Genomic DNA, 54312 nt, shown 5'->3' with positions numbered 1-54312 from the left:
CTCGTGGTGCGCAGCATAACGCCTGAACAGTAATACGCTGGTGTTCCGTCGGTGCATTCCGCTAGTACGCTTTTATAGCGGGCATTTAAAGTATCCACTTGCTGCTGTACAAAATCGCCTTTCGAAGCCTGAGCAGGCCTCACGTCAACAGCTTCCTGTTTAACCGAAACTGAACACGCCGTAATGCTCAACGCGATCAGGAGCACACTCGACAACCCTTTCATCTCATTCTCCTTGTTCTAAGGCAGGGTCGATTAAGCGATACTTAAAGTTCGATTACTTCCTGACCGAGATAGAGAGTAGGCGCGCAGGAGCGACAAGCGTCTAGCTGTCATAGTTAACAGGTAGCACAGTGCTAGCTACCGGCAAGACATTGAAAAGCGGCCATGGCGATAGCGCACCTCTATTAGACAGAACATGTTATCTGACGGAATATCATCGCCGCTTCATCATCAGCCAGAGAGCGCCCGTCATGAAAAAGCCAAAGCGGCCCAATAAGGCCAAATCCATCATCGCCCAGCCATTGTTCCGCAGCCGCCAGGAACAACCCGGCAAAGGCAAAGGTAGCTACCGCCGCGAAGCCTTCCAGTCTAAAAGCTGGGAGGCTTCTTACTTTCTGGCGGCCTGAAACATCGCGACTGTTCCCCGAGGTCCTTTCCGGCCTGCAGGCATGTTAAGGTCTGCATCTAACGGTAATACCTTGGACCCAAGCATGCCCTCTTGTTTTTTCCGACGTTGGCAACTGCGCCAAATGATCGCTGCCTCCAGCCTTGTCCTGTTAGTTGCCTGTGCGGAAAAACCGACAGCAGCCGATGCCACGCCACTTCCACGCGCGATTACAACGCCGCTCGCCTCACCGGCTCCGACCATTGCTGTGGATGCCAATCTCGATATCTTGCCCACCATGAGCTTTGCCGACTGGCAGGCAGGTTTTCGCACGCAAGCGCTCAAAGCCGGTATCAGACCAGACATTTTCGACCGTGCCTTCATCGGTGTGACGCCGGATATGAAGGTGGTGAAGGCAGACCGTAGCCAGCCGGAATTTACCCGCCCGGTCTGGGAGTATCTGGACGGAGCAATCTCTGACGCGCGGGTGCGCAAAGGGCAAGCATTGCTCAACCAATATGCTGGCGTTCTGCAAACCATCGAGCAGCGTTACGGCGTAGATCGTAATGCGTTGGTTGCGGTTTGGGGCATGGAAAGTAATTTCGGGCAGTTCCAGGGCTCTCAATCGGTGATTCGCTCACTGGCGACTCTGGCCTATGAAGGTCGCCGTCGCAGCTTCGCTCAAGATCAGTTGCTGGCCGCACTGCAAATTCTGCAACAGGGCGATATAGCCCCTGAGCAAATGATCGGCTCCTGGGGCGGCGCGATGGGCCAGACCCAGTTCATCCCTACAACGTACAACACCCACGCAGTGGATTTCGACGGCGACGGTCGCCGGGATATCTGGAACAGCGCTCCGGATGCCCTCGCGTCTACTGCGCATTACCTGCAAAGCTCTGGCTGGCAGACCGGTCAGCCTTGGGGCTATGAGGTGAAACTCGCCAATGGCTTCAACTATGCGCTGGCTGATGCCTCGACCCGCAAGAGCCTGGCCGAATGGCAGCAACTGGGCCTGACGTTGCCTAACGGCAGCGCCCTGCCAGCGACCGCCTTACAGCAACAAGCTGCACTGTTGTTGCCAGCTGGTTACAAAGGCCCGGCGTTTCTGGTGATGGATAATTTCCGCGCAATCCTGCGTTACAACAACTCTTCGTCCTATGCGTTGGCGATCGGGCTATTGTCAGGCCGATTCCAGGGTGGCGGCCTCGTCGAAGGAAGCTGGCCGCGTGGAGACGTCCCTCTAAGCCGCTCTGAGCGCATGGAACTGCAAAGCCTGCTCTCGGCAAGCGGTTACGATGCAGGCAACCCGGACGGCATTATCGGCGCCAATACGCGCAAAGCCATTCGCAGCGCTCAGCAAGCGTTGGGCTGGCCAGCAGATGGGTATCCGACGCAGGAGCTGTTGCAAAACCTGCGCAAGCCATAGCTCCTTGATTGCGGGGTTGTCCCTAACACCCTCCAAAACAAAAACGGGCCGGATAGTGATATCCGGCCCGTTTTGTTTGTAGCTCAAACGATCAGCGCTTAAAGCGTCAGACCATTGCCTTGACGGCGATCTTGGCCTGCTCATCAGCGTGGTACGAAGAACGTACCAACGGACCGGACGCGACGTTTTTGAAGCCCATCTTGTAGCCTTCCTCAGCAAACCACGCGAAGGTGTCCGGGTGCACGAAGCGCTGTACCGGCAAGTGGCTACGGGAAGGTTGCAGATATTGCCCCAAGGTCAACATGTCGATGTCGTGCTCGCGCATGCGTTGCATAACCTCGATGACTTCCTCGTCGGTCTCACCCAGGCCCAGCATCAAGCCGGATTTGGTCGGTACGTGCGGGACCATTTGCTTGAAACGTTGCAGCAGAGTCAATGACCACTGGTAATCGGAACCCGGACGCGCAGCCTTGTACAGGCGCGGCACGGTTTCCAGGTTGTGGTTGAACACATCTGGCGGCTCGGCTGCGGTGATTTCCAGCGCAACGTCCATACGGCCACGATAGTCCGGAACCAGCGTTTCCAGCTGCACGTTTGGCGACAGCTTGCGGATCTCGCGGATACAGTCGGCGAAGTGCTGGGCACCGCCGTCACGCAGGTCATCGCGATCAACCGAGGTGATCACCACGTATTTGAGACGCAGATCAGCGATAGCAACGGCCAGGTTGGTCGGCTCGTTGACGTCCAGCGCCTTCGGGCGACCATGGCCGACGTCGCAGAACGGGCAACGGCGGGTGCAGATATCACCCATGATCATGAAGGTCGCAGTGCCGCCGGAGAAGCACTCACCCAGGTTCGGGCAGGAAGCCTCTTCGCAAACGCTGTGCAGCTTGTGCTTGCGCAGCAGTTGCTTGACGCGATCAACCTCCGGGGAAACCGGGATACGGACGCGGATCCAGTCTGGCTTTTTCGGCAGATCGACAGTTGGAATGATCTTTACCGGAATACGCGCAACTTTTTCCGCACCGCGCAGCTTTACGCCGGCCTCGACTTTCGGCCGGGGCGCACGCTCGGAAACATCAACGCTGGGGATCAAGGTTTGTACGGCGTTATCCGCAATATCAGTCGCAGTAGTCATAATCAGTCGATTCCGCCCGTTAGGGTCGTCTGCTCAGCATAGTCGAGGTGTTTGACGAGCTGCGTGCGCAGCCGGGCACTTACCTCGGCAAATTCAATCGGGCCTGCATGATCGCACAGCTGGGTCATTGCCAGCCCTGCGTATCCACAGGGATTAATCCGTCGAAAGGGCTCAAGGTCCATGTCGACGTTGAGCGCCAGACCATGGAATGAGCAACCTTGGCGAATTCGCAGCCCCAGGGACGCAATCTTCGCTCCTTCGACATACACACCCGGCGCATCAGCCTTGGCTGCAGCCGTTACACCATAACTGGCCAGCAAGTCGATCAGGCTGTTCTCGATCCGGGTTACCAGATCACGCACACCGAAACCAAGGCGTCTGACATCCAGCATCAGGTAGACCACCAATTGGCCGGGGCCATGATAGGTCACTTGGCCGCCGCGATCGACCTGTACCACCGGAATATTGCCCGGCAACAGCAAATGTTCGGGTTTACCGGACTGTCCCTGAGTGAAAACCGGTGCGTGCTGCGCCAACCAGATCTCGTCCTGAGTCTCTTTACCGCGCTGGTCGGTAAAGCGCTGCATCGCATGCCAGGCCAGCTCGTAATCGATCTGGCCCAGCTCGCGAACGCCCAGCGTTGCGGCCATCAAAGCACCATGTGCACGAGACCCGTAGCGCGCAGTGCGCTATTGATGTCACGCAGTTGGTCTTCGCCCGTAGCGACGATGTGCAGTTGAACTGTCGTGTATTTCCCGTTGCTGCTCTGACGCTCGGCGAGGGTTTTCATATCAACCTTGGCGTACTTGGCCAGGATTTCCATCACGAGGTCAGTAAACCCTACGCTGGTATCGCCGATCACTTTGATCGGGTAATCATCACAGGGGAATTCGATTTTGTGCGACTTGACGTCGGAATCTGTCATGGCAGTAAAGCTCTCACAAGCCGTGAAGACGGAAACGCGCCCACTCAGGGTATGAGCGGGCGCGTCATGGTCGGCGTTGTACTGTTATCAGTTGAACAGGCCGTAGAAGAATAGACGAATGCTATCCCACACGCGGCGGAAGATGCCACCTTCCTCTACAGCGTCGAGGGCGATCAGGTTGGCAGTATGGACGACTTTGTCTTCCATCTTCACTTCAACCTTGCCGATCACGTCGCCCTTGGCGATTGGCGCAACCAGTTGCGGATTCATGGTCATGCTGGCGGTCAGCTTCTTCATCTCGCCTTTTGGCATGGTCATGCTCAGGTCTTCAGCCAGGCCGGCTTTGACTTGACGCTCGGTGCCTTTCCAGACGGTAGCCTGAGCCAGCTCAGTGCCCTTCTGATAGAAGTTCTGGGTTTCGAAGAAACGGAAACCGTAGGTCAGCAGCTTCTGGGTTTCGGCAGCGCGGGCTTGCTCGCTGGCAGTACCGAATACAACAGCGATCAAACGCATGCCATCACGAACAGCAGAAGACACCATGCAGTAGCCCGCTTCGTCAGTGTGGCCGGTTTTCAGACCATCGACGGTCTTGTCACGCCACAGCAGCAGGTTACGGTTAGGTTGCTTGATGTTGTTCCAGAAGAATTCCTTCTGCGAGTAGATCGCATAGTGAGCCGGATCTTCGTGGATGATCGCGCGAGCCAGAGTGGCCATGTCGTGAGCAGACGAATAATGCTCCGGGTTCGGCAAGCCAGTCGGGTTCATGAAGTGACTGTTGGTCATGCCAAGATCGGCAGCAGTCTTGTTCATCATGTCGGCGAAGGCGTCTTCGCTGCCTGCGATGTGCTCGGAGAGCGCTACGCTGGCGTCGTTGCCCGACTGGATGATGATCCCGTGCAGCAAGTCGCTGACAGTGACCTGGCTGCCCACTTTGATGAACATGCGCGAACCACCGGTGCGCCAGGCGTTCTCGCTGACAGTCACGGGGTCGTTCTCGCCGATCTGACCGCGACGGATTTCCAGGGTCGCGATGTACGCGGTCATCAGTTTGGTCAGGCTGGCGGGCGCCAAACGCTGGTCGCCATTGTTCTCGACTAGAACGTTACCGCTGCTGGCGTCCATCAGCACATAGGCTTTGGCAGCCAGTTGCGGAGCGGAAGGCGTCATCTGCTCGGCGGCCCAGGCAGCCGGAGTGATGATCAGCGGTACAAGCAGGCACAAGCGTTTTGCAAAGGTGGTGATGTTCATCCGTCTCTCGAAATTGCTAATGGGCAAACATGCCCTCGCGGGCAAAGCTTAACGGGTCGATGGAAGCGGTAACGCCTCCATCGACCGGCGGTGCCAGGCTTTAATCCTGGCCCATGAGACGCCTGTTCGACAGACAGACTCATGGACAGTTACTCGCGCGGCTTGCTCTGATGGCAACGAGTCCGGCAGGCAACTGTAAACCGATCAGTCCCCCACTCTCGGCGGGACGTGAACGGCTATTAATCCAGTGTTACGACGCTAGGCTGACCCAGATTGGCTGACCTTACGCTGTTTTGCATTTGCTGGGCTTCACCCTGCGTCTCGATCGGCCCCATTCGAACTCGATAGAGTGTCTGTTGATTGCGGGCTATCGAACTCACGAACACCGGTGCCCGAACCATCCCGCTCAATTTCGACCTCAGGAGCTCTGCAGCGTCCGGGTTGGCGAACGCGCCCACCTGGAGATACAGCCCAGAGACTGGTACGGAAGCGTTTTTTTTTGCGTCAAACGGCACAGCAGGCGCAGCGTGCTGTTGCGGCGGCGGTGTGTATTGCTCAATGGTCCCGGCGGAAGCGATCAAAGCGGGTGCGGGTGCTTGCGGGATCGCTTGCGGCTGATTTGGCAGCAGCGGCGCAGGACGCCCGTTTTGCGCCAGCCACACTTGTGGATCGATGCCCTCGACCTTGACTCGCGCAGTACCGGTTTCGGCATAACCAAGCTTCTTGGCCGCAGCGTAGGACAAGTCGATGATACGGTCCGAATAGAACGGTCCGCGATCATTGACCCGCAGAATCACCGTACGGTTATTGTCCAGGTTAGTCACTTTTACATAGCTGGGCAGTGGCAGCGTCTTGTGCGCCGCGCTCATGCCGTACAGATCATAAACTTCGCCGTTGGCGGTGTTCTGACCATGGAACTTGGTGCCATACCAGGACGCAGTGCCCGACGCGACGTAATTCCGGGAATCCTGGATGGGAAAATAGGTTTTGCCCAACACGGTGTATGGGTTGGCCTTATAAGGCCCGGTGTGCAGGCTCGGCGTAGCATCCGGGATACGCGAGATATCCACATCCCACCAGGGTGCGCCATCTTTATGGGCACGGTTGATGTCCAGGCCAGGCGGCGAAGAGATGCCCGCAGTGCCCTTCTGCACAGGACGACTGGGAGACGAACAGCTGACCACCAGCAATGACAGCGAAGCCAACGCCATCAACTTCAAAGATGTAACCATCGGCAATGCCCGCATTACTTGACGCCCCGAGCTTGAACCAACAATTCAGACAGCTGATGAACACTCATGGCGTACATCACACTGCGGTTATAGCGAGTAATTGCATAAAAATTCTTCAAACCCATCCAGTATTCAGGTCCGTTTTCGCCTTCCAGCTTGAATGCGGTCACCGGCAGATCGTCGCGCAGCGCATCATGACTCGACCACCCCAAGGCTCGCAACTCCCCGACGGTCTTTACCGGATCAATGCCCGGTGTCAGGCCTTCATCGACACGTTCACCGCGCACGCTTGCAAGGCTGACCACTGGTTCGCCAGCCACCAAGCCATGCTGCTTGAAGTAACTGGCCACACTGCCAATGGCGTCATCCGGATCGGTCCAGATATTAATGTGTCCATCACCGTCGAAATCCACTGCATAGGCGCGGAAGCTGCTAGGCATGAACTGCGGCAGGCCCATGGCACCGGCATAAGAGCCTTTGAGGGTGAGCGGATCAACTTGCTCTTCGCGGGCCAGCAACAGGAACTCGCGCAGCTCTTTGCGGAAGAATTCAGCGCGAGGCGGATAATCAAAGCCTAGCGTCGACAAGGCATCAATCACACGGTAATTACCGGTATTGCGACCGAAGAACGTCTCTACCCCAATGATCGACACGATCACCTGAGCCGGAACGCCATATTCCTGTTCGGCGCGCGCCAGAGCGGCCTCGTGCTGACGCCAGAAGTCCACACCCCGCGCGATCCGCGCATCGGTTATGAACATCGGGCGATAGTCTTTCCATTGCTTGACCCGCTCTGCCGGACGGGAGATCGCGTCGAGAATCGCCTGTTTGCGTTCCACTTCGCGGAACACGTCGATCAACTGCTCACCCGCGAAGCCATAGTCGCGGGTCATTTGACCGACAAATTCGGCGACTTGCGGCGAACCTTCGTAATCGCCAGCAAATGCGTCTTGAACAGATCCAAGAATGCCAACCAGACCGAGCACCGGAGCATATCGAGCCCAGTTACGCACTACTTGCATTGAATTCTTCACCTTAATCAAACCTGCGCGATCCATTTACGGTGTGTATGGATCGACATCAAAACCCCAAAGGCTGACAGCAGCGTCACGAGCGAAGTTCCTCCATAGCTAATGAAGGGTAACGGCACACCCACTACCGGCAACAGGCCACTGACCATACCGATGTTGACGAAAACGTAAACAAAAAATGTCATCGTCAATGCGCCAGCCAGTAACTTGCCGAACAATGTCTGGGCTTGAGCCGTGATCACCAGACCTCGCCCGATGAGCAGCATATAGATCAGCAACAATGCGCAAATCCCTACCAGCCCGAACTCTTCCCCCATCACCGCGATGATGAAGTCGGTATGGCTTTCCGGCAGGAAGTCCAGGTGGGACTGGGTACCGAGCAGCCAACCCTTGCCGAATACGCCGCCGGAACCAATGGCCGCTTTCGACTGAATGATGTTCCAGCCCGTGCCCAACGGATCGCTTTCCGGATCAAGAAAGGTCAGGACCCGCTGTTTCTGGTAGTCGTGCATGATGAAAAACCACATCGCGACCGACACCGGTACTGCGGCGGCAATCACGCTGATAATCCAGCGCCAGCGCAAGCCGGCCATAAACAATACAAACGCACCAGACGCCAGAATCAGCAATGAAGTCCCCAGGTCAGGCTGACGGACAATCAGGGCAAACGGCACGCCGATCAACGCCAGGCTGACACCTACGTGCTTGAGCTGGGGCGGCAATGTTCGCTTTGACAAATACCAGGCGATGGTCGCCGGCATGATGATCTTGAGAAACTCAGACGGCTGAAAGCGGATAACGCCGGGAATGTTGATCCAGCGAGTGGCCCCCATTGCGTTGTGGCCCATGACATCCACCACGATCAGCAACAGCACGCCCAGCACATACAGCACGGGCACCCAGCGGGCCATGAACCGGGGTTCGAACTGGGCAATGATCACCATCGCCACCAAGCCGATACCAAACGAACTCGCCTGCTTGATGAGCAGATCCCAGTTCTTGCCGCTGGCCGAATAAAGAACGAACAGGCTGCCCGCCGCCAGAGTCAGCAGCAACACCAGCAAAGGACCGTCGATATGGATACGCTGCAAAAAAGTCGCGCGACGACGCATCACGTCTTCGCTGGACAGAATGCGGTCGAAGTTACTCTTCACTGGCACTGGCCGCGGCCTCCACGGCTTGAGCGCCGCCATATTCAGGTTTGAGTGTTCCGTCGGGTTTGAGCAGCCAGGCATCCATTACCTGACGCACCACAGGGGCAGCAACGCCCGAGCCAGACTCGCCGTTTTCCACCATGACCGAAACAACGATCTTGGGGTCATTGGCCGGCGCGAAGCCTACGAACAGGGCGTGGTCGAGATGGCGCTCCTGAACCTTGGAACGGTCATATTTCTCACCCTGCTTGATCGCCACGACTTGCGCTGTACCGCTTTTGCCAGCGATCAGGTATTGCGCACCAATTGCGGCCTTGCGCGCCGTCCCCCGAGCACCGTGCATAACCTGCTGCATGCCGTGGTTGACCTTGTCCCAGTCAGATGGGTTGCGCAAGACGATATTGGGCATGGGATTTTCATCGACCGGCTTCTCGCCTTCGATGGTCTTGGCCAGATGCGGCCGGTTCCACACACCTCTGTTGGCAACCAGCGCGGTAGCTTGAGCCAACTGCAACGGCGTAGCCTGCATGTAGCCTTGGCCGATCCCGAGAATCAATGTCTCACCCGGGAACCAGGCCTGACGACGGGTCGCGCGCTTCCAGTCCCGTGACGGCATCAGACCGGGGGACTCTTCAAACATATCCAGCGACACTTTTTGTCCAATGCCGAATTTGTTCATGTAGCTGGAAAGCCGATCAATGCCCAGTTTGTGAGCCAGATCGTAGAAATAGGTGTCGTTGGAACGCATGATCGCCGTGTCCAGATCCACGTAGCCATCGCCCGTGCGGTTCCAGTTACGGTATTTGTGATCGTAGTTGGGCAACTGGTAGTAACCCGGGTCGAAGACTCGACTCGAGGCCGTGACCACTCCCGCGTCGAGCCCGGCAATTGCCACGGCAGGCTTGATGGTCGAACCGGGCGGGTACAAGCCCCTTAATATCCGGTTGAAGAGCGGCCGATCAATGGAATCACGCAGCTCAGCGTAAGCCTTGAAGCTGATCCCGGTTACAAATGGGTTGGGATCGAAGCTTGGCGCACTGACCATCGCCAGCACTTCGCCGTTTCTCGGGTCCATGGCCACAACCGCGCCACGACGCCCTGCCAGTGCGGCCTCGGCAGCCTCCTGAAGCTTGATATCGAGACTCAGGACGATGTCTTTGCCCGGGACAGGATCAGTACGCTTGAGCACCCGCAATACACGACCACGAGCGTTGGTTTCAACTTCCTCGTAACCCACTTGACCGTGCAACTGCTCTTCGTAAAAACGCTCGATCCCGGTTTTACCGATGTGGTGGGTACCACTGTAGTTAACCGGATCCAGACTCTTCAGCTCTTTCTCGTTGATCCGCCCCATGTACCCCACCGAGTGCGCAAAGTGCGCGCCCTGCGGGTAATGACGCACCAGTTGCGCCACGACCTCTACACCCGGCAGACGGAACTGGTTCACTGCCACGAGCGCGATCTGTTCCTCGGTCAGCTCAAACAGGATAGGCACAGGTTCAAAAGGTCGCCGCCCCTGTTTCATGCGCTTTTCGAAGATCAATCGGTCATCCGGCGTCAGCTCCAGCACCTCGACGATGGTGTCCAGCACCTGCGCCCAATCGCCAGACCGCTCACGGGTCATGCTCAGGCTGAAGCTGGGCCGGTTGTCGGCAATCACCACGCCATTACGGTCGAAGATCAAGCCGCGGCTTGGCGGGATCGGCTGCACATGAACGCGGTTGTTTTCCGAGAGGGTTGAGTGATAGTCGTACTGGATGACCTGCAGGAAATACAGCCGGGCAATCAACACGCATACCAGCACCACGACGGCCACAGCCCCGACCACGACGCGACCACGCACAAGGCGTGCGTCTTTTTCGTGGTCTTTTAGGCGGATCGGCTGAGACATGAGGGCGCGATGCTATTTGTGATAGGGGTGCCCGGACAGAACTGTCCAGGCGCGATAGATCTGCTCACCAATGAGGATGCGCACCAAAGGGTGCGGCAACGTCAGGGGTGACAACGACCAGCGTTGCTCGCTGCGCGCGCAGACTTCTGGTGCCAGCCCTTCCGGGCCGCCCACCATAAGGTTCACCGTGCGTGAATCTAGGCGCCAGCGGTCCAGTTCCACCGCAAGTTGCTCGGTGCTCCATGGCTTGCCGTGCACTTCCAGAGTCACGATTCGCTCCCCCGGTTGCACTTTTGCCAGCATGGCCTCGCCTTCCTGACGGATCAGACGGGCCACGTCGGCATTCTTGCCACGGGTATTGAGCGGAATCTCCACAAGGTCGAGCGCCAGTTCGGATGGCAGACGCTTGGCATATTCATGCCAGCCTTCTTCCACCCACTTGGGCATGCGCGAACCAACGGCAATCAGACGCAGACGCACAATGAGGCCTTATTCGCTTTCGTTACCCGGAGTGTGGTGCGCAGCGCTTGCAGCGCGACTCTGTTCTGCGCCCATCCACAGGCGTTCCAGGTCATAAAAAGCACGAGCAGAAGCAGTCATCATGTGCACGATAACGTCGCCCAGATCCAGAAGAACCCAGTCGCTTTCGCCTTTGCCTTCTTCGCCCAGAGGCTGTGCGCCTTTGGCTTTGACGTTCTCGCGAACCTTGTCGAGCATCGCGTTGATCTGACGGTTCGAAGTACCGGTAGCGATAACCATGTAGTCAGTCAGGCTGTGCTTGTCCTTCACGTCGATGACCTGAATGTCCTGGGCTTTGACGTCTTCCAGAGCAGCCTTGGTCAGTTCAACCAGCTCTTCGCCGGAAATAGTGTTTAGTTTTTGCTTGGTCATATAAAACTCATTCAGTTCAATTGGGAGCACGGTACAGCCCGTGCTCCTCGATGTAGGCCAGTACGGCGTCTGGCACCAGAAAACGTACCGACTTACCGCTGGCCAGCAGTTGGCGGATCTGGGTGGCAGACACTGATAAAGGCGTCTGCCAGACGAATGTAATGTGTCCGCCCGGCCCCTCAAGGGCCTTCGGATCGCTGACCGCGCGTGCCGCCAACAGATTGCGCATGGCATCCGGCGACTCGCTGTCTGCGTCCGGGCGCTGAAGCACCACTATATGGCAGTGCTCCAACAACTCTTCCCAACGATGCCAGGTGGGTAGCCCGCAAAAAGCATCCCAGCCCAGCAACAGGAACAACTGATCCTCTGCGGCCAGTTCGGCGCGCATCGATACCAGGGTGTCGATGGTGTACGACGGTTTGTCCCGCTTCAGTTCACGGTCATCCACCGTCAGGGGCGCCACGCCGGCCACTGCGCATTGAACCATTGCCAGGCGGTCCATTGCGCTGACACTCGGCGTGTCGCGATGAGGCGGCCTGGCGCTGGGCGTCAGGCGCAACTCATCAAGTTCAAGCAACGCGGCAACCTCAAGGGCGCCACGCAAGTGACCGATGTGGACCGGGTCGAATGTGCCGCCCAGCATACCGATACGTTTTGGCAAGCCCGCAACGGCCTCGACTACAGCATCCGCAGGCGTTGCCGCGTGCTGCACAGGTGCGCTCAAGTCAGACTGGCTCCTGTCCGCGCAACTGGCCGTCGCCGATCACGATGTACTTCTCGCAGGTCAAACCTTCCAGGCCGACCGGGCCGCGGGCGTGCAGCTTATCAGTAGAAATGCCGATCTCGGCACCCAATCCGTATTCAAAGCCATCGGCAAAGCTGGTGGGCGCGTTGACCATTACCGAACTGGAGTCGACTTCAGCCATGAAACGGCGGACCTGACCCTGGTGATCAGAGACGATGGCATCACTATGATGCGAGCCATAGTGGTTGATGTGTTCGATGGCTTGATCCAGGCCGGTCACGATACGAATCGACAGAATCGCCGCCAGATACTCGGTATTCCAGTCTTCTTCGGTGGCCGGGATAGCTTCGATCAGATCACGGGTGCGCTCGCAGCCACGCAGTTCAACGCCTTTTTCGCGGAACTGGGCGGCCATCTGAGGCAAGAAATCAGCGGCGATTGTTTGATCAACCAGCAACGTTTCCATCGCACCGCAAATACCATAACGGTAAGTTTTGGCGTTGAAGGCGATGCGCTGAGCCTTGGGCAGATCAGCGTGGGCACTGACATAGACGTGGCAGATGCCATCCAGATGCTTGATCACCGGCACACGCGCATCACGGCTTACGCGCTCGATCAAACCCTTGCCGCCACGCGGAACAATAACGTCGACGTACTCAGGCATGGTGATCAATGCGCCAACGGCGGCACGATCAGTGGTTTCCACCACTTGCACCACGGCAGCGGGCAGATCGGCTTCGGCCAGACCGCGCTGTACACACGCAGCAATCGCCCGGTTGGAGTTAATCGCTTCGGAGCCACCACGCAAAATAGTGGCGTTACCCGATTTCAGGCACAGACTGGCAGCATCGATGGTCACGTTAGGACGCGACTCGTAGATGATCCCGACGACACCCAGTGGCACACGCATCTTGCCGACTTGAATACCTGACGGCCGAAAACTCATATCGCGAATCGCGCCAACCGGGTCGGGCAGGTTGGCTACCTGACGCAGCCCGACGATCATGCTATCGATACGTGCGGGGGTCAGGGCCAGACGCTCAAGCATGGCCGGTTCAAGACCATTGGCGCGACCTGCGGCCAGGTCCAGATCGTTGGCAGCGGACAACTCGTCGCGGGCTTCGTCCAGAGCGGCGGCGGTGGCGAGCAGGGCGCGGTTTTTCTGCGCGGTGCTGGCACGGCCGATCACTCGCGAAGCTTCGCGGGCGGCGCGACCCAGGCGGGTCATGTAGTCAAGAACGGACTCAGTCATGGTCTCAGAGGTCTTGGCAGAGAAGAAAGCGGCCGATTATAGCTGTCGGGCGACGCTAACGACAGCGGTCACAGGCGGATGGTCGATAACGGGGTGAAATGAAGCGCAGATTTATATGCAGGAGATCGCCTTGTGCCCCTGACACAGAACTGTCGCGCAACAACCAAGTGACTTGTAGTGACTGCCGAAGGCTGCGGTAGTGGTGTGTCAGGGTAAATGCTTCGCAGCCTTCGGCAGCTCCTGTAAATGCAAAGGCAGATTTTGAATCTGTCACATTCAGCTGCAATTAAGCCTCGCATTGATATCATCAGCGTCCGCCCACGCTCTGTAACCACGCCATGCCAACTGCCCTGCCCGACAGCTTTTTCAACCGCGACGCACAAGTCCTGGCGCAGGCACTGCTGGGCAAAGTCATCAGGCACAAGGTTGGCGATCTCTGGCTGGCGGCGCGAATTATCGAAACAGAAGCTTACTATTTCGCCGAAAAAGGCAGCCACGCGTCACTCGGCTATACCGAAAAACGCAGAGCGTTGTTTCTCGACGGCGGGCATATCTATATGTACTACGCACGCGGCGGAGATTCGCTTAACTTCAGCGCCGAAGGGCCGGGCAACGCGGTACTGATCAAATCAGCCCACCCATGGGTCGATGCCGTATCGGACGACAATAGCCTTGCCAGAATGCAGTTGAACAATCCCGATGCCAGCGGCGGGCTACGTGCGCCCGAGCGCTTGTGCGCAGGTCAGACGCTACTGTGCAAAGCGCTAGGGCTCAAAGTACCGATGTGGGATGCGAAACGTTTCGATGCAAATTTGTTGCTCGTGGAAGATGTCGGCCAAACGCCATCTCGTATCATCCAGACCACCCGCCTGGGCATACCTCTGGGCCGTGATGAACACCTGATGTACCGCTTCGTCGACCCTGAATACGCTCGCTTCTGCACACGGAACCCGCTGCGACGCGGTCAGGTCGAAGGGCGCGACTACTTTTATCTCGATCAAGGAAATTAACCATGGGCCAATGGCTCGACAGCATCACCGGCTGGCTGGCGGCCAATCCCTCGTGGCTAAGCGTGGCTATCTTTTTGATCGCGTTCGTTGAATGCGTCGCGATTGTCGGGATTATCGTGCCGGGTACGGTCGTGCTGTTTGCCGTTGCAGCGCTGGCCGGCAGCGGAATTCTGCCGCTGGGTGAAGTTCTGCTGCTGGGCTTTCTCGGTGGTCTGCTGGGCGATGCGGTGTCCTACGTCATTGGTCGCAAGTACCATCAGAGCATTCGACGCCTTCCAGGCCTTCGCACACATCCAGAATGGATCGGCGGCGCAGAAACCTATTTTCAGCGTTACGGCATCGCCAGTCTGCTGGTCGGCCGCTTCATTGGGCCGCTGCGTCCGATGCTGCCCATGGTTGCGGGCATGTTCGACATGCCGTTCCCACGCTTCGCCGCCGTGAGTGTTATCGCGGCGGCTGGCTGGTCGATAGCTTACTTATTGCCGGGCTGGGCAGCTGGTGCTGCCGTTCGACTGCCATTGCCGGAAGGTTTCTGGCCTCAGGCGGGCGTGGTCGGCGGCGGGCTGGCCATACTGATCGGCGTCGCCATCCAGACCAGCCTGCGCACCAAAAAGCACGCTACCGAAATTATCGCCGCCACCAGTGCGGTACTGCTCGCGGCCATATTCTTCGGCTGGCCGCACCTGACGCAGCTTGATAACGGCATCATGACCCTGATCCAGGAACACCGCAGCACGGTAGTCGATCAGTTCGTGATCGTGGTGACCGGTCTGGGCGACTTCCGCACTCAATTCTATGCAGCGGCCTTGCTGTTGGTCCTGCTGCTTGCGACACGGCAATGGCGTCATGCTGTATTTGCAGGCATTACGACGCTCGGTACAGCGTGCGCCAACGGTGGAATGAAGTGGGTGTTCGCTCGTCAGCGTCCTGAGGTGTTGCTGGAACCGCTGACCACTTACAGCATGCCCAGCGGACACAGTTCTGCGGCCTTTGCGTTTTTCATGACCCTGGCAGTACTGGCCGGTCGCGGCCAGCCGGTGCGACTGCGCCTGACATGGTTGATGCTGGGCGGGCTCCCTGCCATTTCGATTGCCATGTCACGGGTCTACCTGGGTGTGCACTGGCCGACTGACGTACTGGCCGGGATGCTGCTGGCGTTCACGTTCTGCGCGATCAGCCTGAGCCTGGTGCAACGGCAGTCGTCGCTGCCCGCCTTGCCCGTGAGGATCTGGTGGCTGGTACTGCCTTCACTGGTAGCGCTGTTCGGTGGTTTCGCGCTGTACTCGCTGCCGCACGCGGTGCTGCGTTATCAGTATTGATTTCCCTGACACAGCGCTATCCCCTGTGGGAGCGGTGCTTGCCCGCGATAAGGTCGATGCGATCTAAAGTGAACCGCGTCCAGCCTTATCGCGGGCAAGCACCGCTCCCACAGGAATTGCATTCCAATTTAAGACCTCGCGGTGCCCGTCAGCACCTACAGGTTCAGTGTTTTCAAGCCTGAATATCGCCCTGCATTTCGTCGAGCAGATCCTGAATGGCATCCAGACGATCTTCAGGGTCGTCGATTTCCAGCAACTCGATTTTGTCCTCTTCGGTGAACGGCAGCAGGTAGGCCAACTGATTGGCTAGCGACCACTGACCATTGGCCTTGAGCCCCATGTTCAGGGCCTCCACCATCGGATGCTCAGCCAACGCAGCCAGCAGCGCCACCAAGTCGGCGTCCTCTTCCTGAAGCGGGCGCTCCTGCGGTTCATCCAGCCACTGCACCTGAGCAACCAGCAACTGATCGCGCTGGGTTTCGGTGCTCAGCACGCGAAACCGCCGCCCACCTTCGACACGAATTCCCAGCAGGCCGTTGTCCTGCGTCTGGAAATCACGCACCAGTGCTTCGCAGCCGATCAATGAATATCCGCTGGGAGCGTCGCCGACTTCACTGCCTTGCGTAATGCACACGACGCCGAATCCCTCGCCTTGCTTCATGCAGCACCCGATCATGTCCAGATAGCGAGCTTCGAACAGTTGCAGGTCGAGAATGCACCCCGGAAACAGCACAGCATTAAGCGGAAACAGAGGCAATGTCATACATATGCACCTTTAAACGACCAGAGACACCGCCAACGGCAGAAATAAAGCCGTCGCGACACCCATCAAACTCATCCCCAGCGCAGCGAAAGCGCCGCACTCCTCACCTTCCTGCAGCGCGATTGAAGTCCCGACGGCGTGCGCCGTCAGGCCCAGCGCCATGCCCCGCGCAGCAGGATTATCGACCCGCGCCAGCGTCAGCAAGCCTGGCCCGAATATAGCGCCAAGCACGCCGGTAATCAGCACGAACACTGCGGCCAGTGCCGCAACGCCGCCAATCTGCTCAGCAACGAGCATGGCAATCGGCGACGTGACTGACTTCGGCGCCATGGTCATCAAAATCATCTGATCGGCACCGAACCACCGCCCCAGCAACAGACACAACCCGGTGGCGAATACGCCGCCCACTACCAGCGTAGTTAAGGTCGGCCACAACAACTGACGAATTCGCCGCAGATTCAGATAAAGGGGCACAGCCAGGGCAACAGTCGCCGGACCCAGCAGTACGCTGAGAATTTCGGTGCTCTTGCGGTACTCCGTATAGCTCACGCCACAGGCGGTCAGCACGCCAATCAACACCAGCATGGAGATTAATACGGGCTGCAGGAACACCAGCCGAGTCTTCTCATAAGCAGCCAGCGCCAGTTGATAAGCACCCAGCGTTATCGCGATGCCGAACAAGGGATGATGGATCACCGACATCGCGGCGCCGTACCAATCAAGCGTCATGATGGCTCCCGGCACGCGCCTGACGCTCGATGAGTTTCTGCATCAGCCAGCCGACAAAGGTCAGGGCAACCATCAGCGAGATTACCAACGCACCAACAATCGCCCAGAAGTCTTCGGCAATCGCTGCCGCATAAACCATGACACCTACGGCGGGCGGCACCAGCAACAACGGCAAGTAGCGCAACAGGCTACTGGCGGCCTGACTGATGGGCTCGCTGACTTCGCCGCGCACCATGAGGAATGCCAGCAACAGCACCAGACCAATGATCGGGCCCGGCAAGATAGACAAGAACAAATGATTCAGCGCGGTGCCGAGTAATTGAAACAGCACCAGCCAGGTCAGGCCCCTTAGCAACATAGAAAGCTCCAGCAGATTCGCGGGGCCATTATAAGCACCTTGTACAGCTATGGACGGGCATTCGCGAGGTTACGTTTCCTTGACCAATCCCACTCTCTCTGCTGATCTTTGTGTCGCACGCGAAGGCAAAATCCTACGCAATAAAAAGTAAAAAGCGACAACAACATCAGTAGAACAAGGAGAGTGGACATGCCTTTTGTACCTGTTGCAGAACTCAAGGACTACATCGGCAAGGAATTGGGACATTCCGAATGGCTGACCATCGATCAGGAACGCATTAATTTATTCGCCGAAGCCACGGGCGATTTCCAGTTCATTCACGTCGATCCGGTCAAAGCTGCGCAGACGCCATTTGGCGGGACCATCGCCCATGGCTTCCTGTCGCTGTCGTTAATTCCCAAGCTAATGGAGGACCTGCTGGTTCTGCCTGAAGGTTTGAAAATGGTGATCAACTATGGGCTGGACAGCGTTCGCTTCATTCAGCCGGTTAAAGTCGATTCGCGCGTTCGTCTAAAAGTCGCGCTGACGGAAGTGACCGAGAAAAAACCCGGCCAATGGTTGCTCAAAGCCACGGCAACGCTGGAAATAGAAGGGCAGGAAAAGCCCGCGTTCATCGCTGAGCCGCTGTCGATGTGCTTCGTGTAACACCACCAAAACACGAAACAGTCGTTACAGACTGTTTCGTCGCTAATACTCGCTGCGGCATACTCCCTGCGGCTGTGCACAGAACGCCCTCACTCCTCATCTGCACACCTGAAATCATATTGTTCGGGATTGACCATGCGCGCGCTTGTTCCTTTGGCTCTGACTTTTCTTCTCGCTGCTTGCGGCGACGGCGAACCGCTGTCCCCGCCTGATGCGCGCCTGCCAGACGGCGGGCGCTATCGCGGCGACGTGGTCAACGGCTTGCTGCAGGGGCAAGGTCGGATCGACTACCCCAACGGCAGTTGGTATGCCGGGGAGTTTCACGACGGGTTATGGCAAGGCAATGGCGAATGGCACGCGAGCAATGGCGACACTTATAAGGGCGGCTTCGCCAACGGCCTGTTCGACGGCCAGGGCACACTGATCACCCACGGCGGTATTTACGTCGGCGGTTTCAAACAAGGACGCCGCGAGGGTGAAGGCACGCTCAAAGAAAAAGGCCTGACTTATCGCGGCGCCTTCAAGGCCGATCAGTACGAAGGGCTGGGCCGAATCGAACTCGAAGACGGCAGCCAGTACCAAGGCATGTTTGCCCGCGGCAAGCCCAACGGCGAAGGCCTGCGCAGCGACGCCAGCGGTAACCAGTTCAGCGGCAAATTCGTCAACGGCAAGCTGGAAGGGAACGGTAGTTTTACCAGTGCCGAAGGCGATCAATACGTCGGCGGCTTTCGCAACAACCAACTGGATGGTCGCGGCCGCTACGAAAACAGCGATGGCGACGTTTGGGTCGGTCAGTTCAGAGCTGGCGCGTTAAACGGCAAAGGCGAACTGATCGGTGCCGATGGCAGCCGTTATCAGGGCGAATTCACTAACTGGCGCTTTACCGGCCAGGGCCGCTTGAGACTGGTGGACGGCAGCACCTACGTTGGGCAATTCGCTGATGACGTCTATCAGGGCCAAGGCGTGCTGACGCCGATTCAGGGCAGCGTGCAAAGCGGCACGTGGGCCAACGGCCAATTGATCCGCGACGCCAAAGGCAAGTTGCTACCCGACGCACTGGAAGCTGGCTTGCTGGCGCAGGGCCCGCTGCTGGAAAAATCATTGTCGGCAGTTCCTGCTTCTACGCCATCGGTGGAGTTGTTCAGTCTGGTGGTGGGTGGCGACGGCAAACAAAGCGTGTTCCTGCGCGAAGCCGACTACGTCAATAATTTGCTGGCCTCACGCTTCGGGGCTTTTGGGCAGATCACGCTGGTCAACCATCGCGACCACATGATCGATCGTCCTTTGGCCACCCGGGAAAGCATCAGCCGTGCGGTAAAAACCCTGGCACAACGCAGCGGTCCGGAAGACCTGGTGTTCATTTACCTGACCAGCCACGGCACTGCCGAGCATGAACTTGTGCTGGATCAGCCACGCCTGGAACTGGCCGACCTGCCCGCCGACGAACTGGCTGAAGCGCTGGCACCGCTGAAGAATCGCGACAAAGTCATCGTCATTTCGGCTTGTTATTCCGGCGGCTTCATCCCTGCGCTGAAAGACGACCGCACACTGATCATGACTGCCTCCCGCGCTGACCGGGTTTCCTTTGGCTGTTCGGAAGAAGCGGACTTCACTTATTTTGGCGATGCACTATTTGGCAAGGCGCTGGTCGAAACCGATGACCTGCAACAAGCCTTCAGCGACGCCAAAGCATTCGTCGCAGAACGTGAGATAGCAGATAACTACGAAGCGTCTGAGCCGCAGATCTGGGCACCCAAGGGCGTGATTTCCCGCTGGCAATTGCTACGCAAAAACCAGGCGGAACGGGCCCTGAATACCACGATGATCCGCAAGGAAGCGAAGACTGCTGCAAGCCACTAAGCTGTCGGTATCAAGGGAGAACTTTATGTACTTGACGCCTCAACACATCCTGCTTGCGGGAGCTACCGGCCTCACCGGCGAACACTTGCTGGATCGCCTGCTCAATGAACCCACTATAAGCCGCGTGCTGGCACCGACTCGTCGGCCAGTGCCCGAGCATTCGCATCTGGAAAACCCGGTCGGCGAACTGAGCGGGCTGTTGCCCGGTTTGAGTGGGCAGGTCGATATCGCGTTCTGCTGCCTGGGTACGACGATCAAGCAGGCCGGTTCGCAAGAGGCATTCAAAGCAGTTGATCTGGATCTGGTCGTGGCCTTCGCCAAACGCGCCCGGGAGCTGGGCGCAAGGCACTTGCTGGTGATCAGCGCGATCAATGCCGACACGAGATCCAGCGTTTTCTATACGCGTATCAAAGGCGAGATGGAGCAGGCGCTCATTGCCCAGGACTGGCCGCAACTGACCATCGCCCGCCCTTCCCTGCTGGTAGGCAACCGTAGCGAACAGCGTCTGGCTGAGCAACTTGCAGCACCATTGGCCAAGCTGATTCCGGGAAAATATGGCGCGATTGAAGCGTGCACGTTAGGCAGAGCGCTTTGGCGTCTGGCGCTTGAAGAGCAATCAGGGGTGCGGATTGTGGAGTCGGATGAATTAAGGCGTTTGGGGAAGTGATTTCCTGAAACCAGCGCCCCTCTCAAACAACTACAACTATCTGATTGGGAATACTTTCCTGTAGGAGCTAACGAGCATCGCGAGCAAGCTCACTCCTACAAGTCTGTGTTGTTTCGCGACTGCGGCGTGTCAGGGATGCAGGTCCAGATTTAATTTAATCCTGTAGGAGTTCACGAGCATCGCGAGGCAGCGATGGCGTCCTGCTTGATAAATCGCTATCGCGGCCTCGTGGTGCTCGTGCGCTCCTACAGGTCTACCGTTTGCCGCGAGACAGCGGAGCGCCTATAGATCTGACAGCCTATACACAGCGAATTACAACCCACCACTCGCTTGAAAGCCCACACCTGCCGCAGTCAACAGTGACAACGGCAGCAACAGCGTATCGAGCAACGCGCTGGACGGCAGGTCCAGGCCTGGATAGCTCGGCGCATGTGCACCGAAACGGTCCATTGCACAGCAGCCCCCCTGCATCGCATACAAATCCAGCCGCGTACCGGCATAGACCACCGGCGCACCGGGCTGTGCAGAATTGAGCGTGCGGGCGGTTGCGCAGCCCGTCAGGCTCAGCGCCAGCGCAATCAGCAGCAGCTTACTCATCGCCGCCCATGTGGTGCTCGCCCCAGCGCGGCAGCATGTCTTGCGGGATGTTGAGCAGGTTGAGAATCCGCGCCACAACAAAGTCCACCAGATCATCAATGGTCTGTGGCTGGTGATAAAAGCCGGGCGAAGCAGGCAGAATCACAGCGCCCATGTTCGACAATTTGAGCATGTTTTCCAGATGAATGCTGGAAAACGGCGCCTCTCGAGGGACCAGAATCAACTGCCGACGCTCCTTGAGGGTCACGTCAGCGGCGCGCTCGATCAAGTTGTTGCAAGCGCCGGTCGCAATCGCCGACAACGAACCCGTGGAACACGGCACCACCACCATCGCGGCAGGCGAGCCCGAGCCCGAGGCCACCGGCGACATCCAGTCTTCCTTGCCATACACCCGAATTTGCCCTGCGGCGGCACCGGTGTATTCAGTGAGAAACGCCTGCATCATCGCCGACTTCGGTGGCAGCGAAACGTCGGTTTCAGTCGCCATCACCAGTTGCGCGGCCTTGGAGATCAAAAAGTGCACTTCGCGATCTTCACGTACCAGACAATCCAGCAGGCGCAAGCCGTACTGCGCGCCGGACGCGCCGGTCATCGCCAGGGTAATGCGCTCCGGGCCACTCATTGCAGCGCCTCGGCGAGTTTGCCATGCAGGCCGCCAAAGCCGCCGTTGCTCATGATCACCACGTGAGTGCCGGGCTGAGCCTGACTTTTCACGCGGGCAATGATGCCTTCCAGAGAATCGCAGACCACTGCCGGTACTGAACATTGCGCTGCGGTCGCGCCCAGGTCCCAACCCAGATTGGCCGGTGCGTACCAGACCACCTGATCAGCCTGCTGCACGCTTTCCGGCAAACCGTCGCGGTGAGCGCCGAGTTTCATGGAGTTGGAGCGCGGTTCGATGATCGCGATCAAGGGCGCATCACCGACTTTCTTGCGCAAGCCATCCAGCGTGGTGGCGATGGCGGTCGGGTGGTGAGCGAAATCGTCGTAAATAGTGATGCCGCGCACTTCCGCGACTTTTTCCATGCGACGTTTGACGCTTTTGAACGCGCTCAAGGCTTCGACGCCCATCGCCGGTACCACGCCAACATGGCGCGCAGCTGCAAGCGTAGCCAAGGCATTCGCAACGTTGTGCTGGCCGGTCATGTCCCAGTCAACCGTTCCCTGTACTTCGCCTTCGAAGATCACTTCGAACTGCGAACCGTCTTCGCGCAAAAGACGTGCTTGCCACTGACCGCCTTGACCAGTGGTCTGCACGGGCGTCCAGCAGCCCATCTGTATCACGCGGGTCAGCGCAGGTTCGGTGGTCGGATGAATGACCAGACCTTCACTCGGGATAGTCCGCACCAAGTGATGGAACTGGCGCTCGATAGCAGGCAGGTCGGGGAAGATGTCAGCGTGATCGAACTCAAGGTTATTGAGGATTGCGGTGCGCGGACGGTAATGAACGAACTTGGAGCGTTTGTCGAAGAAGGCGCTGTCGTACTCGTCGGCCTCGACCACGAAGAACGGCGTGCCGCCCAACCGGGCCGACACCGCGAAGTTCTGCGGCACGCCACCGATCAGGAAACCGGGGCTCATGCCTGCATGTTCCAGCACCCAGGCCAGCATGCTGCTGGTGGTGGTCTTGCCGTGAGTACCTGCGACTGCCAGCACCCAGCGACCTTGAAGCACATGATCGGCCAGCCATTGCGGGCCGGACACATACGGCAAACCTTTATTGAGCACATATTCAACGGCAGGGTTGCCACGCGACAGCGCGTTGCCAATCACCACAACATCCGGCGCAGGGTCCAGTTGAGCCGGGTCATAACCCTGCGTCAGCTCGATGCCCTGAGCCTGCAATTGCGTGCTCATCGGCGGATAGACATTGGCGTCGGAACCGGTCACCCGATGTCCCAACTCTTTGGCGAGCACCGCCAGAGAACCCATGAACGTGCCGCAAATACCAAGGATATGAATATGCATGACCACCTCTTAAAACATCCGCGCAGGTTAGCGCAGGGAGGGTGAAATGGCACTTAGTGTTTGTCGGGGCGACTGGCACTGCCTTTAGGAGCGCACGAGTCGGGGCAGGAACTTAGAGACCGCTGCATCTCCAGAAACCACCCGATTCGAGTCTACCGGCAAAGCCCGCCCCTTTGCTCTACGCTTGAACAACCGCACGATTCAGAGCTACTGTCATGGCAGCTCTCCCAACAACAAAAAATCAGGAGAAATCACCATGCGTTACGCACATCCCGGTACCGAAGGCGCTCTGGTCAACTTCAAGGAACGCTACGGTAACTATATTGGCGGCGAGTTCGTTGCGCCGGTCAAAGGTCAATATTTCACCAATACCTCGCCGATTACTGGCAAGCCTATCGCTGATTTCCCGCGCTCCACTGCCGAAGACATCGACAAAGCTCTGGATGCAGCCCATGCCGCTGCCGACGCCTGGGGCACAACCTCCGTGCAAGAGCGCTCCCTGACCCTGCTGAAAATCGCCGATCGCATCGAGCAAAATCTCGAGATCCTGGCGATCACTGAAACCTGGGACAACGGCAAGGCCATCCGCGAAACCCTCAATGCCGACATCCCGTTGGCAGTCGATCACTTCCGCTATTTCGCAGGCGTATTACGCGCTCAGGAAGGCACCGCAGCCGAGATCGACGGCAATACCGTGGCTTATCACATACATGAACCGCTGGGTGTGGTCGGGCAGATAATCCCGTGGAACTTCCCGATCCTGATGGCCGCGTGGAAACTCGCTCCCGCCCTGGCAGCGGGTAACTGCATCGTCCTCAAACCCGCCGAACAAACGCCTCTAGGCATCAGTGTGCTGGTTGAACTGATCGGCGACTTGCTGCCGCCTGGCGTGCTCAATATTGTCCAAGGTTACGGCCGTGAAGCAGGTGAAGCCCTGGCCAGCAGCAAGCGTATCGCCAAAATCGCCTTCACCGGCTCGACCCCGGTGGGTTCGCACATCATGAAGCTGGCGGCAGATAACATCATCCCGTCCACCGTCGAGCTGGGCGGCAAGTCGCCGAACATCTTCTTCGAAGACATCATGAACGCCGAACCCGAGTTCATCGAAAAAGCCGCAGAAGGCGTGGTACTGGCGTTCTTCAATCAGGGCGAAGTCTGCACCTGCCCTTCCCGCGCGCTGGTTCAGGAGTCGATCTACCCGCAGTTCATGGAAGTGGTGATGAAGAAGGTCCTGAAGATCAAGCGCGGCGACCCACTGGACACCGACACCATGGTCGGCGCGCAAGCGTCGCAGCAGCAGTTCGACAAGATCCTCTCTTATCTGGAAATCGCCCAAGGCGAAGGTGCCGAGCTGTTGACAGGTGGCAAGGTGGAAAAACTGGAAGGCGATCTGGCGACCGGTTATTACATTCAGCCAACGCTGCTTAAAGGCAATAACAAGATGCGCGTCTTTCAGGAGGAAATCTTCGGCCCGGTGGTCAGCGTCACCACCTTCAAGGATGAAGCCGAAGCAGTGGCTATCGCCAACGACACCGAGTTCGGTCTGGGTGCTGGCCTGTGGACGCGAGATATCAACCGCGCTTACCGCGTAGGCCGCGCAATCAAGGCCGGTCGCGTGTGGACCAACTGCTACCACCTGTATCCGGCGCACGCGGCGTTCGGCGGCTACAAAAAATCCGGCGTTGGTCGCGAAACCCACAAAGTCGCGCTCGAGCACTATCAGCAGACCAAAAACCTGCTGGTGAGCTACGACACCAACCCGCTGGGCTTTTTCTAAGCCAGGTTGATTGACTGCCAATGGCCTCTTCGGAGGCCATTGGTGTTCTCGAAGGCACGCGTAAACCCTTGTGGGAGCTGAGCTTGCTCGCGATAAGGCTGGAGACGGTTCACTTGAGATCGCATCCAGCCTTATCGCGAGCAAGCTCAGCTCCCACAGGGGGATTGCATTCCAGCTCAGAGAGAGCTTAACGCTCCAAATTGGTTCACAAACCGCCGTATCCCACCGCATTCACGACACATCCACCCCGGTAATTGGCGACTTAGCCCGTGATGGAGTATTAATTGCTTACTTTGCTGCCTTCGCCCCGAACTTGAACCGGGGCGTCATGGAGAATGTGTATGGCAAGCTTTTCCCACTCCGTCGGCGCACAGACGTATCGCTTCGATAGCCTCAAGGACGTCATGGCCAAGGCCAGTCCCGCGCGTTCGGGGGATTTTCTGGCGGGCGTAGCAGCGCTCAACGATGGTGAGCGGGTTGCCGCGCAAATGGCGCTGGCGAACATTCCGCTCAAACACCTCCTCGAAGAAGCGCTGATCCCGTATGAGCAGGACGAAGTCACCCGGCTGATCATCGATACCCACGACACACTGGCTTTCGCCCCCGTCAGCCATCTGACCGTAGGCGGCTTCCGTGACTGGCTGCTCAGCGACAAGGCCGACGAAGCCAGCCTGCGCGCCCTAGCTCCCGGCCTGACACCAGAAATGGCAGCCGCCGTATCAAAGATCATGCGCGTTCAAGATCTGGTGCTGGTGGCGCAGAAGATTCGTGTGATCACAAAGTTTCGCGGCACCTTGGGCCTGCGCGGTCGCTTATCGACACGCCTGCAACCCAATCACCCGACAGATGAACCCTCCGGTATCGCCGCGAGCATTCTTGACGGCCTGCTGTACGGCAACGGCGACGCCATGATCGGCATCAACCCGGCCACCGACAGCACCTCGTCTATCGTTGCCCTGCTGGAAATGCTCGACGCAATCATCCAGCGCTATGAAATCCCGACTCAGGCCTGTGTGCTGACCCACGTCACGACATCGATTGAAGTGATCAACCGCGGTGTGCCAGTGGACCTGGTCTTCCAGTCGATTACCGGCACCGAAGCGGCCAACTCCAGTTTCGGCATCAACCTCAATCTATTGCAAGAAGGTTATGAAGCCGGTTTGAGCCTGAATCGCGGCACGCTGGGCCAGAACCTGATGTATTTCGAGACGGGCCAAGGCAGTGCACTGTCTGCCAACGCCCATCACGGCCTCGATCAGCAAACCTGCGAGGCCCGCGCCTATGCCGTTGCGCGGCACTTCAACCCGTTTCTGGTCAACACCGTGGTCGGCTTCATCGGCCCGGAATACCTGTACAACGGCAAGCAGATCATTCGCGCCGGGCTTGAAGATCACTTCTGTGGCAAGTTGCTGGGCGTGCCCATGGGTTGTGACATTTGCTACACCAACCACGCCGAAGCCGATCAAGACGACATGGATACCCTGCTGACGCTGCTGGGCGTGGCGGGCATCAACTTCATCATGGGCATTCCGGGCTCTGACGACATCATGCTCAACTACCAGACCACCTCGTTCCACGACGCTCTCTACGCCCGGCAGACGTTGGGGCTGCGGGCTGCGCCGGAATACGAAGCATGGCTGGAAAAAATGGGCATCTTCACCCAGACCGATGGCCGCATACACTTCGGTGACAGCCTGCCACCCGCCTTTCGCAACGCTTTGGCGCATCTGGCATGAGTGACCAATTGATGGACGATCTTCCTGAAAGCAAACCCGACAACACGCCAAACCCGTGGCTCGAACTGCGCCGCCTGACACCCGCGCGGATTGCCTTGGGACGCACCGGCACCAGCCTGCCGACCAGCGCGCAACTGGATTTCCAGTTTGCCCATGCGCAGGCTCGGGACGCTGTGCATTTGCCGTTCGATCACGCAGCGCTCAGCGAACAACTGGCCGCCAAAAATCGCGAGACCCTGCATTTACACAGCGCCGCAGCGGACCGGGACAGCTACCTGCAACGCCCGGACAAGGGCCGTCGACTGGACGAAGCCTCGGCGCAAACCCTGCGCGACTATGCAGCAGCGCATCCCGACGGGATTGATGTCGCCGTGGTGGTCGCCGATGGCTTGTCTTCGCTGGCCGTTCATCGCCACACCGTGCCGTTTCTGGCGCGGATGGAAGAACTGGCCAGCGCCGAAGGCTGGACGCTTTCGCCGGTGATTCTGGTGGAACAAGGCCGGGTCGCCATCGCTGATGAGATCGGCGAACTGCTCGGTGCAAAAATGTCGGTGATTCTGATCGGCGAACGTCCCGGCCTCAGCTCGCCGGATAGCCTGGGCCTGTATTTCACCTACGCCCCCAAGGTCGGCCTCAATGACGCGCACCGCAACTGCATCTCGAATGTGCGACTGGAAGGGCTGAGTTACGCAATGGCCGCGCATCGTCTGCTTTACTTGATGCGAGAAGCCTGCACACGGGGTTTGTCCGGGGTCAATCTCAAGGACGACGCGCAATTGAACAGCCTGGAATCCGACGAGCCACTGAACACCAAGGGCAACTTCCTACTCGCGGGGCCATCGGACTGAGCATTAGATTGCGCTTTCTAAACGCATTCGGCAGCATCGGGCGGCAAGCCTGATAGAACATTTGTCATCGAGAAGTTGAGGCCCAACCATGCGGATTGTTAAAGCCACACTGGAACACCTGGACCTGCTAACCCCGCTATTCGTCAAATACCGCGAGTTCTATGGCGAACTGCCGTTTCCGGATTCGTCCCGTGCCTTTCTCGAGAAACGCCTGAGCCGCGATGAATCGGTGATCTATCTGGCGCTGGCTGCCGACGATGACAAAAAGCTGCTGGGTTTTTGTCAGCTGTATCCAAGTTATTCGTCGCTGTCGCTGAAACGTGTATGGATCCTCAACGATATCTATGTCGCCGAAGACGCCCGCCGCCAACTGGTCGCCGACCACCTGATGCGCACCGCAAAGAAAATGGCCAAAGACACCCAGGCCGTCCGCATGCGCGTGTCGACCAGCAGCAACAACGAAGTGGCACAAAAGGTCTACGAATCCATCGGGTTTCGCGAAGATACTCAATTCAAAAACTATGTCTTGCCGATCAGCGAGGATTAAACGGTTATAGGAATCTCCCTCGTGGGAGCAGAGCTTGCTCGCGATTCAGGCGCTGAGTTACGTCAGACAGACCGCGTAATCTTTCATCGCGGGCAAGCCTCGCTCCCACAGCGACCGCGCGACCTCGTAGGACCGGCTTTAGCCGAGAGGGCGTCGTCCCGGACGAAAGATATGCCGCAATGTGACGGCCCTCTCCCGGCTAAAGCCGGTCCTACGGCAAACAGGTTCTATGTTTCCCCCTCCCCACCCATTCTGCTTCTATAATCCCGCCGCAACCCCTCAGTAGTTACTTCCGCACGTGACCCGGTCTGGGTCTCCGCTATTGGTGCCATACATGGATTTCAACCCGCTCGACCTGATTCTGCACTTGGATGTGTACCTCGATTTACTCGTAACCAACTACGGCACCTGGGTCTACGCGATCCTGTTTCTGGTGATTTTTTGCGAAACCGGTCTGGTGGTGATGCCGTTCCTGCCGGGTGATTCGCTGCTGTTTATCGCTGGCGCAGTAGCAGCCGGTGGCGCTATGGACCCCGTGTTGCTGGCTTGCCTGCTGATGTCTGCAGCGATTATTGGTGACAGCACTAACTACATCATCGGCCGCACCGCCGGGGAAAAACTCTTCCAGAACCCCAACTCGAAGATTTTCCGCCGCGACTATCTGGCACGCACTCACGAGTTCTACGACCGCCATGGCGGCAAGACCGTCACCCTGGCGCGATTTCTGCCGATCATTCGCACGTTCGCGCCGTTTGTCGCCGGTGTCGGCAAAATGCATTACCCACGCTTCCTCGGTTTCAGCGTGCTGGGCTCGGTGCTGTGGGTCGGCAGTCTGGTCTCCCTCGGCTACTTCTTTGGCAACGTGCCTTTCATCAAGAAGAACCTGTCGGTATTGGTGCTGGCGATCATCGTGGTAACGCTGCTGCCAATGATCATCAGCGTGGTGCGCGGTCGTATGGCTCGCTCGGCGGACGCCCGCTAAAGCATGTGGTCGTTTAGCCAATGGCGTCGACAACGCAGGCTGGCCAAGAGCCCGGTTGCCCCCGAACTGTGGCATCGGGTGCGTCAGGGCTTGCCGATCCTCGATGGCCTGAGCGCCGAACACGACGCCCTGCTGCGGGAAAACAGCGTGCTGTTCCTGCAAGACAAGCACATCACCTGTTTGCCGGGTGTCGAACTCAACGACGAACAGCGCCTGCATCTCGCCGCACAGGCTCAACTGCCATTGCTCAACCTTGGCGATCTGAACTGGTATCAGGGGTTTCACGAACTGGTGATCTACCCCGACGACTTCGTCAGCCCACAGCGCCATCGCGACCCCAGCGGCATCGAACACGAATGGGACGGCGAACACAGCGGCGAAGCCTGGCAGCAAGGCCCGGTTATCCTCGCGCTGCCCGGCGTGCTGTCCAGTGGCAACTGGGAGCAGTACAACCTGGTGATCCACGAACTGGCGCATAAACTCGACATGCTTAACGGCGACGCCAACGGTCTGCCGCCGCTGCACGGCGACATGCAGGTCAGCCAGTGGGCCAGCGTCATGCAGCACGCCTACGACGACATGAACCGCCAGCTTGATGCAGATCCAGACATCGAAACCGCCATCGACCCCTACGCCGCCGAAGACCCGGCCGAGTTTTTCGCCGTGACCAGCGAATACTTCTTCTGCGCGCCGGACCTATTGGCCGACGCCTACCCGGCGGTCTATCAGCAGCTCAAAGCCTTCTATCGTCAGGACCCGCTCAGCCGCCTGCAAACCCTGCAGCGTGATGAACCTTCCTACCAGAATCAGGACTAACCCCTGCAGGCTGCCACGCGTGGCAACACCAACAGAATATGCCTATAATCCGGCCCACTTTTTGGCGTAACCAGCCAAAGCCGTCTGGTCAATCAAGGGGGGCAATGCCCAATGAGCTACAGCAAGATTCCGGCCGGTAAAGACCTGCCGAACGACATCTACGTCGCGATCGAAATTCCGGCCAACCACGCGCCGATCAAATACGAAATCGACAAAGATTCCGATTGCCTGTTCGTTGACCGTTTCATGGCGACGCCGATGTTCTACCCGGCCAACTACGGTTTCATCCCGAACACCCTGGCTGACGACGGTGACCCCCTCGACGTGCTGGTCGTGACCCCTTACCCAGTGACTCCAGGTTCGGTTATCCGCGCCCGTCCAGTCGGCATCCTGCACATGACCGACGACGGCGGCGGCGATGCCAAAGTCATCGCAGTCCCACACGACAAGCTGTCCCAGTTGTACGTCGACGTGAAGGAATACACCGACCTGCCTCCACTGCTGCTGGAGCAGATCAAGCACTTCTTCGAGAACTACAAAGATCTCGAAAAAGGAAAATGGGTGAAAATCGAAGGTTGGGGCAACGCAGACGCTGCCCGTGCCGAGATCACCAAATCGGTTGCTGCCTACAAAGGCTGATCGATTGCTGCATCGTCAACGGAGTGTCTGCCAGCAGATGCTCCGTTAACATCCCTCGCAAAACCCTCCTTTCTCTTTCAAACGCTCCCGCAAACATTCACGCCGATTAGTCTTCCTGCGAAAACAATCAGGTTTTTTCAGTAAACACGCACCAAACAAACAACCCCCCTTGTTAAACCCGATAAACAAACCTCCCCACCTGCAATTGCGCACCGAGCAGAGTACGCACTGTTTACCTGCCGCCAACTAATGACAGAAGCCGCCTACAAAACCCGCAAAACCCTGTAATCCCGCGGCTCGCAAGACAATTAGACGCACCGCTCATTTGAACACCTCGTTTATTTAAACCCGTTACCGAGCGCCGTAAACTCGGGGTCATGAATACATCAGGTGATCGACTACGCGCCCTCCTGCGGGAGTGCCATCTCTCAGCCACGGACTTCGCCGCCAACCGGAAAGTCACGCCTCAGCATGTGAACAACTGGTTCAAGCGTGGCATCCCCATGGCCCGGCTGGACGAAGTGGCTGAACTGTTAACCGTCAACGCGCGGTGGCTGCGCACGGGCGAAGGCCCCAAGCACCCGTGCGACTCGGCCAATGAAAACAATGGCGGCGACAGCGGTGCGTCCCGTCACACCAGCCGCAGCTCGCTGCGCAGCGACGTGGAAGTGCCGGTCTATAAGGAAACCGAATCGGACACCGGCGACGTCCTCATCGCCGAAGCCCCCGGCAAGAAAGTCCGCCTGCCGCTGCACGTGCTGCAAAGCATGAACATCAACATCGACAACGCCATCTGCGTCGCCATGATCGGCAACAGCATGGCCGACAAAATCCAGGACGGCTCCGTAATCGGCATCGACCGCGGCCTGACCCGCATCATCGACGGCGAAATGTATGCCCTCGAACACGGCGGCATGCTCCGCGTGAAATACCTCTACCGCCTACCCGGCAACGGCCTGCGCCTGCGCAGCCACAACAGCACCGAACATCCTGACGAACTGTTCACTGCAGAACAGATCGAGCAACAAGGCATCCGCGTGCTGGGCTGGGTGTTCTGGTGGTCGACGCTGAATACGCGACGCCATGCGATAGCGTTTCGGTGAGCTGATCCATCGTGGGGTGGACACCTCTCTGTAGGAGCTGCCGAAGGCTGCGAATCGGTCGGTCATGAACATGCTTTCGCAGCCTTCGGCAGCTCCTACAAAAAATCGTGGCGCGTCAGATGGACTTTCATTTCGCCGACAGCCACGACGACAGATCTTCCAACAAAGTGTTTCAAGACTGGGCAAGCGCCGCGAACATCAGTATCCTCTGCGCCATCCCGGCCCGAAGTACACAACGCTTCGATGCCGACGGTTACGCCATGCTGAAACCTGAGCGGCATAACCATCCAAATTAGCGCCAGCTTGCTGAGCGCACCTGTTAAAGGCGAGCACGGTTTGCCAAAAACAAACCAAGTTCGTCCTTGAGAAGCCGGCCACAAGCCGGCTTTTTAGTGGGCGATGGAAAGTAATTTCGCCCCCAATAAAAAAACCCGCCGAAGCGGGTTTTTTGTCCAGTACCATTCCAACTCCCTGTCGGCAGTATCCTTTCATGGTCGATCGTCCTTGATCCTGACGGGCTTCCTGCTCGTCAGTGGTTGGATCCAAGATTATGCCTGTCGGGCATGTCTGAAAATGGCAGTTTTCTCTATCGCGTGTAAGCGTTTGGCTATGTGCGGATTGAGACTTTTCGAAAGGTCACCGAAACAAATCAATCAACGAATCCAGAATCTTCCGTAGCGTCTATACCAAGCCTCCTGCGCCTGGCGACCAACGCCCGCCGAAACGACAAATCCGCATATGCCATGAACAACCGAGCCAAGTGACTCAGCGCGGCGTCCTCCCCTTCGCTGCCGACAATAAAGTCAAAACCCAGAGTGCGTTTGTGTTGGTCGGGCAGTTCCTCCCAGCTTGTCATCAGGTAGGCGTAAATCGCGCTGACAATTTGAAGTTTGGTCAGGTTTTCAGGAAGTGAAGCGGATACAGTGCAGTTCATAAATGGCTCAAGTCCTTGCGTAATTGCGAGCCATTTTTCAATGCTGACGCCTTGATAACCACACGCTATAGCGTGCGTTTTCCTGAATTTTGGCGGTATTTGATAACAGCGTACTCCCTGTTAACCACCTGCCTCCGATATCAATCCTCCGCCCAAGAAGTCACCCTTCCGCAGACCGAACTCCAACGCGACCACCGGCTGCTCACCCGTTTTATCCAAGAGCACCGAATGCACTTCACCAGCCTGGAACCAGGTTTATGCACGTTGGGGCTGGGTGGCGGTTTGTATGTTGGGGGCTTCGATTAGTGTTGTGGCGCTGGGGTTTTGGCTGTGGACGCGGATTGCGGGGCGTTCATGATAGCCGCTTTAGCGGGGGAGATTGATTTGCCCGCGACCAAGACGACGCAAACAGGCGGATATTCCGCGTTATCGTTCATCGCGGGCAAGCCTCGCTCCCACAGGATCTGCGAAAACCGTAAGACCCGCTTTAGCCGGTCCTACGTCAGCGTTATCAGACGCCCTCCATCTCCGCCGATGCCTCAATCTCCGCCGCCTGATACTGGAGCAGCGGGATATCCACCAACGCCACTTGCAGCGGTGAGAAGTGGTTTTCCTCTTCTGTGTCTCTTGTGCTCAGGCTGATACCCAGCGGCATGCCCGCATAGGCGTCCAGCACCAGGTTGTAGATGTCGGCGTTGGCGGCGCGCACGCTGGCGGTCGCGCCGCTTGCGAGATGGACATGGGTATGGCTGATCAAATGCATGACTTTCGCGCTGGTCAGATCATGCTTGGCGACCAGTGTATGGATAATCTGCTGAGCGACCGGAGAGTTGTTGGCATCGAATGCCAGCTCATCTGTGAAGTACTCGCCCAGCGCTCGATAGAGTTCAGGCAATAGGCCTTCCTCGCTGTCCCAACCGTGTTGCCAGGCGTCATCTTCCGGACGGTCGGCCGCTTCATCGAGCAGTCGAATGCGCCTGATCAAAGCGGGGTTGATGAGCAGTTTTCGGTTGTTCAGGGTGCTGACCACCAGCCACTGCGGCTCTGCATGCTCGATGCTCAATGATTCCGCAACCTGGGAATATTCCGCGAAGGTGATGGGATACCAACTGCAGCTGGTTTCACCGGGAAGCAGCAGCCCCATCCGGCCCCAGAAGCCATCGAAGATGGCATCGTCACCCGGCATCCAATGCTGAGAAGTCATTCTTCGGCCGTTGTTGGCGAAGTCCATCAGGTCATCGACGTTAGTGCCCAACAGCGTGGCGATATCTCTCAAGGCCGGAATGCCGGGTTCTGCCTCGCCACTTTCCCACTGCCCGACAACCTGCTCGGATACGCCCAGCGCCTTGGCAAAGTCAGCCATCGGCACGCCTAGAGAGGTGCGTAATTCTTGTATGCGCTGCATGACTTACTCCAACCGTTAGTTCTTCCAGAAGCAGATGCTGAGCCAGCAGGTGACTGGCACGTCAGCATCTATCGGAGGGAGAAATTAGCGGGAGTGAGCGAGGGTGTTGTTGGGGTCGGTTTATAGGGGGTGTAGTGGATTACGTAAAAGGCCGACAGAAGATTCTTACAACGCGGAACGAAAGGCCATGTTGGCCTGCCAGGCAGCCCCACCAATCACTGAATGGAATGCGATCCCATGTGGGAGCAGAGCTTGCTCGCGATGAACGATGACACGGTCCGTCTGAAACAACGAGGCGTCTGCATCGCGAGCAAGCTCTGCTCCCACAAAGATCTGTGTTTCAGCGCGACAGCATAGTGCGAGTAATACGGAGGTGGCTATTACAGGCTAAATCCCCGCCTTCCCCTCTTTCACCGCCTCGCCATTCATCACCACCGTCAACCACGGCAGTTGATAGATCCTCACCGGCTGGGTACGCGACAGCACGTTGAGCATGCCCGGTACGTCGTCGAGGTTGAATACGCCGCTGACGGCGGTGTCCGGCAGGGTGCCAGCGACGACCAGTGAGCCGGGCATGTAGCGTTCGATGTCGGCGAAGACTTCAGCCAGTGGGCGGCTGTTGAAGATGAGTTTGCCGCGCTGCCAGGCAGCCGCGGTATTGAGGTCCAGCGGGCTAGAGGTGGACGGTGGGGAACCGTTTTCGAACTCAAGCTGCTGAGCTACTTTCAGAGGAACGGCTTGGCCGCCCGAAGAGACTTTGACTTCGCCTTCAGTGACGCCGACGCGAACTCGCTGGCTCTGGCGGTCGACGTCAAAGCGGGTACCGACGGCTTGCACGCTGCCGCCGGATGCCTGGACGACGAAGGGCCGGTTGGCGTCTTTACTGACTTGAAACAGCGCCTCGCCTTTGAGCAGGCTGATGTCGCGACGGTTGGCCGAGTAATGCACAGACAACGCCGTTGCGCTGTTCATCCAGACCTGGCTGCCGTCTTCGAGGGTGAGCATTTTGCGTTCGCCAACCGCAGTGGTGTGATCGGCGAAATACACCTGAACAGGCTCTGTAAAACTGGTCAGCGCCAATGCGCCCAACCCGGCAGCCAGTGCAACCCAGCGCAACGGGCGGCGTTTGGGCATTGCGGGGGGCACGAAGAGTTCGGCAGTTCTGCTCTGCGGGATGGCTTGCCACATCTGCTCGGCCAGCACGGCCGCTGCCTCATGCGCCGAGCTTTGCTGGCGCCAGCGAACAAAAGCGGCGTGGTCCGACTCGTTGGCATGGCCAGAGGTCAGATGCACCCATTGCTCAATGGCCTGGTCTTCGAGCTCAACGTTGGGCATTGCTTGGTTCATAGGCTCGGTCATGGTGAAGGGCTCGAAGAAGCCGCCAGCGATAAGTGCATTGCGCTCATTCTAAATGCACTCCGACTGACGTAGCCAATCCCGACAGTGACGCATGGCCTGAACAATGTATTTGCCCACCGAGCTTTCCGATACCCCCAAACGCGTAGCGATCTGCGCGTGTGTCATGCCTTCAAGGCGATTAAGCAATAGCGCCAACCGTGCATTGCTCGGTAGCAGCTGCAACGCTTTGTCGAGTTGTTCGATGGCTTCGGCTGCCAGAAACGAACGCTCCGGCGACGCCATCGGGTCGCACAAATCCTCATCAAGCGCATCGTCGGCCTGCAATGCAGAGCGCCGTTGCTCCTGACGCAGACGGTCGATGGCAAGGTTACCCGCAACCCGGAAAACAAAGGCCCGCGGCTCCAGAATCTGAGCGGTATCGGACAGCCCGGCGAGCCGCAAGTAGGTGTCCTGAGCCACATCTGCAGCCTTTTCCACGTTCCCCAAACGACGTGCGAGAAAGGCCAGCAGGTCGCCGTAATGCTCCTGAAAGACTGTCAGCAAGTGGTTTGAATTGGGTGAAACGGACATTCGGACGGCCCCGACCGGTGAGGCGTGCATCCTATCTCAACTGAGAACAGTTATCATCACTATCTCCCGATAATGCACTTAATGACCTATCCAGATCACGCCAATGAAAAATTTTTCAACAATCGACGGCAAGGTTGGTAGGGATGATTCGTCGTTGGGGTGGGCGCGAATAATTCTCATGTCGTGTCACCACCTACATTCAAGACGGACGATTTAAATGCAGGCACCTTCCAAGTTATTTGCTCCGGTCAGCGGTCGCACGTTGACCCTGATGCTGATGTTGTCCATGGCTGGCAGCCTGCCTTTGATACCGCTCCTGGCGCAGGCCGCTGACACATCGACCAGTATCGATCTGAAGTTACCGGAGCAATCCCTGGATCAGGCTTTGACCCAACTTGCGGATCAGGCCAACGTCCGTCTTATTTTCAACTCCAGCGATGTCGGGGCGCTACGCACCAACGCGTTGCAGGGCAAGTACACGCTGGGCCAGGCCATGGACACGCTGCTCAAGGGCAGCGGGTTTACCTGGCGTTTGCTGGACGAGCGTACTGTAGTGCTGGAGAAATTGCCGGCGTCAGGTGACTCCGCCATGATTCTGGGTGCTACCAACGTGAACGCAGTCAGCCAGCTTGGGACTACGACCGATGGAACGGGGTCTTACACCACCGGTGGCAGTAGCACTGCCTCGAAACTCAACCTGAGCCTGCGGGAAACGCCGCAGACGGTCAGCGTCGTGACGCGGCAGTTGATGGATGACAAGAAACTCACCAGCCTCGACAAGGTGCTGGAGCAGACACCCGGCATTACTTTTCAGTACCGCAACTTCGGCGGCCACGTTTACACCTCGCGGGGCTTCTCGCTGCTGGCCGAAAGCTTTCTGATTGATGGCGTGCCGGGTCAGGGCTACCAGATCACCGGCTGGATGAAACCTGATACCGCCATTTACGACCGCGTTGAAGTGCTGCGCGGTGCTTCCGGTTTGCTGGTCGGTGCAGGCGAACCTGGCGGCGCAGTCAATCTGGTGCGCAAGCGCCCGACGGCTGAAAACAAACTGACGGTGCAAGCCAGTGCAGGCTCCTGGGACCGCTACCGCATGGACCTCGACGCCAGCGGCAAGCTCAATGATTCCGGCAGCGTGCGTGGTCGCATGGTCACAGCTTACGAAGACAATGGCTCTTACATTGATGAGCGCGACTCACGCACGCCGTTGATGTACGGGATTGTCGAAGCCGACGTGAATGACGACACCACGCTGACGTTAAGCCTGCGTCACCAGGAAAACGTCATTAACGGCTACTCGATTTATGGTTTGCCGCGCTACAGCAATGGCAACTCGCTGGACATTTCCCGCTCGACCTCGCTGGTGCAGGACTGGAACCGCCACGAGAGCGACATGAGCGAGGTGTTTGCCGAAGTTGAACACCGCTTCAATGATCGCTGGAGCAGTACAACTTCGATGACGTATTCGCAGGGTGGTTTTGATCAGCAGATTGCTTATGCGCAAGGTGCGATCAGCCCAGTCACCAACGCGGGGTCGACGTTTCGCAGGGTGCTGTTCCGTCGTGATGAAGTGGCCAGCACCGGACTGGACAGCCATGTGAATGGCAACTTTGATGCCTTTGGCCTGACCCACGAGGTGACTGTCGGCGCAACGTGGTCCAGACAGGAAGCCAATACCAAACAGGCAACCGTGAACCGGGTAACCGCGCTGGACATCTTCGATGTAAACCATCACGCGTTCGCCAAACCAGCAAGGCCGGCATGGGCAACCGATATCGACATGACCGAAGAGCGGTCAGGCGTTTACGCCAACTCCCGCCTGCGCATGACGGAAAAACTGAGTCTGGTACTGGGCGGTCGGGCCAGTTGGTATGACTACAACTACGATGTCGATAAAGGTGCCGCCCTCTCTTATGAGTCCAAGGTCACCCGCAAAGTGACCCCTTATACGGGCCTGGTCTACGACATCAACGACAACTGGTCGTGGTATGCCAGCTACGCAGAGATATTCAACGCTCAAGGTAACTACATTGATGCCAGCGGTTCGCCATTGTCACCATCGACAGGTGACAACTATGAGACGGGCATCAAAGGCGAGCTTTTCGATAAACGTCTGAACCTGTCGATGGCCCTGTTCTATATCAAGCAGGAAAATGTAGCCGTCGCAGATCTCACTCCAGGTGTAGTTTGCGCTACCGACCTTGACGGTTACTGCTACATAAACGGCGTAACCAAACGCAGCAGAGGCATCGACATAGAAGCCAGCGGTGAAGTACTCCCAGGCTGGCAGGTCTTTGGCGGTTACACCTTCAACCTGCTACGTAACGACAGCGAAGCCGTTGAAGTTGCCTACGAAACCCCCAAGCATATGCTGCGCCTGCAAACCAGCTACAACCTACCCGGTGCCTGGAACCGCCTGACCATTGGCGGCGGTGTTTCGGCTCAATCCTATTACAAGGCGGCCTCAACAACCGGACTGGATTACGGCAGTCAGGGCTACGCCATCTGGGATGCCCGCGCCAGCTGGCAATTGGACGAACACTGGAAGGTTTCGCTGAACGCCGAAAACCTGTTTGACCGTCGCTACTACACCACCGCCGTGGCCACCGACCGCTCGAACCTGTTCGGCGATCCGCGCAGCTACATGCTCACGTTGCGGGGCGATTTCTGATCAGGGACAGCGCGCTATCGTCTGGAACATAGCACCTGTAGGAGCGCACGAGCACCGCGAGGCCGCGATTGCGGTATATCAGACAAACCACTATCGCTGGCCTCGTAACCTCGGTGAGCTCCTACAGGATTGGGTTCAATCTGGACTGCATCCCTGACACCCTGCTATCACGTAACAAACACAGACCTGTAGGAGCGCACGAGCACCGCGAGGCCGCGATTGCGATATATCAGACAAACCACTATCGCTGGCCTCGTAACCTCGGTGAGCTCCTACAGGATTGGGTTCAATCTGGAAGATTGCATTTTTTTGATGGAAGCCTTGGCCGCATTGATAAACCCCGGCGAACCCAATCGTGAAAGGTAAATTTCGCCAGTCCATGTCGTGGCTCCACACGTGGTGCGGGCTGGTGTGTGGATGGTTGTTGTGTGCGATTTTTCTGACCGGCACGTTGAGCGTATTTCGCGAACCCATCACACGCTGGATGGAAGCGCAGCCACTGGTTGTAAAGGACTCTAGCGCCGTCAGCGATGGTACGAGTGCCGCCCGCTACGCCGAGCGCTACTTGGTCGAACACGCATCCGGCGCCCGATTCTGGAGAGTGGAATTCCCTCAGTATCCGGGCCAGGCCCTACAGCTGGCCTGGCGTTCCGGATCAACCCTTCAGCAGGTTTCGCTGTCGGCTGAAACCGGCGAAATACTCCCCATAGGCATAGCGCGAAAAACCGAAGGCGGACGGCATTTCATGTCGTTTCACTACATGCTGCATTTGCCGGTGCTGGGTTTCTGGTTGGTGGGCTGGCTGACCGTAGGCATGCTGGTTGCGCTGGTGTCTGGCGTAGTGATCCACCGGCGAATCTTTCAGGACTTTTTCACCTTCCGCGCCAACAAAGGTTTGCGCTCCTGGCTGGATGCGCACAACGCCACGGCGGTCATGACCCTGCCCTTTCTGTTAATGATTGCCTATACCGGGCTGGCGATTTTCTATACCAGTTACATGCCCTGGCCTCTGCAAACGGCCTACGGTTCTGGCCCGAATGCATACAGCCAGTTTCAGTCGGAACTGTCGGGTGAAGCGGCCTCTGTCGGCGAGCCCAATAATGCTGCGACTGATTGGCCCTCACTACTGCGCCAAGCACAAACCTCGACCGGTCAGGACGCACGCATGTTGCTGGTGCAGAACCCAGGCACGCAGAAGGCAACCGTCCGGGTGATGGGCCGACACGATGAAGCTCACCCGTCGCAGACACTGTTCACGCCTCAAGCCAGCGTGCTGTTTGACGGCGTAACGGGCGCGACTTTGCAGGTGCAGAAGCCGCTGCCGGAAACGATGTCGTTGGGCGATCAGATTTACGGCGTGCTGCGCTCACTGCATTTCGCCGAGTTTGGTGGCTGGGGCATGAAGTGGCTGTATTTCGTCAGCGGAATGCTAGGCATGGCGATGATGGCGACCGGCACGCTGCTGTTCACCATCAAACGACGCAACAAGAGCCAGAAAGAATTCGGAGCCGCGACTGCCAGGGTCTACCGCTGTATTGAGGCGTTTAACGTGGCGAGTATTGCGGGCATTGGCGTGGCTTGTATTGGTTATTTCTACGCCAACCGCTTTATATCAGCGGACATTTTGGACCGCGCAACATGGGAGATTCGTAGCTTCTTGCTGATCTGGCTGGCGACATTGGTTCATGCCCTATTTCGTCCGGCCAAGAAGGCCTGGACCGAACAATTGGTCTGCGCAGCCGTGCTGTGCATTTGTTTACCAGCGGTCAATTTTTGTACAACCGGGCAGCATATCGGCCGCTACATCAGTGCAGGGGATTGGCAGCGCGGGAGCGTTGAGATTGTAGCGCTGGGGTTTGGGGTCGCGCTGGTGATGGCTTTGTTGAAGCAGCGAATAGCTAACCAGGCAACCCCCAGCTCGATTTGAAATGCCAGTCATCGTGGGAGCTGAGCTTGCTCGCGATAAGGCTAGACGCGGTTCACTTTAGAGTCGCTGTGTCCTTATCGCGAGCAAGCTCAGCTCCCACATAAAATCGCATTCCAACTCACCAGATTATTTGTGGCATCTACAGGTGATGTGCAATGAAAAAAACCACCAGTACACACCTCTACCGCTGGATGATTCTCAGCCGGGTGCTGGCCGCCACAACCGGCGGTTACGTTTTGTCTGCATTGGTCATGTCGATGCTGGCGCTGTTGCTGCCGCGCGTCTCAGGCAGCGATCCGGCAAGCGTCGTGCAGGTCACGACGCTGTTGAGTTTTGTGCTGTACACCGCTGTCGTCATCTGGGTATTCAGCACTGCCAGCGCCTGGCGGGCGTGGCTCGGTCTTGGGCTGGCGGCGCTGTTGACGGGCGCGGTCATCGTCGGGCTGACGATGACCGCGTAGGTGTTAAACCTTGAAATGCCCAACCATCATCTGCAACTGACCACCCAAACGCGCCAACTCAACGCTGGATGCGGCGGTCTCTTCGCTGGCTTCGGCGGTCTGTTCACACACATCACGCACATTGACGATGCTGCGGCTGATTTCATCGGCCACCGAGCTTTGTTGCTCAGCTGCGGCGGCAATTTGCTGGTTCATCGCCTGAATACTGGAAACGGTTTGAGTGATGCTTTCCAGAGAGGTCCCCGCCTTGCGGGTCAGCGCGACGCTGCTGTCGGTCAGAGAGCGACTGCCCAGCATGATTTGCGAAACCTGACGGGTGCCGTTTTGCAGCCCGGCGATCAGACTTTCGATCTCTTCGGTAGACTGCTGAGTGCGTTGGGCCAGGCCGCGCACTTCGTCGGCGACCACCGCAAAACCACGCCCAGCCTCACCGGCCCGTGCCGCTTCAATGGCAGCGTTGAGGGCCAACAGATTGGTCTGCTCAGCCACGGCTTTGATCACGTCCATGACTTTGCCGATCTTGTCGCTTTCCTGCTCCAGCAAGGTCATGGCGTCGCTTGAACGTAGTACTTCACCGGCCAGTTTTTCGATTTGCGTGATGGCCTCGCCCACCACTTTGTCACCGTCCCGGGCTTGCGTGTCGGCATTCGCAGCAGCTACCGAAGCCTGCTCAGCGTTGCGCGCAACTTCGTGCACCGTGGCAGACATTTCTTGCATGGCGGTGGCAACTTGATCGGTCTCGATCTTCTGGTTGTTGACCCCGGCGCTGGTCTGCTCGGTCACGGCGGACAATTCCTCAGCCGCGCTGGCGATCTGCGTCACGCCATCACGAATCCCGCTGATCAGATCCCGCAACGTGGCACCCATGCGCTGGATGCCTTGTTGCAGCACGCCCAGTTCATCGCGACGAGTAACAGCGATCGTATGAGTCAGATCGCCCGAGGCAATGCGGTCCACCACTTCCAGTGTTTGCTGCAGCGGACGAGTGATCTGGCGAGTGATGACGACCGCCGCAAAAATACCCAACAGCAGGGCCGCCACAGTGCCGCCGATTTGCAGGCTGCGGGCCGTGCTGGTGTCTTCGGCTGCGAGCGTCAACTGAATTTTTGAGAGTTCTTCGCTGAGGTGAACGATCTCGTAACCTTGAGCAGTCATGTCTTTGCGCGCCGTCACAATAGCGTCGTTCGCGGCTTTGTAAGCCTGAACCGAAGTCAGGTAATTACGCAGGGATGCTTCCAACTGTGCGACTTCGCTGCCGTGGGTCGCACTGAAAACAGCCTTCAGCTTGTCCACGTTTTTAATGGCCGTTTCCAGCTGGCTGAACGCGGCCTGCTCAGTCTTTTCATTGGAGTTGCCGGTGTAGCCACGCACTTCATAACGGACCAGTTGAAAGTCCATTTTGGCGTCGGCCAGCAGTTGCAACTGGTCTGAACGCTCAGGATTCGATGGGTCCTGCTTAAGCACCGAGTCGTTGATCGTGGCAATCAACTGGGCACCTTTAGTGGCTTCAGCGCCCATGTCGGCGCGGACCTTCGTACTGGTCTGATAACCACTGCGCATCTGACTCAGCGACGTCTCATAGTCTTTGATGATGTCAGTGAGTCGCGCCAGAGCTTTGGCGTTGAGCGGATTAGTGAAGGTCGACAGCAGTAGTTGCTGTTGCTTCTTGAAGTCTTCCAGAGTGGTCTGCACTTTTTGTGCAGCAGCGTCGTCACCATTGGCGAGCATGTATTGCAGACGCGCGACGCGTAACACGGTGAGACGATCGGTGAGCTCACTGATATCACCGATTCTGTCGGTACGGTAGATCAGCTTATCCAGACTGGTCCATCCCAGAAGTGAAAGCAGCGCCGTGAATAAAAGCACAACCCCGAATCCCAGGGCTAACTTCATAGTGACGCTGATGTTGGCAAAGCTGCTGTTCATAAAATCTCCGTGATGTGCCTGTGTTTCCCCCAAATGCACGCTGTAGTTATTTTTATTGATAGCAGCCTGTGCACAGGGCATATCGGCCCGCCAATCGCATAACTTGACTACCTGTCCGTTTTTTTTGAGTAACAGCGCTGATCGCCACCCCCTGAAAAGGCACTGATCCAGAGCCGTTCAGTCGCACCATAGCGTCGTAAAACCTGGGCAATTAAAGCGCTGCACTGGCTGTAACACGCTCTCGGTACCGTCATACCCGCCCCCACTCTGCGCCAAACGTCCCGAGGGTAATGACTCATGAAGATCAGTGTTTTTGGATCAGGCTATGTCGGTCTGGTAGCCAGCGCATGCCTTGCCGATGTCGGGCATGACGTGCTGTGCATGGACATCGACACGCAACGGATAGAGCTGCTCAACTCAGGCGAAACGCCCATTCATGAGCCCGGACTGAACATGCTCATGCGCAGCAACATGCAGGCCCAGAGACTGTTTTTCTCGACCGATGCGGCGCAGGCCGTGGCTTTTGCCGACCTGCTGTTCATCGCCGTAGGCACACCTTCCGATGAGGACGGCAGCGCTGATCTGCAACATGTCCTCGCAGTAGCGCGAAGCATCGGCCAGCACATGCAGAGCTATAAAGTCGTGGTCGACAAATCCACGGTTCCGGTCGGCACCGGGGAAAAAGTAGCAAACACTATTCGTGCGCAACTGGACGGCCGCGACCTGCAACTGCCTTTCGATGTCTGCTCCAACCCCGAGTTTTTAAAGGAAGGCGCGGCCATCGAGGATTTCACCCGTGGCGCCCGGATCATCATCGGCACCGACTCGGAACGGGTCAGAACAGTCATGCATGAGTGCTATGCGCCCTACAACCGCAATCACAACAAGTTGATGTTCATGAGCGTGCGCGCCGCCGAGCTGACCAAGTACGCGGCCAACGCCATGTTGGCGACAAAAATCAGTTTCATGAATGAAATGGCCAACCTGGCCGAACGCCTGGACGTGGACATCGAGCAGGTTCGCCACGGTATCGGCAGCGATCCGCGCATCGGTTACGACTTTATCTACCCCGGTTGCGGCTATGGCGGGTCTTGCTTCCCCAAGGATATTCAGGCGCTGAGTCGCACGGCTCACGAAGTCGGGTACACCCCGCAATTACTGAGGGCCGTGGAAGAGATCAATCAGCGACAGAAAACCGCGCTGTTCAAAAAACTGGAAACGGCTCTGGAGGGGCAACTGGCAGGGAAAACCATCGCGGTCTGGGGGCTGGCATTCAAACCCAATACCGATGACATGCGCGCAGCACCAAGCAGAGATTTGATGGAGTCGCTGTGGAGCGCAGGCGCCAGAGTTCAGGCCTACGATCCAGAGGCGATGCAGGAGTGCCGGAAAATCTACGGTGAACGTGACGATCTGATTCTGGCCGGTGATCGCATCCAGGCAGTCAAAGGCGCAGATGCATTGGTGATCTGCACCGAATGGAAAGCCTTTCGCAGCGTTGATTTCATTTGGCTCAGGCAGCAACTCAAATCGGCGGTCGTGATCGATGGGCGCAATCTTTATGAGCCCAAAGCCTTGGCGGATGCCGGGTTGAGTTATTCGAGTATTGGACGGGCGTGAGCTCCAGCCAACACGTTGGGCTGTGAGCGCGGATGGCGATGACGTCTTCGACTACCAGCGCAACAACCAGGGCCCGGCAAGCGCGCCAAGAGCGGTGGGTAGTAACATCCCAAGGAAATACCACACCGCCCAGAAAGATACTTCCATTTCAGGACAATGCAGACAGTAGGCCAGACACCCCAAGGCGCCGGCCAGCATTCCGCAACAGGCCCCTGCCATCCTCAAACGGGTCGGCGCTAACCCCCGCATTGCCCAAAATGCAGCGATGAACCCCGGAATTGAAAGCATAGCGACGCTTGGCGCACAGGTACGCCAGGTTTCGCCCAAAAGAAGCACCGGGCGAACATCGGGCTCAGCATTGGCCAGGACATTGAAAGCTGCGGCCCATAGGGCAACCAGCGCAACGACTACCCACAGGCTGCCTGCGCCGGCAGACATGCCGGGCCTGGCCAAGCGATTGAGCATCAACAGGGCCCCCACCATCACGCACAATGGCAAACCCGTTTTCACCCAGAAAATGATTGTTGAAACGGCGTAAGCAATATCCACCCTGACGCCAAAGAACGAGACGACGCACAGCGTTGCCAGCGACAAGCCAAACAAAACCACTACGCCCAGACGTTTCTCGGGCGCTCTGCGATCAATGGGCTGAACCCCGGTTACAAGCATGGAGATCAAGTCGTCAGTCTTCATCATTTACCTCTAATCAACGCCCCCAACGCTTTAAGCCCCCGATGCACACCAACCTTTACCGCCGACTCTGACAAACCGGTCATACGAGCTGTCTGCGTGACCGAAAGCCCTTCGAGCTTTACATGCTGGATAGGCAAACGCTGGCGATCCGGTAATTCGTTCAGGAGCTTTTGCAGGTCGCGATTTGCCTGAGCGGCTTCAAGATGCGGCGCGGCAAAGAGCTCTTCCACATCATCAAGCGAATCGTTAAACACCTCGCGGCGTGAGCGCAAACGGAACAAATCACTGAGCTTATAACGAGCAATGGCAAAAACCCATGCCGTTAACGGCTGGTCTGAGCGATAGGTTTGTCGGCTGTTGTGCACCGCCAGTAAAACTTCCTGCAGAAGATCCTCGATTTCATCAGGTTGACGTTGAAGTTTCCCACGCAGAAAACCGCGCAAGTGCGTGCTTAGTTCATTAAGAAAGGCACGATAAGCAAACTCGTTACCCTCCAGTCCGGAAAGAAATAGCACTTGTAGATCCCTCTCTCGCTTTCGCAACAACTCGCTGTATGTATTTCGATCCATTTCACGCATTGGTTACACCGATATAAATATTTTTTTGCGGACACTCTGAGCGCTCGGCGTTCCTGTTCGCACCTGCAATGCGGTAAGCACGGCTCCATGGGCAAGCGTCCCGAGTCTGCCCAATCCCCCCGGCAACGACACCCATCAAAGAATTTCAAAAAATATTTAATGACCGCTGTAACCCACGATCCACAAGCGGCGAATTACCTCTCGGACCATAGTGCAGCGCTATTAGGCACTGAACTAAGGCCAACCAATAATTTCCCGGAGAAAACAATATGAACAACATTAAAACCGCCGCTCTTGCAATTGCCCTTACATCCTTTGCAGCAAGTGCTATCGCGGCTGAAACGCCGGCAGCAAAAAGCGGGGCCAAAGAACGCTGCTACGGCATTTCGCTGGCTGGCAAAAACGACTGTAAGGCAGGTGCAGGCACTTCTTGCGCGGGCACAAGCAAAACCGACTACCAGGCAGATGCATGGACGTACGTTCCGGCAGGCACCTGCACCTCGATCAAAACCCCAAAGGGAATGGGCACGCTCAAAGCAATGTAATCGTTCATCAATAGAGCTACTGATCATGAAAGTAATTCGAGAAATGGGCGCCGGACTCAGCCTCAAAGCCGAGCACTTTGAAGACGTTCTTGAGAGTCGGCGTGAAGGCCTTTGGCTTGAAGTCCATCCGGAGAACTACATGATCAGCGGCGGTCCACGCATGGACTGGCTGGAAGCTATCGGTGACATCCACCCTATGTCGCTGCACGGCGTTTCCCTGTCTCTGGCGGCCGATTGCCCGCCGGACTCGGAACATCTGCAGCGCCTGAGGATCCTCGCTGATCGCCTCCAGCCCAGGCTCATTTCGGAGCATCTTGCGTGGTCTACATGGCGCGGTCGGTACTATCCCGACCTGCTGCCATTTCCCCGGACCACCGCTGCACTTATCCGCATCGCCGATAACATTCAACGCACACAAGATGCCCTTCAGCGCTGCATATCAATTGAGAACCCTACCCATTATCTGAATCTGGAAGGTCACGACTGGAATGAGGTCGACTTTCTGGAGCAACTTGCCAGCAGGACGGGCTGCGGCCTGTTACTTGATGTCAATAACGTTCATATCAGCGCCCATAATCTGGGTTTCAACCCCGAAACCTACATTGATCAATTTCCTGTACACGCTATAACCGAGATCCATCTGGCCGGGCATAGCCAGGATTCCGGGACCTCATCACTGCTGATAGACAGTCATGATTCGCCGGTTTCGGACGCGGTCTGGTCACTCTACCGCCGCCTGATAAAACGAGCGGGGCCTCGGCCCACATTGATCGAACGCGATGACCGGATACCCGCCTTCGACACCCTTGTCGCTGAGCGTGATATCGCGCAATCGATACTGCAGAACGAACAGGAGATGAGCCAATGAGCGCTTCATTGAGCGAGTTTCAGGATGCCTTCGTCAGCGCACTCTATCGAGACGACCACATGCTTCCGCTGGAGGTCACCCGGCAGGCCGCCTTTGAGGTCTACCGCAACACAGTAATAAAAGGGTCTGTTGACGCGTTGATAGCGAACTTCCCGACCGTCGAACGTCTTGTCGGTGAGGAATGGTTACGTGCAGCAGCCACCACTTATACGAAGCAATCACCGCCTTCGGATCCTCGGCTGCTTTTCTACGGTGCCGACTTTCCGGACTTCCTCGATACCTTTGAACATGCCCGGACCATGCCGTATCTGGGTGACGTTGCCCGGCTCGACCTTCTTTGGATTGAAGTACACAGCGCGGCCGAAACACCCGGTTTGGATATCAAAACCTTCCTCAATCTGAACGAAGAGGCGCTGCTGAACATGCGCCTCAAGCCTAACACCACCGCCCGCTGGATATGGTTCCCCCGCCACCCCGCCTACACACTCTGGCGAGTAAACCGAGCACAGCTGGAATTACCGCAAAACCTGCTCTGGCAAGGAGAGGGAGCACTGCTGACCAGAAGTGCTGGCCAGATTACCTGGCTCCCTCTAGGCATTGGCGGCTGCACTTTCCTTGAAGGCTGCGCGGCAGACCTGACCTTGGGCCGCGCTGCAGAACTTGCACTTGATCACGAACCTGACCTCGACCTGAACCACCTGCTTGATCACCTGATCACTGCGAACACCTTCGCAGTGACTGAATTCAATCAATAGTTTTCTGGAGGCAACCATGAACATGCCAAAAACAACCCCGAACACCCATTCAGACTTGCGTGCGCGATGGGATCGCCTTACCGAATGCATGCAGCAACTTGTAAACGACAGCCTGCTTTCGCTGATCGCCCGCATATCCATCGCCGCTATATTCTTGATGTCTGCACGTACCAAGGTAGAAGGGTTTATGACCATAAGCCCCAAGACCTACGACCTGTTTGAAATGGAGTACAACCTGCCGCTGATTTCTCCGGTGCTGGCAGCTCAATTGGCGACTTACGCAGAACATGTATTCCCGTTACTGCTAATCGTCGGTCTGCTTACCCGACTATCGGCTTTAGCGCTGCTGTTTATGACGGTAGTCATTCAGGTGTTTGTCTATCCTGATGCGTGGGCGACCCATCTTTCATGGGCTGGCCTGCTGCTTGTCATCCTGGGACGCGGCGCAGGGCTTGTCTCTATGGACCGCATGATGTCCGGTAAGTAATGAATTGCCGGGGGCCCACGAGATTATTGACTGAGTCAATTTGCCCCGACGCCCTCGCTCTGCTAGTGTCGCGCCGGTTTAACCTCTACCGGAATAGCCCCCATGGCCCGCAAGAAAGCTGCACTGGATTTCGAACAATCACTCGCTGATCTGCAAACGCTGGTAGAGCGTCTGGAGAACGGCGAGTTGTCGTTGGAAGACTCGCTGACTGCCTTCGAGCAAGGTATTCGCCTGACCCGCGACTGCCAGGGCGCGCTGGCGCAAGCCGAACAGAAGGTTCAGGTGCTGCTCGAACGCGACGGCGAATTGGCCGAAGAGCCATTCGACGCGGAACAGCCTGAATGATCGCGACTTATCAGGCACTGAGTCAGACCCGCGTCAACGCGGCGCTGGAAGGTCTGTTTGCAGCACCCGCTCCAGAATTGACCCGTCTTTACGCCGCTATGCGTTATAGCGTGATGAACGGCGGTAAACGCGTACGCCCGCTGCTGGCCTACGCTGCCTGCGAAGCGCTGGGCGGCAAGGCTGAGGACGCTAACGGCGCAGCCTGCGCGGTCGAGCTGATCCACGCTTACTCGCTGGTTCATGATGACTTGCCTGCCATGGACGATGACGATTTGCGTCGCGGCCAGCCCACCACTCACAAAGCATTTGACGAAGCCTGCGCGATTTTGGCCGGTGACGGCCTGCAAAGCCTGGCTTTCACTGCTCTGCTGGACCCAACCCTGACTTCGCGAGACGCCGAAGCCCGCCTGCAAATGGTCAGTGCTCTGGCATTGGCCGCTGGCCCTGCTGGTATGGTCGGCGGTCAGGCCATCGACCTGGGCTCGGTAGGCCTCAAGCTGGATCAGGCCGCACTGGAATTCATGCACCGGCACAAGACCGGCGCTCTGATCGAAGCCAGCGTGAAGCTTGGCGCATTGGCCAGCGGCAATGCCGATCAGGCCCGGCTCGATGCGCTGCAAGTCTACGCGCGGGCAATCGGTCTGGCGTTCCAGGTGCAGGACGACATTCTCGACGTCGAAAGCGATACCGAAACCCTCGGTAAGCGCCAAGGTGCTGACATCGCCCGCGACAAGCCGACGTATCCGGCGCTACTGGGTCTGGAGCCTGCCCGGCAATACGCCTTGCAACTGCGCGACCAAGCCATTGACGCCCTGCGACCTTTCGACGCGTCGGCTGATCCGTTGCGTGAACTGGCTCGTTTCATCGTCGAACGGCGTAACTGATCCCGATTACACGACTGCAAATATCCCGAACCGGCCTTGTCTGGCCGGGTCAGAGACTTGTGTTTGACAGGTTTACCTGCGCATCAGCGACTGCACTTCATGGGCAGCATGCGATGCATCAGGTAAACTGCTGCCTCTTTTACTTATAACGATTCGCCTGATGCCCACGACGTTTAAAGAGATTCCCCGCGTGCGCCCTACCACGCCGCTGCTCGACCGTGCTGAAACGCCGGACGGCTTGCGTCGCCTGGGCGAAGCCGAGCTGGAGGCCCTGGCCGATGAACTGCGCCTGGAGCTGCTCTATTCCGTTGGCCAGACCGGCGGGCATTTCGGTGCCGGCCTGGGTGTTATCGAGCTGACCATCGCCCTGCATTACGTCTTCGATACCCCGGACGACCGTTTGGTCTGGGACGTGGGCCATCAGGCGTACCCGCACAAGATCCTCACCGGTCGTCGTCAGCGCATGAACACCCTGCGCCAGAAGGACGGTGTTGCCGCCTTCCCGCGTCGCAGCGAGAGTGAGTACGACACTTTTGGCGTCGGTCACTCCAGCACGTCGATCAGCGCAGCGCTGGGCATGGCCATTGCCGCCCGCCTGCAAGGCAGCGACCGCAAGTCGATCGCCGTGATCGGTGATGGTGCGTTGACGGCCGGCATGGCTTTCGAAGCGCTGAACCACGCGCCTGAAGTCGCCGCCAACATGCTCGTTATCCTCAACGACAACGACATGTCGATCTCGCGCAACGTGGGCGGATTGTCAAATTATCTGGCCAAGATCCTCTCCAGCCGCACTTACAGCAGCATGCGTGAGGGCAGCAAAAAGGTTCTGTCGCGTTTGCCAGGTGCGTGGGAAATTGCCCGCCGCACCGAGGAATACGCGAAAGGCATGCTGGTTCCAGGCACTCTGTTCGAAGAACTGGGCTGGAACTACATCGGACCTATTGACGGCCACGACCTGCCAACCCTAATCGCAACCCTGCGTAACATGCGAGACCTTAAAGGTCCGCAGTTCCTGCACGTTGTGACCAAGAAAGGCAAAGGCTTCGCTCCTGCTGAAGTCGACCCGATCGGCTACCACGCCATCACCAAACTGGAGCCACTTGATGCTCCAGCCGCAGCCCCGAAAAAGGCCAGCGGGCCGAAGTATTCCGGTGTGTTTGGTCAGTGGATCTGCGACATGGCCGAGGCTGATTCACGTCTGGTAGGCATTACCCCGGCGATGAAAGAAGGCTCGGACATGGTCGAGTTCAGCGAGCGCTTCCCCGAGCGCTACTTCGACGTAGCGATTGCCGAGCAGCACGCTGTGACGCTGGCTGCAGGGATGGCCTGTGAAGGCTCAAAGCCGGTAGTCGCGATCTACTCCACCTTCCTGCAACGCGGCTATGACCAGTTGGTGCATGACGTGGCGGTGCAGAACCTCGACGTCCTGTTCGCCATCGACCGCGCGGGCCTGGTCGGCGAAGACGGTCCGACCCACGCGGGCAGCTTCGATCTATCGTACCTGCGCTGCATCCCGGGCATCGTCGTCATGACGCCGAGCGACGAAAACGAACTGCGCTTGATGCTCAGCACCGGGTACCTGCATAACGGCCCCGCCGCTGTGCGCTATCCACGCGGTACCGGGCCGAACGCAGTGATCGACAATGGCTTGGCCCCTATCGAGATCGGCAAAGGCATTGTTCGCCGTAATGGTCAGGGCGTTGCCATTCTGGTGTTTGGCGTGCAATTGGCCGACGCGCTGAAAGTAGCGGAAAAGATCGACGCGACTGTGATCGATATGCGCTTCGTCAAACCGATTGATGAAACGTTGATCCGCGACGCTGCCGCCAACCATGAACTGCTGGTGACCATCGAAGAAAACGCCGTCATGGGCGGTGCCGGTGCCGCTGTCAGCGAGTTCCTGGCGCGGGAAAACATCCTCAAGTCCGTATTGCATCTCGGCTTGCCGGATGTTTACGTCGAACACGCCAAGCCCGCGCAAATGCTGGCAGAGTGCGGATTGGATGAGGCCGGGATTGAAGCGGCGATCAACGAGCGACTGGCGTTGATTGGCTGATCGTTGAAAGCATCAAAAAGAAAGGCGCTCATTGAGCGCCTTTTTTGTGCAATTTGATTGATGACTGGCAGAGGATGACACTGTGTCCTGACAATGCTCTGTCGCTAAGCAAACACGGCCCTGTAGGAGTGAGCTTGCTCGCGATTCGATTTTTCTGTTTATGAATCATTGACTGGCCTGACGCTATCGCGAGCAAGCTCACTCCTACAGGGATATGCAGACTATGCGTCCCCTGGCATTGCGCTGTCGCGCAGCAAACACAGATCTGTAGGAGCGCACGAGCAGCGCGAGGCCGCGATGGCGGCTTATCTGATACACCGCCATCGCTGGCCTCGTAACCTCGGTGAGCCCCCACAGGAAATGTGCGCGTCTTTACGCTAAACCGCTGCCTGTAACGCCTCGATATCACCTGAAACGATCACCTGCAGATTCCGGGTAATTTTCTCTATAGGCCAGTCCCACCAGGCAATGGCCAGCAGTCGTTCGATGACTTCAGCGGGGAAGCGGTGTTTCAGGACTTTGGCCGGATTACCACCAACCACGCTGTACGCTGGGACATCTGCGACCACAACCGAGCGCGCAGAGATGATCGCTCCGTCGCCGATCTTCACGCCGGGCATGACCAGCACGTCGTAGCCCATCCAGACATCGTTACCTACCACGGTATCGCCTTTGTAGGGCAAGTCACCCGGCTCAGGCATGACCTTCTCCCAGCCGTTGCCGAAGATCTGAAACGGATACGTCGAGATGCCACTCAGCTTGTGATTGGCACCGTTCATGATGAATTTAGTGCCTCTGGCCAGAGCGCAGAATTTACCGATGATCAGTTTGTCGCCAATGAACGGGAAGTGATAGAGGACGTTACGCTCGAAGTTTTCCGAGTCTTCGGGATCATCGTAGTAGGTGTAATCACCGACGATGATGTTCGGACTGCTGAGGGTGTTTTTTATGAAACACACCTGCGGGAAGCCGTTCATTGGATGGGGATTTTGCGGGTCAGGTCCGTTCATAAAAAGCTCCTTTTCATGCCAGTACAAACAGCTTCTGTAGAAGCTGCCGCAGGCTGCGAATTCGGTCTGCCATGAGAATGCTTTCGCGGCCTTCGGCAGCTCCTACAGGGGGCAGTACTTCAAACCAGTTGCCGCGGTATCCGGTAGAGATACAGAAGTACCACGCTAGAGAACGCCAACAGTAGCAACGGCACTGTTTCCATCCCGACAAAGACCGCCAGTGCAGCGATCCAGGCAGGCAGACCTGCAGCCAGAAACGCGACACGGCGAGTGTCAGCAAGGGCGATCCAGGCAGCAGGTTCTTCAGGAGTGTCGCGGGCCGCGCCCGTGGCAATCAGCGCGTGTTTGTAGCGGCCGAACGGCTTGAGGCTGACAAACATCGATAGCAGACCGACCACGAAAAACGGCATCGCCAGCACGGGGAAAATGGCGTTTTTACTATCGAACGCGCCGCTGATCACAAACAGCGGCGCCAGGGTCAACACCATTTGCCACCACCACGCGAGGGCGAAGCGACGTCTGGTGTTGTTGCGATTCAAGCGCGATCCGCCTCGCCCTGATGCTCGTTGCCCATCATGTGGCCGAGCTTGCCAGCCTTGGTGGCCAGGTAGAGTTTGTTGTGCGGGTTATGACCGGTGTGCAGCGGCACACGCTCGGCGACATTGATGCCCATTTCGGTCAAGGCTTTGACCTTGCGTGGGTTGTTGGTCATCAAACGCAGTGCATCGACACCCAAGTGCTGCAGCATTGGCAGGCAGATGGCGTAGTCGCGCTGGTCAGCAGCAAAACCCAGACGCTCGTTGGCTTCAACGGTATCAGCGCCGCCATCCTGCAGCTCATAAGCACGGACCTTGTTCAGCAAGCCAATGCCCCGGCCTTCCTGACGCAAGTACAGCAAAACGCCGCGACCTTCAGACGCGATGGCACGCAAGGCAGCTTCAAGTTGGGAGCCACAATCACAACGCTGACTGAACAATGCATCGCCGGTCAGGCATTCGGAATGGACGCGACCCAGCACTGGAGCGCCATCGGATACGTCGCCCAGGCTCAACACAAGGTGTTCGCGACCTGTTGCATGCTCGAGAAAGCCATGCATGGTGAATTCGGCAAAAGGGGTAGGCAGCTTGGAAGCGGCTACAAATACGACGGGCACCGTGTGCTCCTGATCAGTATGGGACTGGAAATTCGCAAGGCACGCATTGTAGCAGCACGCCTCGGCAGACGCTTATGCCGAATTGTCGACCATACAGATCGGGAAGTTAGATTGATGCTTTATAAGGTGCTGCCCCCGTAGGAGCTCACCGAGGTTACGAGG

Annotated in this window: 56 protein-coding genes; 27 read left to right on the top strand and 29 right to left on the bottom strand. The window is 57.6% G+C overall.

Annotated features, from left to right (window positions below; all coding sequences use genetic code 11):
• The coding region (locus AUC60_RS28130) for a hypothetical protein (RefSeq protein ID WP_238599573.1) at positions 1–224 on the bottom strand (224 nt) is incomplete at its 3' end.
• 248 nt (positions 225–472) lie between these two features.
• On the opposite strand from AUC60_RS28130, the gene arfA reads away from it, so the two are divergent.
• Together arfA and AUC60_RS12950 are read left to right on the top strand one after the other, a co-directional pair.
• The gene (gene arfA / locus AUC60_RS12955; RefSeq protein WP_087267653.1) at positions 473–628 is read left to right on the top strand and encodes an alternative ribosome rescue factor ArfA; all 156 of its coding nucleotides are present in this window, start codon (positions 473–475) and stop codon (positions 626–628) included.
• 84 nt (positions 629–712) lie between these two features.
• Positions 713–2032 (top strand): lytic murein transglycosylase, encoded by a 1320-nt coding sequence (locus AUC60_RS12950; RefSeq protein WP_087267650.1) that lies wholly within the window; start codon positions 713–715, stop codon positions 2030–2032.
• A 106-nt stretch (positions 2033–2138) separates the two neighbouring features.
• Here AUC60_RS12950 and lipA read toward each other — a convergent pair whose 3' ends face one another.
• The 12 genes from lipA to AUC60_RS12890 all read right to left on the bottom strand — a co-directional run bounded on the left by lipA (position 2139) and on the right by AUC60_RS12890 (position 13539).
• Positions 2139–3170, bottom strand: a complete 1032-nt coding sequence (gene lipA / locus AUC60_RS12945; RefSeq protein WP_087267647.1) for a lipoyl synthase — start codon at positions 3168–3170, stop codon at positions 2139–2141.
• A gap of 2 nt (positions 3171–3172) precedes the next feature.
• Complete coding sequence (gene lipB, locus AUC60_RS12940; RefSeq protein ID WP_087267644.1) at positions 3173–3820, bottom strand: lipoyl(octanoyl) transferase LipB; 648 nt, start codon at positions 3818–3820, stop codon at positions 3173–3175.
• Complete coding sequence (locus tag AUC60_RS12935; protein WP_087267640.1) at positions 3820–4095, bottom strand: DUF493 domain-containing protein; 276 nt, start codon at positions 4093–4095, stop codon at positions 3820–3822. The genes lipB and AUC60_RS12935 overlap by 1 nt, the downstream gene beginning before the upstream one ends.
• Positions 4096–4182: 87 nt before the next feature.
• Positions 4183–5343 carry a D-alanyl-D-alanine carboxypeptidase family protein gene (locus tag AUC60_RS12930; RefSeq protein WP_087267637.1) on the bottom strand — a complete coding sequence of 387 codons (1161 nt, stop codon included), beginning with the start codon at positions 5341–5343 and terminating at the stop codon, positions 4183–4185.
• Positions 5344–5582: 239 nt separating this feature from the next.
• Positions 5583–6590, bottom strand: coding sequence for a septal ring lytic transglycosylase RlpA family protein (locus AUC60_RS12925; RefSeq protein ID WP_087267634.1), 1008 nt, complete (start codon positions 6588–6590; stop codon positions 5583–5585).
• Entirely contained in the window at positions 6590–7597 is a 1008-nt protein-coding gene (gene mltB / locus AUC60_RS12920; RefSeq protein ID WP_087267631.1) for a lytic murein transglycosylase B, read from the bottom strand. Before mltB ends, AUC60_RS12925 begins: the two co-directional genes overlap by 1 nt.
• Positions 7598–7614: 17 nt before the next feature.
• A complete protein-coding gene (gene rodA / locus AUC60_RS12915) occupies positions 7615–8718 on the bottom strand; it encodes a rod shape-determining protein RodA (protein ID WP_167384343.1) in 1104 nt (367 codons plus the stop codon).
• Positions 8719–8749: 31 nt separating this feature from the next.
• A complete protein-coding gene (mrdA, locus tag AUC60_RS12910; RefSeq protein ID WP_087267628.1) occupies positions 8750–10651 on the bottom strand; it encodes a penicillin-binding protein 2 in 1902 nt (633 codons plus the stop codon).
• A 12-nt stretch (positions 10652–10663) separates the two neighbouring features.
• On the bottom strand, positions 10664–11131 hold the full coding sequence (gene rlmH, locus AUC60_RS12905; RefSeq protein WP_087267625.1) for a 23S rRNA (pseudouridine(1915)-N(3))-methyltransferase RlmH: 468 nt from the start codon (positions 11129–11131) through the stop codon (positions 10664–10666).
• A 9-nt stretch (positions 11132–11140) separates the two neighbouring features.
• Positions 11141–11542, bottom strand: a complete 402-nt coding sequence (rsfS, locus tag AUC60_RS12900) for a ribosome silencing factor (RefSeq protein WP_087267622.1) — start codon at positions 11540–11542, stop codon at positions 11141–11143.
• Between the two features lie 16 nt (positions 11543–11558).
• Positions 11559–12203, bottom strand: coding sequence for a nicotinate-nucleotide adenylyltransferase (nadD, locus tag AUC60_RS12895; RefSeq protein ID WP_167384342.1), 645 nt, complete (start codon positions 12201–12203; stop codon positions 11559–11561).
• Positions 12204–12267: 64 nt separating this feature from the next.
• On the bottom strand, positions 12268–13539 hold the full coding sequence (locus AUC60_RS12890; RefSeq protein ID WP_087267617.1) for a glutamate-5-semialdehyde dehydrogenase: 1272 nt from the start codon (positions 13537–13539) through the stop codon (positions 12268–12270).
• Between the two features lie 338 nt (positions 13540–13877).
• Between AUC60_RS12890 and AUC60_RS12885 the strand changes: the two genes are divergently transcribed.
• On the top strand, positions 13878–14549 hold the full coding sequence (locus AUC60_RS12885) for a DNA-3-methyladenine glycosylase (RefSeq protein WP_087267614.1): 672 nt from the start codon (positions 13878–13880) through the stop codon (positions 14547–14549).
• Positions 14550–14551: 2 nt separating this feature from the next.
• Positions 14552–15868 (top strand): bifunctional DedA family/phosphatase PAP2 family protein, encoded by a 1317-nt coding sequence (locus AUC60_RS12880; protein WP_087267611.1) that lies wholly within the window; start codon positions 14552–14554, stop codon positions 15866–15868.
• Positions 15869–16040: 172 nt separating this feature from the next.
• On the opposite strand, the gene AUC60_RS12875 is transcribed toward AUC60_RS12880, so the two are convergent.
• From AUC60_RS12875 to AUC60_RS12865, 3 genes are read right to left on the bottom strand one after another with little or no spacing between them, the layout of a single operon-like run.
• Positions 16041–16631 carry an LON peptidase substrate-binding domain-containing protein gene (locus tag AUC60_RS12875; protein WP_087267608.1) on the bottom strand — a complete coding sequence of 197 codons (591 nt, stop codon included), beginning with the start codon at positions 16629–16631 and terminating at the stop codon, positions 16041–16043.
• Positions 16632–16643: 12 nt separating this feature from the next.
• The gene (locus AUC60_RS12870; protein WP_087267605.1) at positions 16644–17360 is read right to left on the bottom strand and encodes an LrgB family protein; all 717 of its coding nucleotides are present in this window, start codon (positions 17358–17360) and stop codon (positions 16644–16646) included.
• On the bottom strand, positions 17350–17718 hold the full coding sequence (locus AUC60_RS12865) for a CidA/LrgA family protein (RefSeq protein ID WP_087267603.1): 369 nt from the start codon (positions 17716–17718) through the stop codon (positions 17350–17352). Before AUC60_RS12865 ends, AUC60_RS12870 begins: the two co-directional genes overlap by 11 nt.
• A gap of 189 nt (positions 17719–17907) precedes the next feature.
• On the opposite strand from AUC60_RS12865, the gene AUC60_RS12860 reads away from it, so the two are divergent.
• From AUC60_RS12860 to AUC60_RS12850, 3 genes are all read left to right on the top strand, one after another.
• Positions 17908–18363: a MaoC family dehydratase gene (locus tag AUC60_RS12860; RefSeq protein ID WP_087267599.1), complete on the top strand. Its 456-nt coding sequence runs from the start codon at positions 17908–17910 to the stop codon at positions 18361–18363.
• 135 nt (positions 18364–18498) lie between these two features.
• Positions 18499–20223 (top strand): C13 family peptidase, encoded by a 1725-nt coding sequence (locus AUC60_RS12855; RefSeq protein WP_087267596.1) that lies wholly within the window; start codon positions 18499–18501, stop codon positions 20221–20223.
• 25 nt (positions 20224–20248) lie between these two features.
• Entirely contained in the window at positions 20249–20890 is a 642-nt protein-coding gene (locus tag AUC60_RS12850) for an oxidoreductase (protein ID WP_087267593.1), read from the top strand.
• Between the two features lie 312 nt (positions 20891–21202).
• On the opposite strand, the gene AUC60_RS12845 is transcribed toward AUC60_RS12850, so the two are convergent.
• Genes AUC60_RS12845 through mpl form a run of 3 tightly spaced genes read right to left on the bottom strand, consistent with a single transcriptional unit; the run spans position 21203 to position 23455 of the window.
• Positions 21203–21487: a YceK/YidQ family lipoprotein gene (locus AUC60_RS12845; protein WP_087267590.1), complete on the bottom strand. Its 285-nt coding sequence runs from the start codon at positions 21485–21487 to the stop codon at positions 21203–21205.
• Complete coding sequence (gene ubiX, locus AUC60_RS12840; RefSeq protein WP_027897914.1) at positions 21480–22109, bottom strand: flavin prenyltransferase UbiX; 630 nt, start codon at positions 22107–22109, stop codon at positions 21480–21482. Before ubiX ends, AUC60_RS12845 begins: the two co-directional genes overlap by 8 nt.
• Positions 22106–23455 carry a UDP-N-acetylmuramate:L-alanyl-gamma-D-glutamyl-meso-diaminopimelate ligase gene (gene mpl, locus AUC60_RS12835; RefSeq protein WP_087267587.1) on the bottom strand — a complete coding sequence of 450 codons (1350 nt, stop codon included), beginning with the start codon at positions 23453–23455 and terminating at the stop codon, positions 22106–22108. The genes ubiX and mpl overlap by 4 nt, the downstream gene beginning before the upstream one ends.
• A 256-nt stretch (positions 23456–23711) precedes the next feature.
• Here mpl and exaC point away from each other — a divergent pair, with 256 nt between their 5' ends.
• The 9 genes from exaC (at position 23712) to AUC60_RS27860 (ending at position 32199) form a co-directional block, all read left to right on the top strand.
• Positions 23712–25232, top strand: a complete 1521-nt coding sequence (gene exaC / locus AUC60_RS12830) for an acetaldehyde dehydrogenase ExaC (RefSeq protein ID WP_087267584.1) — start codon at positions 23712–23714, stop codon at positions 25230–25232.
• Between the two features lie 341 nt (positions 25233–25573).
• The gene (locus tag AUC60_RS12825) at positions 25574–26968 is read left to right on the top strand and encodes an ethanolamine ammonia-lyase subunit EutB (protein WP_087267582.1); all 1395 of its coding nucleotides are present in this window, start codon (positions 25574–25576) and stop codon (positions 26966–26968) included.
• Positions 26965–27816, top strand: a complete 852-nt coding sequence (gene eutC / locus AUC60_RS12820; RefSeq protein ID WP_087267579.1) for an ethanolamine ammonia-lyase subunit EutC — start codon at positions 26965–26967, stop codon at positions 27814–27816. Before AUC60_RS12825 ends, eutC begins: the two co-directional genes overlap by 4 nt.
• A gap of 88 nt (positions 27817–27904) precedes the next feature.
• Positions 27905–28363 carry a GNAT family N-acetyltransferase gene (locus tag AUC60_RS12815; RefSeq protein ID WP_087267576.1) on the top strand — a complete coding sequence of 153 codons (459 nt, stop codon included), beginning with the start codon at positions 27905–27907 and terminating at the stop codon, positions 28361–28363.
• A gap of 334 nt (positions 28364–28697) precedes the next feature.
• Positions 28698–29345, top strand: coding sequence for a DedA family protein (locus AUC60_RS12810; RefSeq protein WP_087267573.1), 648 nt, complete (start codon positions 28698–28700; stop codon positions 29343–29345).
• Between the two features lie 3 nt (positions 29346–29348).
• Positions 29349–30161 carry a M90 family metallopeptidase gene (locus AUC60_RS12805; RefSeq protein WP_087267570.1) on the top strand — a complete coding sequence of 271 codons (813 nt, stop codon included), beginning with the start codon at positions 29349–29351 and terminating at the stop codon, positions 30159–30161.
• Positions 30162–30272: 111 nt separating this feature from the next.
• Positions 30273–30800: an inorganic diphosphatase gene (gene ppa, locus AUC60_RS12800; protein WP_003317259.1), complete on the top strand. Its 528-nt coding sequence runs from the start codon at positions 30273–30275 to the stop codon at positions 30798–30800.
• Positions 30801–31177: 377 nt separating this feature from the next.
• Entirely contained in the window at positions 31178–31903 is a 726-nt protein-coding gene (locus AUC60_RS12795) for a LexA family transcriptional regulator (protein ID WP_087267567.1), read from the top strand.
• Between the two features lie 119 nt (positions 31904–32022).
• Positions 32023–32199 carry a hypothetical protein gene (locus tag AUC60_RS27860; RefSeq protein WP_158099120.1) on the top strand — a complete coding sequence of 59 codons (177 nt, stop codon included), beginning with the start codon at positions 32023–32025 and terminating at the stop codon, positions 32197–32199.
• Between the two features lie 353 nt (positions 32200–32552).
• Here AUC60_RS27860 and AUC60_RS12790 read toward each other — a convergent pair whose 3' ends face one another.
• The 4 genes from AUC60_RS12790 to AUC60_RS12775 form a co-directional block, all read right to left on the bottom strand.
• Positions 32553–32837: a hypothetical protein gene (locus AUC60_RS12790; RefSeq protein ID WP_238599572.1), complete on the bottom strand. Its 285-nt coding sequence runs from the start codon at positions 32835–32837 to the stop codon at positions 32553–32555.
• 511 nt (positions 32838–33348) lie between these two features.
• Positions 33349–34242, bottom strand: coding sequence for a helix-turn-helix domain-containing protein (locus tag AUC60_RS12785; RefSeq protein WP_087267565.1), 894 nt, complete (start codon positions 34240–34242; stop codon positions 33349–33351).
• Positions 34243–34629: 387 nt separating this feature from the next.
• On the bottom strand, positions 34630–35589 hold the full coding sequence (locus tag AUC60_RS12780) for a FecR family protein (protein ID WP_238599571.1): 960 nt from the start codon (positions 35587–35589) through the stop codon (positions 34630–34632).
• A gap of 60 nt (positions 35590–35649) precedes the next feature.
• Positions 35650–36171: a sigma-70 family RNA polymerase sigma factor gene (locus tag AUC60_RS12775; RefSeq protein ID WP_087267562.1), complete on the bottom strand. Its 522-nt coding sequence runs from the start codon at positions 36169–36171 to the stop codon at positions 35650–35652.
• A 217-nt stretch (positions 36172–36388) separates the two neighbouring features.
• Here AUC60_RS12775 and AUC60_RS12770 point away from each other — a divergent pair, with 217 nt between their 5' ends.
• From AUC60_RS12770 to AUC60_RS12760, 3 genes are all read left to right on the top strand, one after another.
• The gene (locus AUC60_RS12770) at positions 36389–38842 is read left to right on the top strand and encodes a TonB-dependent siderophore receptor (protein ID WP_238599570.1); all 2454 of its coding nucleotides are present in this window, start codon (positions 36389–36391) and stop codon (positions 38840–38842) included.
• 379 nt (positions 38843–39221) lie between these two features.
• Positions 39222–40769: a PepSY-associated TM helix domain-containing protein gene (locus AUC60_RS12765; RefSeq protein ID WP_202973072.1), complete on the top strand. Its 1548-nt coding sequence runs from the start codon at positions 39222–39224 to the stop codon at positions 40767–40769.
• A gap of 155 nt (positions 40770–40924) precedes the next feature.
• Entirely contained in the window at positions 40925–41230 is a 306-nt protein-coding gene (locus AUC60_RS12760) for a DUF3649 domain-containing protein (protein ID WP_087267556.1), read from the top strand.
• Positions 41231–41233: 3 nt separating this feature from the next.
• On the opposite strand, the gene AUC60_RS12755 is transcribed toward AUC60_RS12760, so the two are convergent.
• Entirely contained in the window at positions 41234–43156 is a 1923-nt protein-coding gene (locus AUC60_RS12755; RefSeq protein WP_087267553.1) for a methyl-accepting chemotaxis protein, read from the bottom strand.
• Between the two features lie 297 nt (positions 43157–43453).
• Here AUC60_RS12755 and AUC60_RS12750 point away from each other — a divergent pair, with 297 nt between their 5' ends.
• Positions 43454–44776, top strand: coding sequence for a UDP-glucose dehydrogenase family protein (locus AUC60_RS12750; protein ID WP_087267551.1), 1323 nt, complete (start codon positions 43454–43456; stop codon positions 44774–44776).
• A gap of 51 nt (positions 44777–44827) precedes the next feature.
• Here the strand turns inward: AUC60_RS12750 and AUC60_RS12745 are convergent, their stop codons facing one another.
• Both AUC60_RS12745 and AUC60_RS12740 read right to left on the bottom strand, forming a co-directional pair.
• Positions 44828–45469, bottom strand: a complete 642-nt coding sequence (locus AUC60_RS12745; RefSeq protein ID WP_087267548.1) for an NrsF family protein — start codon at positions 45467–45469, stop codon at positions 44828–44830.
• Entirely contained in the window at positions 45469–46038 is a 570-nt protein-coding gene (locus AUC60_RS12740; protein WP_087267842.1) for a sigma-70 family RNA polymerase sigma factor, read from the bottom strand. Before AUC60_RS12740 ends, AUC60_RS12745 begins: the two co-directional genes overlap by 1 nt.
• Positions 46039–46316: 278 nt before the next feature.
• On the opposite strand from AUC60_RS12740, the gene AUC60_RS12735 reads away from it, so the two are divergent.
• The 7 genes from AUC60_RS12735 to dxs all read left to right on the top strand — a co-directional run bounded on the left by AUC60_RS12735 (position 46317) and on the right by dxs (position 51987).
• Positions 46317–46592 (top strand): BufA1 family periplasmic bufferin-type metallophore, encoded by a 276-nt coding sequence (locus tag AUC60_RS12735; RefSeq protein ID WP_087267545.1) that lies wholly within the window; start codon positions 46317–46319, stop codon positions 46590–46592.
• 43 nt (positions 46593–46635) lie between these two features.
• Entirely contained in the window at positions 46636–47460 is an 825-nt protein-coding gene (bufB, locus tag AUC60_RS12730; protein WP_087267839.1) for an MNIO family bufferin maturase, read from the top strand.
• Between the two features lie 8 nt (positions 47461–47468).
• Positions 47469–48215: an HvfC/BufC N-terminal domain-containing protein gene (locus tag AUC60_RS12725; protein ID WP_238599569.1), complete on the top strand. Its 747-nt coding sequence runs from the start codon at positions 47469–47471 to the stop codon at positions 48213–48215.
• Positions 48216–48231: 16 nt separating this feature from the next.
• Positions 48232–48702, top strand: a complete 471-nt coding sequence (locus AUC60_RS12720; protein WP_087267539.1) for a DoxX family protein — start codon at positions 48232–48234, stop codon at positions 48700–48702.
• Between the two features lie 102 nt (positions 48703–48804).
• On the top strand, positions 48805–49047 hold the full coding sequence (locus tag AUC60_RS12715) for an exodeoxyribonuclease VII small subunit (RefSeq protein WP_020289635.1): 243 nt from the start codon (positions 48805–48807) through the stop codon (positions 49045–49047).
• Positions 49044–49931 (top strand): polyprenyl synthetase family protein, encoded by an 888-nt coding sequence (locus AUC60_RS12710; RefSeq protein ID WP_087267536.1) that lies wholly within the window; start codon positions 49044–49046, stop codon positions 49929–49931. Before AUC60_RS12715 ends, AUC60_RS12710 begins: the two co-directional genes overlap by 4 nt.
• Positions 49932–50091: 160 nt before the next feature.
• Positions 50092–51987 (top strand): 1-deoxy-D-xylulose-5-phosphate synthase, encoded by a 1896-nt coding sequence (gene dxs, locus AUC60_RS12705; protein ID WP_087267533.1) that lies wholly within the window; start codon positions 50092–50094, stop codon positions 51985–51987.
• A gap of 377 nt (positions 51988–52364) precedes the next feature.
• Here dxs and AUC60_RS12700 read toward each other — a convergent pair whose 3' ends face one another.
• The 3 genes from AUC60_RS12700 to ribA form a co-directional block, all read right to left on the bottom strand.
• Positions 52365–52997, bottom strand: coding sequence for a Vat family streptogramin A O-acetyltransferase (locus AUC60_RS12700; RefSeq protein ID WP_087267529.1), 633 nt, complete (start codon positions 52995–52997; stop codon positions 52365–52367).
• A 119-nt stretch (positions 52998–53116) separates the two neighbouring features.
• Positions 53117–53536: an MFS transporter gene (locus tag AUC60_RS12695; protein ID WP_087267526.1), complete on the bottom strand. Its 420-nt coding sequence runs from the start codon at positions 53534–53536 to the stop codon at positions 53117–53119.
• The gene (ribA, locus tag AUC60_RS12690; RefSeq protein WP_087267523.1) at positions 53533–54150 is read right to left on the bottom strand and encodes a GTP cyclohydrolase II; all 618 of its coding nucleotides are present in this window, start codon (positions 54148–54150) and stop codon (positions 53533–53535) included. Before ribA ends, AUC60_RS12695 begins: the two co-directional genes overlap by 4 nt.
• Positions 54151–54312: the final 162 nt, after the last annotated feature.

The sequence above is a fragment of the Pseudomonas caspiana genome (assembly GCF_002158995.1).
In the GTDB taxonomy this organism is placed as follows: Bacteria; Pseudomonadota; Gammaproteobacteria; order Pseudomonadales; family Pseudomonadaceae; genus Aquipseudomonas; species Aquipseudomonas caspiana.
This window is presented reverse-complemented; position numbering and strand designations above follow the sequence as displayed.

Excerpts from the sequence above, each read along its gene's own strand:
- AUC60_RS12715 (WP_020289635.1), top strand. The coding sequence starts at position 48,805 with ATGGCCCGCAAGAAAGCTGCACTGGATTTCGAACAATCACTCGCTGAT.
- AUC60_RS12865 (WP_087267603.1), bottom strand. The coding sequence starts at position 17,718 with ATGTTGCTAAGGGGCCTGACCTGGCTGGTGCTGTTTCAATTACTCGGC.
- AUC60_RS12875 (WP_087267608.1), bottom strand. The coding sequence starts at position 16,631 with ATGACATTGCCTCTGTTTCCGCTTAATGCTGTGCTGTTTCCGGGGTGC.
- AUC60_RS12805 (WP_087267570.1), top strand. The coding sequence starts at position 29,349 with ATGTGGTCGTTTAGCCAATGGCGTCGACAACGCAGGCTGGCCAAGAGC.
- AUC60_RS12755 (WP_087267553.1), bottom strand. The coding sequence starts at position 43,156 with ATGAACAGCAGCTTTGCCAACATCAGCGTCACTATGAAGTTAGCCCTG.
- dxs (WP_087267533.1), top strand. The coding sequence starts at position 50,092 with ATGCCCACGACGTTTAAAGAGATTCCCCGCGTGCGCCCTACCACGCCG.
- AUC60_RS12810 (WP_087267573.1), top strand. The coding sequence starts at position 28,698 with ATGGATTTCAACCCGCTCGACCTGATTCTGCACTTGGATGTGTACCTC.
- AUC60_RS12780 (WP_238599571.1), bottom strand. The coding sequence starts at position 35,589 with ATGAACCAAGCAATGCCCAACGTTGAGCTCGAAGACCAGGCCATTGAG.
- AUC60_RS12785 (WP_087267565.1), bottom strand. The coding sequence starts at position 34,242 with ATGCAGCGCATACAAGAATTACGCACCTCTCTAGGCGTGCCGATGGCT.
- mrdA (WP_087267628.1), bottom strand. The coding sequence starts at position 10,651 with ATGTCTCAGCCGATCCGCCTAAAAGACCACGAAAAAGACGCACGCCTT.
- AUC60_RS12870 (WP_087267605.1), bottom strand. The coding sequence starts at position 17,360 with ATGACGCTTGATTGGTACGGCGCCGCGATGTCGGTGATCCATCATCCC.
- rodA (WP_167384343.1), bottom strand. The coding sequence starts at position 8,718 with ATGCGTCGTCGCGCGACTTTTTTGCAGCGTATCCATATCGACGGTCCT.
- exaC (WP_087267584.1), top strand. The coding sequence starts at position 23,712 with ATGCGTTACGCACATCCCGGTACCGAAGGCGCTCTGGTCAACTTCAAG.
- AUC60_RS12825 (WP_087267582.1), top strand. The coding sequence starts at position 25,574 with ATGGCAAGCTTTTCCCACTCCGTCGGCGCACAGACGTATCGCTTCGAT.
- ppa (WP_003317259.1), top strand. The coding sequence starts at position 30,273 with ATGAGCTACAGCAAGATTCCGGCCGGTAAAGACCTGCCGAACGACATC.
- AUC60_RS12720 (WP_087267539.1), top strand. The coding sequence starts at position 48,232 with ATGAACATGCCAAAAACAACCCCGAACACCCATTCAGACTTGCGTGCG.
- AUC60_RS12860 (WP_087267599.1), top strand. The coding sequence starts at position 17,908 with ATGCCTTTTGTACCTGTTGCAGAACTCAAGGACTACATCGGCAAGGAA.
- AUC60_RS12770 (WP_238599570.1), top strand. The coding sequence starts at position 36,389 with ATGCAGGCACCTTCCAAGTTATTTGCTCCGGTCAGCGGTCGCACGTTG.
- lipB (WP_087267644.1), bottom strand. The coding sequence starts at position 3,820 with ATGGCCGCAACGCTGGGCGTTCGCGAGCTGGGCCAGATCGATTACGAG.
- AUC60_RS12815 (WP_087267576.1), top strand. The coding sequence starts at position 27,905 with ATGCGGATTGTTAAAGCCACACTGGAACACCTGGACCTGCTAACCCCG.
- mltB (WP_087267631.1), bottom strand. The coding sequence starts at position 7,597 with ATGCAAGTAGTGCGTAACTGGGCTCGATATGCTCCGGTGCTCGGTCTG.
- AUC60_RS12890 (WP_087267617.1), bottom strand. The coding sequence starts at position 13,539 with ATGACTGAGTCCGTTCTTGACTACATGACCCGCCTGGGTCGCGCCGCC.
- AUC60_RS12885 (WP_087267614.1), top strand. The coding sequence starts at position 13,878 with ATGCCAACTGCCCTGCCCGACAGCTTTTTCAACCGCGACGCACAAGTC.
- arfA (WP_087267653.1), top strand. The coding sequence starts at position 473 with ATGAAAAAGCCAAAGCGGCCCAATAAGGCCAAATCCATCATCGCCCAG.
- AUC60_RS12760 (WP_087267556.1), top strand. The coding sequence starts at position 40,925 with ATGAAAAAAACCACCAGTACACACCTCTACCGCTGGATGATTCTCAGC.
- AUC60_RS12765 (WP_202973072.1), top strand. The coding sequence starts at position 39,222 with ATGTCGTGGCTCCACACGTGGTGCGGGCTGGTGTGTGGATGGTTGTTG.
- AUC60_RS12775 (WP_087267562.1), bottom strand. The coding sequence starts at position 36,171 with ATGTCCGTTTCACCCAATTCAAACCACTTGCTGACAGTCTTTCAGGAG.
- AUC60_RS12735 (WP_087267545.1), top strand. The coding sequence starts at position 46,317 with ATGAACAACATTAAAACCGCCGCTCTTGCAATTGCCCTTACATCCTTT.
- mpl (WP_087267587.1), bottom strand. The coding sequence starts at position 23,455 with ATGCATATTCATATCCTTGGTATTTGCGGCACGTTCATGGGTTCTCTG.
- bufB (WP_087267839.1), top strand. The coding sequence starts at position 46,636 with ATGGGCGCCGGACTCAGCCTCAAAGCCGAGCACTTTGAAGACGTTCTT.
- AUC60_RS12750 (WP_087267551.1), top strand. The coding sequence starts at position 43,454 with ATGAAGATCAGTGTTTTTGGATCAGGCTATGTCGGTCTGGTAGCCAGC.
- AUC60_RS12930 (WP_087267637.1), bottom strand. The coding sequence starts at position 5,343 with ATGAACATCACCACCTTTGCAAAACGCTTGTGCCTGCTTGTACCGCTG.
- AUC60_RS12935 (WP_087267640.1), bottom strand. The coding sequence starts at position 4,095 with ATGACAGATTCCGACGTCAAGTCGCACAAAATCGAATTCCCCTGTGAT.
- lipA (WP_087267647.1), bottom strand. The coding sequence starts at position 3,170 with ATGACTACTGCGACTGATATTGCGGATAACGCCGTACAAACCTTGATC.
- AUC60_RS12795 (WP_087267567.1), top strand. The coding sequence starts at position 31,178 with ATGAATACATCAGGTGATCGACTACGCGCCCTCCTGCGGGAGTGCCAT.
- AUC60_RS27860 (WP_158099120.1), top strand. The coding sequence starts at position 32,023 with ATGGACTTTCATTTCGCCGACAGCCACGACGACAGATCTTCCAACAAA.
- ubiX (WP_027897914.1), bottom strand. The coding sequence starts at position 22,109 with ATGAGTGGCCCGGAGCGCATTACCCTGGCGATGACCGGCGCGTCCGGC.
- AUC60_RS12740 (WP_087267842.1), bottom strand. The coding sequence starts at position 46,038 with ATGGATCGAAATACATACAGCGAGTTGTTGCGAAAGCGAGAGAGGGAT.
- AUC60_RS12745 (WP_087267548.1), bottom strand. The coding sequence starts at position 45,469 with ATGAAGACTGACGACTTGATCTCCATGCTTGTAACCGGGGTTCAGCCC.
- AUC60_RS12710 (WP_087267536.1), top strand. The coding sequence starts at position 49,044 with ATGATCGCGACTTATCAGGCACTGAGTCAGACCCGCGTCAACGCGGCG.
- rsfS (WP_087267622.1), bottom strand. The coding sequence starts at position 11,542 with ATGACCAAGCAAAAACTAAACACTATTTCCGGCGAAGAGCTGGTTGAA.
- AUC60_RS12855 (WP_087267596.1), top strand. The coding sequence starts at position 18,499 with ATGCGCGCGCTTGTTCCTTTGGCTCTGACTTTTCTTCTCGCTGCTTGC.
- AUC60_RS12880 (WP_087267611.1), top strand. The coding sequence starts at position 14,552 with ATGGGCCAATGGCTCGACAGCATCACCGGCTGGCTGGCGGCCAATCCC.
- AUC60_RS12950 (WP_087267650.1), top strand. The coding sequence starts at position 713 with ATGCCCTCTTGTTTTTTCCGACGTTGGCAACTGCGCCAAATGATCGCT.
- AUC60_RS12700 (WP_087267529.1), bottom strand. The coding sequence starts at position 52,997 with ATGAACGGACCTGACCCGCAAAATCCCCATCCAATGAACGGCTTCCCG.
- AUC60_RS12925 (WP_087267634.1), bottom strand. The coding sequence starts at position 6,590 with ATGCGGGCATTGCCGATGGTTACATCTTTGAAGTTGATGGCGTTGGCT.
- eutC (WP_087267579.1), top strand. The coding sequence starts at position 26,965 with ATGAGTGACCAATTGATGGACGATCTTCCTGAAAGCAAACCCGACAAC.
- AUC60_RS12850 (WP_087267593.1), top strand. The coding sequence starts at position 20,249 with ATGTACTTGACGCCTCAACACATCCTGCTTGCGGGAGCTACCGGCCTC.
- AUC60_RS12790 (WP_238599572.1), bottom strand. The coding sequence starts at position 32,837 with ATGAACTGCACTGTATCCGCTTCACTTCCTGAAAACCTGACCAAACTT.
- AUC60_RS12845 (WP_087267590.1), bottom strand. The coding sequence starts at position 21,487 with ATGAGTAAGCTGCTGCTGATTGCGCTGGCGCTGAGCCTGACGGGCTGC.